The sequence below is a fragment of the Candidatus Nitrosocosmicus agrestis genome (assembly GCF_008389435.1).
GTDB lineage: Archaea > Thermoproteota > Nitrososphaeria > Nitrososphaerales > Nitrososphaeraceae > Nitrosocosmicus > Nitrosocosmicus agrestis.
This window is the reverse complement of record NZ_VUYS01000002.1, coordinates 57,672-115,342: the sequence shown is the minus strand read 5'-3', so window position 1 is coordinate 115,342 and position 57,671 is coordinate 57,672. Positions and strand designations below refer to the sequence as shown.

Here is a 57,671-nt window from a genome sequence, read left to right as displayed (position 1 = left end):
AAAGCCTGTGGTTGTCAAAACAGAGCCTAAGATTGTTGGTTTCATGGAACCCAATTTAGATATGATTAGTCCAGATGTTGGTCCAAATAACAATAGTACAATCGCAAATGGTAATTGAATTTGTCCAGTGTCAGATGGATTTCCACTAAACCCAATTGGTTTTGGAGTTTGTACAAGGATTGGAATAGTCTGAAACACCATAAACATTGACAATCCTACGATCATTATTATGATGCTAGAAAACAAAATCTTGGATTCTAAAAATATTTTAAAGTTCATAAGTGGATGCATACTACGCCTTTCAACTAGTATAAACAGTATGAGGGATACTAAGGACACTACAAAAATAGGTAAAACAGTTAAGACAGTATCGCCGTTTGGAGAAACATTACCCTTAGAAGAGTCAGGTTGTAATAAAGTAATTCCAAGAAGAAGTGAAGTAATAAGTATCGCAAGTAATGCCGAACCCTTAATGTCAATTTGACCTTTACTAGCCTTTTCTACCTTTTCTAAATTTTGATGCTTAGTTTTTATTTTATTTTTTTTATTACCTGTTTTGATTTCTGATTTCAAATTCTGATTTTCATAGCCGTAATAATTACTTTCACAAATATACTTCTTTATTACTAACAAAAGTATTATCGAAATTGGAATTATCGTTATGAATGTCATACGCCATCCAAAGTATTGGATAATAATACCTCCAACAGATAGACCTATTACCGCACCTATTGCAAACATGGATGTAATTAATCCTTGGGCTATGGACAATTTATTAAGCGGAAACTGATCCCTTACCATACCAAATGCTATTGGAAACATTGACATTCCAATACCTTGTATCGCTCTTCCAAATATCATCAAATAGATATCATTTGAAATTGCTCCGACAACTACTCCTGTAGTATATATTGCCATGATAACGAGTAACACTTTCTTTCGTCCATAAATATCAGAAAGTTTTCCAGCTATAGGAGTCATGACCGCTGCTGACACAAGATAAGCTGTCAAAAGCCAAGACGATAAACCATAATTTATATGAAAATCTTTAACGAGTGTAGGAATTGCAGGTATCAACATCGTTTCTGCGTACATAACCATTGTAGCAATAAAACTTAATATGATGAGGACTTTCCAAGACGAAAAAGGAACTTTTTCTTGATGTTGTATGGAAGCAATGCTATTAGGAACAGGTGATTTTTTTTTCATTTCATATTTGTTATTATTATTCTTGGGTTTTGTTTTATTTGAAACCATATATTTCAACTTCGTTATTCCAAATATTTCTAAAGGCAGTAGATCTACTGTAGGGAATTGTAGGTGCCTTCGTCAAAGGTATTTACTTCCATATTAGATTTGTTGCCGAGAATTTCTTTTGATGATGTATTAGAATGACATTCTTGATGTCTTTTAGATTGTATATTATTCCACATTTTCTCTAATGTATTTTTGGTTATGGATAATTCGTCATCGGAAATATTCATCAATAAAATGTTTTTTACTTTTTCCCCGTAATTCATTACTACATCTAGCACATCATCAGATTTCCTAGTTAACATGATCCTATTATTGCGTCTATCGTAACTATCCGATTGCCTTAGAACTAATCCATTTTTTTCCAATTTATCGATGATCGGAATAATGGTAGAATCCTCAATACCGATCTTGGATGCAATCTCTTTCTGAGTCATGCCATTGTTTTCATGTTTATTCTCATTGTCGTTTTTAACCAAAACCGTGATGACCCGCCATTGACCGTATGTTATACCAAGTTTGGCTCGTAACATTTGATCAACTGTATGAATTAACGCTTTTGCAGTCTTGTTAATTATAAATAGAATGGAATTTTCAAAGTCAAACTCAATTTTCTCACTATTTTCACTCACAATAGTCCATATGCCAATTAATAATATATAAATTATTTGTATACTCGCTATGAGTGAACGTATATTATAAATTTAAGAATATTCTATATATTTATAACCAAATCTTTTGGCGTACTCAAATTGTTTATAATTCATGATTCTCATCTTCTTTTATACATCAAATATTCTTCTGTTCTTTAGGGAATAAACATACATTGATTAAAAAGATATTTTTACAATGACAAGATGTGGAAGATAATTATTAGGAAAGAGTGAATCCACACTAATGATAATGTCATCTCAATAATGATGTACATCAACCTTTACTCAAAGTGATTGCAAAAAAGTAGTTGACAAAGTGAAATCTCATCCATGTTTTTAGGCTAGATTCCGCTCAATGGGGAACTTCAAATCCAATTAAAAATTTTGAATCAAAACTAATTGAGAAAAAGTATACTTTAGAAACTCTAAAAATAGTGCAATACTCTATACATGTAAATTGTCAGGGTTTCAGTTGACCATTCTATTCTCGTCCTTAACCAAGACTTTTGATGCTATGAATTAATCTATAAGGATTTTGTCATGTATGTTTTTGTCTATATGATGAAGAATATGACTGCAATTTTTTTAAAGTGAACAAACCAGCATACGGTGCATCTCATTTTATCGTAGACATTGCATATCCTGTCGGACAATAACTGAAGATAGGTCAAGTCGGTTTATAAAATGGATGTCACATGACATTAATACGTCTTACTGTTTTAACACAATTAATTATATAATATTTTAATTATTAGCCATCTAAATATTGAGTAGGCTACGACAATTTTATAAATATGACGATAAACAGAATATGATTGTCTGAATGTTACCGTATATATGATATAATATTATTTATAAATAGCCCGACTAGTCAGTTTCCTTTATTAGTAATTTTGAATAATTCAATAAGTAATTAACCTCATAGATCACACCATAAGATTTCTTTCAAATCTATAAATAGAATTTTAATACTTTTAACATAAAAATGAAGAGTACTTTTAGAAGTCCTATATTATACTGTTTTATATTTGGATTGATTATTCTATATTTTATTAATTCTAATACAGTGCTTGTAATGGGAGAAGATACTAGAGAAAATCTTAAAATTATTCCTGAACCAGGTGATTCCAATAACACAAAGGGCACCGATAAAAGCGATATTATCATAGGAAATAGTATTGTCAACACTATCAAAGGAAAAGACGCAGATGATATTGTGATGGGACGACAGGACAATGATCAACTGTATGGCGACAAAGGTAATGACATTATGCAAGGTAATTCGGGAGCAGATGTCATATTTGGGGATGATGGCAATGATCTTATTTATGCAGGTGTAGATGAGGACTATTTAAATGGTGGTTTAGGAAATGACCGATTGTATGGTGATGATGGAGATGACGTACTAGAGGGTGAAATGGGCAAAGATTATTTTGATTGCGGTGGAGGATATGACGTTATAGTTGATTTTAGAAAAAATGAGGGTGACGTAGCACAAAATAATTGTGAGGAAATCAGAGTCAATCTATAATGAAAAAAATTATCAATATGAATATTGTATAAAATATACATCATTACCACTTTTATAAATAGCCCGACTAGTCAGTTTCCTTTATTAAGGAGAATGTTGATTTTTTAAGTATGTTTTTAAATAACTTAATACCGGCAATATTCCTCTCCTTTGCTATGCTCACTAACCTAATTATTTATGAGGATGCATACGCCACGGCAAGAATTAGCGCCCCTGCAATAACATCTGGAGATAATGAATCAATGACGTTTAATCCTTCATTCTCAAATTCTAGTCTCCCCACCTCTATTTCTAATTCGTCTGTTGCACAGAGCGGAAATGGTAATGATATTAGCGGCGTAAATTTCATACCCGCATCGTTTGGTAATGATAGAATAACAGGAACAGACGGAGTCGATTTGATCGTAGCCTTAGATGGTTCAGACAATGTTCATGGAATGGGTGGTGATGATAAGATTCAAGGCAACGAAGGAGCAGACCAATTATCCGGCGAAAATGGTAACGATGTTTTACAAGGCGGAACGGGAAGCGATCAACTCAATGGGAATGAGGGACATGATGTGTTAGCGGGTGGTATAGATGATGATTATTTAGTAGGAGAGTCCGGGAATGACAAACTTTACGGAGATGTAGGCGACGATATTTTGATTGGTGGACCAGGAGCGGACTACTTTGATTGTGGTGACGGAATAGACGTTATCACTGATTTCAATTTAGACGAAGGTGATGACAATGCAGGCAATTGTGAAGAAATTCAGAATTAAATTAATGAATTCTTTTACTTCTAAAATTTATTTATTTTTAACAAATAATACCCTTAGAACTGGAATATAATTATCTCTGATTTAGTTTTGTTTTATTCATAATTTACTTTAATATCATAAAATTTACCCGGTCAACTTTTGAAATACGTTTGGAGCCTTTTAGACTAGTTTAATGAAAAAATGAGAAGCTAAATTAACATTTCTATTACTTCTAGGTTTAAATAAAAGAAATATTAGAAAGTGTATTAATCGATCTCACCTGACCAGTCAGTTTATTTATTATATGGATATCTTCAACTTTAGCATATGAAATGCGATAATTCGTCTGCGCTTCATTCAAATAATGCAAACTCTTTTGATGAGGAACGCAATTCAGGCTCAAAAGAATAGATCATTTCAAAACAGATTCGAGAAGGTTATAGTAATTGGCCTTGGTCAGCTTGGGCTTCCAGTTGCTAGATATATCAAAGAACATGGCTTTGATACTTATGGTTATGATATCAATCAAAAAGCCATGCAATCAGCTGAAACCAACTATGGAATAAAACAAGCAACAAACTTTGGCGAATTTGATGTATTAATTATCTGTGTATCAACACACGTACCAAATGACATGTTTTCACCTCAAGTTGATGGTTTAATGTCGGTTGTTGAAAAAATATCACGAGAAGCTAAATCAGGTGCACTTATTTCAATTGAAAGTACAATTCCAAAAGGTACATCCAAAAAGGTATTTGAAAAAGTAGATCATAGACTGCATGTAGTACATGCACCACATAGATGGTATGCTTTAGAAGAAGAGATTCATGGTGTCAACCAACTCCGAATAGTTGGTGGTGTTAGCAATTGTTGCTTACAGCATGGCCTTAATTTTTATGATGGTGGGACTTTAGTCTCTAAACCCTCTTTTGAGGGAGCAGACTTTTCATCTATCTCGGCACCCAATACAATGATGCGTTATGTACCCACCTCGATATCAGGTGACAATTTGATTGATGAAAAAAACAACCATCCTTGTGATTATGTTGGTGAACATTCATGACAATGATGATATGCGGCCTTCATTGTTAATTCCAATAAGTTCTGTTTCATCGTGACGTTGCAGAGGTTACAAAGATTGTAGAAAACTCCCACAGATACCTCCAGATTGCATTTGCTCAGGAACTTCTTTTGTACTGCATCTCTAATAATATTAGTTTTACAGAATTACGTGAAGCTCTTAATACTAAATGGAATGTTGACATTCTTGAACCAAGAGATGGAATAAGTGGTCAAGATCTTCCAAAAGACACTAAAATGTTTATCAATTATTCTAATACTATAAAAAGTGAAATCATTAAACTGTAATGGGAGTTGATAAGGGCTAGAGAGTATCTTCATAATAAACTAAAGTAAGCAACGCATTAGTCAACGAATAGATCCGTCAAGTTGTGTTACCCAAATTACATATCTAAACTAATTTGAGATGTAAAAGTCGTCATAGGGATTACATATATAGATTAATAAAAGAAATACGTGATATACAGAAATAGTATTTATGGATTCAGAACATGATTTTGATGATTCTTATAACTTGGATAATGATAAGAAAGGAAATATGGCCATTGCCAATTTGAGTGATTCAGACAATATTAGAAGTTATTATTTAAATTTAAGAAACGAAATTCGACGGATATATAGAAGTTCAGATGATGGGAATAAGTTATCTCAGATAGACGAGGAATTAAAATAGATCTAGAAAGTGGATACAGATACTCGAAAGTATTAGATTTTGTAGTGAAGACACCATATCGATTTTGGTATCTAGATTAAATAAAAAAAATCAGCCGTTAATTTCATGCCTCCAGATGGGCTGGTTTTAATATTACGATTGCAATTTCATCCGCTATTGTAGCGATCAAAAAATGTCTCTGTTAAGGTTTGGCTTGGTAACATCTACAGTCTCAAGGTTCCAGGTTCTTGTGTATTTGTAGTTTAATCTCTTTTAAGTGCTAAAACAGGAAGTAATCTAGCTGCTTTTAGTGATGGAAAGAGCCCCGCCATAAAGCTTAAACCCACCGTAATAAACCATACTCTAGTTAAATCAGGTAAAGTATATACTGGCACAATGGGCGGCTGGCCACCTGATCCCATCCCTGAACTTAGCAAATATCCAAATACCATACCAGAACTCAATCCCGACGTCGCACCCAATATACCGATTAATAGCGCTTCTACTAAAAATAATGATAAAACATACGAATCTCTAGCTCCAATCGCCTTAAGCGTTCCTATTTCTCTCGTTCTTTCAACAACTGAGGTATATAGAGTTGTAATTATTCCAACTGCTCCTACAATTAAGGAAACTAAAGCTATGCTTAGTAAGAATGAACTTATTCCACTGGTAAACTTCTTTATTGTTTCTATAATAGCTTTTACAGTGGTAATGCCTATGTTATTTCCATATAGTTTTCGAATTTCCTGTTCTATCGCGTCTATTAGTTCTGCAGAACGCCCTACAATAATAATAGCATCAAATTTTCCAGATTTATGAAACAGTGTGTTAGCCACATCAGGATTAATGACCACGGCATTATCTATATTTGGATTACCAGTTGATTTCATGATAGCTCTTACTACAAAGCTTTTGACCTCCTCATCTTCGTCCCCTGTTACAGGATCTACAAAAGAATATGACATCCTCACTGTCTGTCCTAAAGATAAATATGGCACTTCGTCACCTGGGGGTTGTGCAATATCTTCGGAGATGATGACTGAAGAAGGGTCATTTTGTCTTACTGCAGATCCTTCTACATATTCCAAGGTGGGCGATAGTACAGATAGTTTCTCCGGATTAATAGCAAATACTGAATAATCCTTTGTCTTTCCTTGGGATGTGAGTGTCACAGAAGCCTGGTATACGGGGATAGTTTCTTTAACGTAGGGTAAAGACTTTAATCGATTTTCTACGGCATCGTTTAAAGTGATTTTAGGTGGGGTGGATGCTCCTGTAGACGGACCAGCTCCTGCGCCTCCTGATGATGTTTGTTGTGCAGGACTGACGAACATGATATTCCCCGCTAGGTTACTTGTTTGTTTGCTAAAGAATTCAGAAAATCCAGATCCAATTCCACCTACAGCCACCATCAGACTGCTACCGACCATTACCATAATTATAGTCAATATAGATTTGACTTTTCTTTCTTTGATGGCATCAAAAGAGAGAATAAATATTTGCTTAAAGTTCATTTGAATTTATCCCATTTATTTTAAGTCGAGAGCACTTGTCATTTATTTTATTTTGAGATATTAATTGTGTAATAATAATCATGTTTTGTCCTCATCATCATCATCAAATAACGAATCATCTGTACTATTGTTATCTCTCTCACTATCCAGGTCATTTGTTGTTGAATCTTTAGATTTTTTTCGTTGTCTTTTTCTCCCCCTTATTAAAAATATAGCTAAAAGTATACCTACTAACAGTATTATAAGTAATATGAATAAATTGTAGCTGATACCAAAGATACTTTGATTGTTGTTTTCTTTTTTCTGAGTATTGGCTTTGTATGTTAAGGAATCGTTAAGAATAATAGTATGATCATTTCTTAGATTGTCCTTAAAGCTTATCTTTAATGTAACTGGATAATCCCCGGAAGGTAAGCCTTCTGTAATGTTAATCGGAATACCAAAGGGAAGTGGTGAATTTTCTGTAAGGTCGCCCAAATATTGAGAAGGAGGAAGATTCGAAAACAATTTGGCCTTTAATCCCTGACTAGGGTTTATAGGTTTTGAACTTTCATTTTGGAAACCATCTGTTGACTCAGAAATTGTATTATTATTTGATTTGAGATCTAGAGATTCACCATTCTGAGCTTGTATTCGCGTAAAAAATGCCATCGTATTTCCCTCGTTTAGCAAATTACCCACCAAATTAGGAAACCCTCCTATCTCATTTATGGCCAAGTCATACAATGTAACTTTTATTTGTCCCTCAACGTAAGCTCCGAGATCTAAAACATCAGATCTTGTTTTTCCCCCCGTGATGTATTCGGCGTTTACTGTAAAAGATATTGGTTTATTTATCATATCCTCAGAAGCAAAAACCAATGTGGATATCTCCTTTTCCATATTAGGTACAAAAAGAGGAATTGACCATCTTGTATTTCCCAAAATTTTGACAGAATCTGACGGCGAGGAAAGTGATAATATGGCATTTTGTAAAATACTGCTTCCAGTATTGGTTACAACAAAGTTCATTTTCTCTATCTTGCCAGAACTAATCGTAATTGATTGTCTCGAATTGTCATCATTATTTGGTTGTAATTGTTCGATTTTGTTTTGTCCGTTATTGTTGGAACTCGCATTTACCAAGGAGGTTCCGTTTTCTAATGGTCTTATGCTCAATGTTGATTCGGGAGCATTTGGCGAAACTACTATCCCTACAGAGGAATCTAAGGTTTTTTTGTTTCCGTATGCATCGTTATAGGAAATTTCCAAATTCATTGTTTGGATTGTTCCGCCAGCATTATAATCCGCATACAATAATGGGTTGATAGTAACTAGTTCATTTGATCTAATTTTTCCTATGTCGAAGGTATTTGCCTCTAGTGTTGCAATATTGGAAGTATTTTGATTGTTCTCCCCTATACTTTGAGTTCCTGTCTGAGTTTCAGAAGAGGAAGAATTATTTTGATTATTGCTAATATTGTCATTATCGTTTTGTTGATTGGTCGAACTATCTCCTATACTTGTAACTGTGTTACCGTTAAGATTTGTGATGGTAGCTATCACTCCATTTGCATCGGCCGAACCCTTGTTCTTTATAGCGACAGTAGCCTTATTCAAAGTACCTGTAGTAAGATTTTGAGTAAGTGAGGTGGTGTCCAATATTACCTTCCCAGTTATTCTGAATGGAATATCCAAGGTTGATGAAATTTGTCCAACTTCTTGAACCTTTGAATAGACTAGATCTAAGTTAGATGAATAGGGACCCACCGTTGCATTTCTTAATACATCGACAGAAAAATATAGTGGAAAACTCTCACCGGGTTTGACAATGGTATTATAACTTGCTACCGATACATTTGATGTATTTACACCATTCTGACCTGGAATGGACCTAAATTGGTCAGGCAGAGTAAGGTATCCTTTTAGCCCAGTAATATCCGTTCTACCTGTGTTTACAATAATGACCGCAAGAGTAGAAGGTCCCTCGCCCGGTCCCACTTCTATTCTATTAGGTGTGGTCAAATCCGTAGGTGATGAATTTGTAGAAGGTGTATCGGTCCAGTAAGAATCAAGAAACAAAGGATTTCTTGTGTCTGCAGTGGATACGAATTGGCCATGTGCGAAATAATTAGAATAAAGTGGTAAACCAGAAAATAAAATCAATACCATCAAAGCAAAGGAATAGATTGTTTTATTAGTATGTAATAATTTTTTATAATTCATTTATTTTATCTCGCTAAATTTTGGAATCTGATCCTCTATGTTAATGCGTACTTTTGGTTAATCGATTCTCTTTCCACTTGTCCATCTTTTATAAATATTGTCCGGTCAGTTCTTGCGGCTAGTTCAGGATTATGTGTTACAAAAACAATAGTTCGATTATATCTTTTTGTCAACATTCTAAGAAGCTCGAAAACTTCTTCACCTGTTTTTGTATCTAGGTTACCGGTTGCCTCATCAGCCAAAATGATTGCAGGATTATTCATCAGCGATCTTGCAATAGCTACTCTTTGCTGCTGTCCACCGCTAAGATTAGTGGGTTTATAATTTGATTTGTTTTTAATTCCCAATAGGTCCAAGAGTTTTAGTGCGCGTGATTTTCTTTGTTTGTCACTCATACCTGCGATTATTGCAGGAATTTCAACATTCTTTTGGACAGTCGTTCGGTTAATAAGATTATATGATTGAAAAATATATCCAATTAGCTTATTTCTCATATCAGCAATTTGTGATTTAGATAATGCAAATATGTCTACATTATTGATAAAAATTTTACCCGACGAAGGAGTATCTAAGGCCCCCATTATGTTTAATAGAGTAGATTTTCCGCTTCCTGATGGCCCCACAATTGAAACGAATTCACCCTTCTTTATTATAAAATTTATTCCTTTCAGTACAACTGACTTTCCGGCTTGTGATTCATAAATTTTATGAAGATTCCTTACTTCCATTGCAATATTAGAACGATTAGTTTTCTTGGCGTTATTAGAACGTGCAGTATCATCTACAACAACGTCGCTGTCATCTGCTAAATCGCGTCCAAGATTCTGTTGACTAACACGTGGCGGAGGATTACTATAAGAAGGTTTAATATTCAAATCAACCGAAAACTCTGCATTTTCCGATTCCTCAAGGTCATTCTGGTCATGCGGAGCCCTATTGCTATTCATTGGAGATCTGATACTACAGGATTAAACAATCTCCTTAATAAACGAAACTGACCAGTCAGACATGTATATATAGTAGATCTACATACACAGTCGAATAATGGAAACATTGAACTATCGCATTATTATATACATTGATTACATTGGCAGGTTTGATTTTTCAAACATATTATTAAAAGAATTCTTTAAAATACTGGTATGATTTAATAGAGATGGAGAGAGTTGTGTCCAAGAGTCACCATTGAATACAAGAAAGAAAAAAAGAGCCAGATATTACGCTCTGCAATTAAGTGTTTTTCAAAATATGGATTTGATAAGACACGTATGGAGGACATTGTTAATGAATCCGAATTAAGCAAGGGAACTTTATACAACTATTTTAGTAGCAAAGAAGACTTATTTCAGGCGATTGCTGAAGATAGTTTGAATTTATTCTACTTACAACTTAGAAACACTTTCACAAAAAACAGAGAAGATATAATATCTAATACTGAACGCTTCTACGATGAATTTCGAAAGATACAGAGAGAAGGAAGTGAAAAGGTTTTTTTTGAAGCAATCGCAGAATCCTCAAGAAATCCCAAACTTCAAAAGATCTTGAGAGATCATAGAAAAAAACTTTACAAAATTTCTTATGATCATATGCAACTTCAGATTAAAAAAGGATGGTTTAAAGAAGATATAAACTTGGAGTTGATTGCTGCCGGAGTTGTCTCATTATTTGATGGACTGACAATAGGAAGAATCTTAGGTATTCCTGAAACATATAACAAAAAAGTATGGGTGGAAATTAATCAATTGATTTTGGATGGCATTAAATCAACGTAGGGGTTATGATGACTTATCAAAGAATAAAGTATCAACCTGAAGTAATTCTTAGAAATAGTAGCGAAATGTTTCTCATAATATATTTATCAATTCCTTATAAGGTATAAAGAAGAGATACAGTTATGACGAAACCATTACCAATCGCTTTTATGATTACAAATATTTTAGTTCTCTTGCTATTTTCAAATGTTTTTCTAAATCATAATTGGGCAGTATATGCTGGAGGAGATGGAGACGGAGAAAGATATACAGGACCCCTTAATCAAGGAGATTCCCAGGAAAAGATGATTTACTGCACCTTTAATCAAGAGGTAAAAGCTCCATTATGTGAAGGAACGTCTCGAAGTGATATTATAATTGGTACGGTACAGGAGGACTTTATCAAAGGCAAAGGTTCTGATGATGCTTTGCAAGGCAGAGCTTCTGCTGACGATATATTCGGCGGAGATGGCGATGACGATGTACAAGGTGGCGAGGGAAGTGACAACATCTATGGAGAGGATGGTAATGATTTGCTGTATGGTGGCTTAGATGGTGATTACTTGGTAGGTGGAAAAGGTAATGATGAATTATACGCAGGTGCCGGAGAAGATCTTCTCGAAGGCGGTCCAGGATCTAACTACTTCGATTGTGGCGACGACTACGATATAATCATAGATTTTGATCCCTCCAAAGATGTTGCATCCAATAATTGTGAAGATGTTAGAACCGATCTTTAATTTCGGTTATGCGCAAATCAATGAGCTTGTTGTGATATCTGATTTTAAATTTTAGATGGTTTAGTTATGAATATAATATTACATCCTAGAGAAATGGTATTAATGACTATATTTACATGATTAAGTATCTAGACCAAAATACAAGATTCACAATTACTCGTTCCTTAGAACATATGTATAGAAAAATCAGACTTGAAAAACCAATATACAATCCTATTGGATCTATTAAACAAGAGTTAACATCTATAACCAACTCAGAAATTGAGTTTGTAAAGTTTGTAACAGCAAATATGCCTCCTCAACCAATGAACTATGAGAAAATTGTTCTATTTAATAAGAATCTGACTTCCTGTGAAATAGTGGATCAAAAGGATTTGGAATCAGGACCAAACTCTTGTGGAATAAGTACATAGTTCCTCCTCTTTTAACGATACCTCGCCGGACTCTAAATAATTAGTTCATGTGACACAACGTCTACATCAATTATTGTCACACATTCAAACATTTTGGAGTGGGGAGAGGTGTACGTCCTAAATTCATGATGAAATTAAAAAAAGAATAAGTATTGAACATAATAAAAGCACTAATCTGGATAATATCTGTCAAATAAGAAAGTTCCGCTCTGAAACTATCATTAGATATGCTTTTGAACCTAGTAAATGCTTAGTGTAACTTGTTACACAAGCTATTCCAAAAGTGCAAAACAATTTGTTAAAGTTGGATTCCCATATGGAAGCGTAATTGATAATTCAAGATTTAATTTATATGACTATTATATTATAGTAGAAGAATTTATTCTATGTATTTTGTAATACAATAGAAGTGTACCACAACCATAAAAAGGACGCAAATCTTAATTAAGTCTATATTAATAGAGATTCAACGGTTTTGCAGTTCAAAAACAATGGGATCAAGACTTTGAATTTCGATTATTACAGTTTTAAAAATAAGGATAAAAATATTTTAAATGCTCAGATAATAACCAATAAAGACCGAATATATCAATATATCAAAAACAATCCCGGAACACATTTGAGAAAAATTAAGAAAGATTTAGGTCTAGCCATGGGAGACATTCAATATAATCTAAATGTTCTTGAGAAATCAGATCTCATCAAATATAGAAGGATTAGTATCTATAAACACTATTATGTAAAATATGTTTTTGGAAATAGAAATGAGTTAGTTTTGGCTATACTGCAACAGGAAACTCCGCGAGCAATTATTTTGTGTCTTCTTGAATTTCCTGGATTGTCTCAGAAAGAAATATCTCAGAATTTGGGATTGTCTATCCCTACCATTAAATGGCATATTTCAAAGCTATTCGAAATGGAATTAATCCATTTCCATAAAGAAGGTAGAACACTAAAATGTTTTTTAAGTGGTGATAATATGGATTTTATAAAAATGATGCAGTCGTATCATCCATCATTGTTATCTAGATTATCTAACACATTGATGGATGTTTTTATAGAATTATCATCAGTTACCATTTTAAACACCGATAAAAACGACCATCCTGATAATCCTTTTTTAATAGGAGAACCAAAGGTGTTTAATTCGAATATACATAAAATAAAGAAAGAGGAAGAAAAGAATTGAATTCTTCTTTTAGCCTATCCTTTATCAGTTTAAATATGATAATAATCGCCTTGTCAATCACTATTTCTCCATCTTTTGCAGTTTTAACAGAAGGCCCCCATCACAGCGATTTCACGGACTTTCAAGAACATATTACTGAAGTGTTTGATTTAGGAAGTGCTGTTTTTTCCGCTTTCATTATTGCAATTACTCTTGTTGCATATAGAAATCTGAGATCAAAAAGAATAATTCTTATTTCTATAGCTTTTACGTTGTTTTTTACTAGGTCAATATTCTCAATATTTGATCTAGTTCAACCTGAAACTCTGGAAATTTTCCTATCGATTCTGAGTTTTGGTGGATTGGTATTTTTTGTGGTTGCAATTTTCCAAATGGGGAGGTTCAAGTTATGGAAGACCAACACAAATCATTATTTTAAGTAGTGTGCCAATCGACGATTGATTTTACTTTTTGTTGTTTGATAGTGTCAGGTTTTCACTAAATGTCTGATTTAGATTATCCACATATAATTTATAGATTACTGGAGAGGTGAAGTTGCCTTTATTTGATCATAGAACTGTACCAATCCCCTTATCTATTCATATATAGCAATGAATAATACTTTGAGTATCAAAAACATAAGCGCTTTCTGCTGTTTATTTAATAACCTCTCGACATTAGAGAAGGATTCTAGTCACGTCTGCACAGGTTTGAGAATCTTTTTATTGATATTTTCATTAACCGTTATCCTCATAATCCCAAGTCATACTTTGATTGCACATTCCCAGAGTGAAAATGGGAATTTGTCTAGTGACACTCCCAACATAGACGCCAAGCATATATTTGACACCAAAACTGCAGTTCTAGGAAATGATATTAAAAATTTATTCATACTTATTCCAGATGAGGCGCATCACGGTAACGGCGAAGCAAAAGAGAATAGGTTCATTGAACAATCATTCCTACCACAAAATGTAATTATTAACAAAGGTACCAATGTTATATGGTTTAGTGGCGATGTTAGTCACGAGCACAGAATAATAATCAACAACGATGAAAGTCTATTTGATAGTGGTGTCCTGCCGGAATACTCTGCATCAAACCCTATGGTTTTTAATACCGTTGGAAACTTTGGTTACTATAGTCCCGATATAGATCAAGAAGCTGTGCAAAAGGGTTTTGTGATGAGAGGCGATATCAAGGCAATTGATCAGCCAAACAAATTAAACACTAATCCAAATGCTAATGTAGAAAGCGTCGGTGTATTTATGGTACCTACGAAAGATATTGACGACTATACAAAGGATTTCACAGAAAAAGGATTTTCAATTGAAAGCACATATTCATTTAAGGACCTGAGAGGTATAGCTCGAGATACCGGATCGGAGCAAACAATGTTAGTATGGACTGCTGGACCAAGTATGACTACTGATATGATTACATCGGCATTAGAAGATATTGGATCTAAATTGCCATACAAATAACTCACACATATGCGTGCCAATCAAATCGTAGGTAATAAATCATGAGAAATCACATCCCGGATGCGAAACAGTGTGATATTACACTGTTTGCAATCCTGTTGGTTTTTGTAATAGTAATTCCTTGTAATTCTGTTTTTGCTTCCATTACTAATCTCAGTAAAACTGGAACCGAAAATTCAACTTACACCGACATGATAAAATTAAAAAATATCCTTAACCAAAACAACTCTAATATTGTTGGCGAATCTAATGATAATGATAATAATAAATCTCTTTCAATATCCGAATACGACAAACTTAAAAATTGCACTACCGACACTGACAAGAGGCCAACTTCCTTAGAGTATTTAACATTTTTTAACTGTGGTCATATAATTGCTGATACCAAAAATAGTAGTAACAACATCAATAAAAATCAAACAACTAGAGAATTTACACTAATCATAAATGAGAATAGCTCTATACCTATTGCTAGTAATGGATTGGTTTTTAGTCCTGCATGGACATTTAACGGCACTATTCCAGGTCCCACAATAAGAGTAACTGAAGGAGACATTGTAAAAATAAAAGTAATCAATCCACCGGAGAATAATCATACTCATTCAATGCATATGCATTCCATTCATCCTGGAGATATGGATGGGGTTGATGGGCCGGGTGGATACATAAAACCAGGACAAAGCTTTACATATATTTTTAAAGCAGGTCCCTATGGTGTATATCCATATCATTGTCATGTAACGCCTATTGATCAGCACATAAACAAAGGACTCTATGGTGCATTGATCATAGATCCAAAAACACCAAGACAAAATATGACCGAAATGGTCATGATGATGAATGGATATGATCTAGATTATGAAAAAGAAGGAGTAGGACCTAGCCGAATTCCAACACCAGAGGAATATGAAGAAGATTACATGCCTCAAGCATTTGAACACGTAAACGAGGTATACACAGTAAATGGAAAAGCGTTTGATTATGTGGAAAATCCCATACCCATTCAACAAAATACCAACTATAGGATATACCTAATCAATATGCTAGAATTTGACCAGGTAAATTCATTTCATTTGCATGGAAATTTGTATAAATATATTCCAAGTGGTACATCTAAAGATGCTCCTATGACTAATGACATTGTTACATTGGGACAAGGAGATAGAGGAATTATTGAATTCAATTATCCATATACTGGTCAATACATGTTCCATTCTCATATCAATGAATTTTCTGATTTGGGGTGGATGGGATATTTTAAAGTGAAAGGAAGATCATAGTGAGTGCTCTTTGTCTAACCCTTTCGTGTTTATATTAGGAAAGTAATGGAAATTATGAACCGTCGTTGACTTTTCATAACCTCTTTTTAACATTTTGAATAGCATTCAGCAATATTACGAAGGAGTAGAGTCGTTTTGCATTCTAACACTATAGAAATAATTAAGACGAATACAAAAATTAAGAAATTAAGGATAGTTCTAATTCTAATCTCTACTTATCTAGTTATAGAAGTCATTGCTGGATTTTATACAGGTAGTTTGGCTCTACTTGCTGATGCAGGTCATATGTTTACTGATACTTTTGGAATAGGTATAGCTTTAATAGCTGCAATTTACAGCAAAAAGGAAGCGACTCCGATTCATACTTTTGGTTTTTTTAGAACCGAGATACTTGCTTCCCTTGTTAATAGCATAATATTATCATTATTGTCGATAATTATTATTTACGAAGCCTATAGACGCTTTTTTGAACCTACGGAAATACAGAGTTTACCTATGATTGTAGTGGCTGTGGTTGGATTACTTATAAATATTGCTGGAATGTATTTTCTCCGCGGAGAACACATACATAATCATGGTACTAAAAACGATGAGCATACAAAACATCTGTTTTCCTCCTCAACAGTAGAACATTCTGATATCTCAATGGATCCTCATCCTGACAAAATTAAAAACAATGATGAGATTGAAGATTTAAACATGAAAGGTGCTCGACTGGAGCTATTAAGCGATACAATAGGCTCAGTAGGAGTTATCGTTGGTGGGATAATCATAGCTGCAACAAACCTGAAGATTATAGATCCTATTTTAAGTATAGGATTAGCAATATTTATTTTACCACGGTTATGGAGTTTGTTAAAGAAATCTGTTCATATATTAATGGAAGGCGTTCCGTCAAATATATCATATGAAATGATTCAACAATCTTTATTGCAGACAAAAGGTGTTACAGGCGTATTTGACTTACATATTTGGAGCATATCTTCTGGAATTCACGCATTATCTGCTCATATAGTTGTAATGGATACAAGCAGTTCTTATCAAGTTCTACATGATATCAATTCTGTGCTTGAAAACAGATTCAAAATTACACATTCTACTATCCAAATAGAAAAATTTCATCCTACAAATAGTGATTAATTCTAAATTCTCTTATTTCCTACAAGTCATTAATGAAGTCCTCAAATAAATAAATAAATAAAAATCAATCAATCAATCAATCTATTAGAGATTATCTTTTATTTTTATTGTCAAAATCTTAATCAGTCTGGAAAATCAATATATCCATCCGCCTAAACAATGATGATCCTTACAATGCTAGTGTTAAAAATCCACTAGTATCACCTTGAGATATATCTATGAAACATTGACAATTACTAACATAGATATCCTTCAGTGGTTGAATCATACTCACACCATGAGTGATAATTAGCATCTTATGAATACGAAAATTTACTATGTTGTTTTTATTAAATAACTTTTTTCATTTGTTACGTCAAAATCATTCCTACGTAAAGATATTCAGTTTTTAAGAAGTTATATAATAATTGTTACAAGGTGCTTAATTGATACTATAATAAAAATTGATTTGATACAATTAGATAAGATTTCTTAAGCATTTTCCCTTGTAATTAAGAAAATTCCTACAAACATAAATCCTAATGATATACCTAACTTTAGCATATCATTACGTTCCCCTAATACTGTTGTAGCAAATATCAACCCGAAAAATGACGAGGTGGCAAATATCATAACGGATCTTATTGCTCCCACCCTTCTGAGTCCTACCATAAATAAGAACAAAGATCCGGCGAATCCACCTAGACTCAAAAAGAGTAACATTGGTATATCTAAAATAGCAATGTCAAAGGAAATATTCAAGAATATAACTATCAAGAGTGAAATTGCTCCGCCGATTAGTGACTTTAAGTATAATAGATTTAGTATGGGTGTGCCTTTATCTAAAATTAATTTGCTGATAGTGTTATCTGACGCCCAAAATAAAGTCGAAAAAACAATCAAAATATTACCAACTAAATATTGATTTTGAAATCCTGTAAAAGCCTGTAATTCATTTAAATGAAGAGTTAAAAGACCAATAATAATACATATAATTCCACCAACGGTAAACGAAGTTACTCTCTCCTTTAGTATGAAAATGGCTAAAATTATGGTAAACATGAATTCTGCATTTATAAGAATAGAGGCGAAGGAAGCATTAGTTAAGCTCAATCCCATAAAATACGATATTGGTCCAAGCGTTCCACCAAATAGTGCAACAAGAACGATTAAGCCAAAAGACTTTGCATTTATTGAATAATTGTTTCTGGATAACACATTAACGACTAGTAACGAAAGACCCATAATCAAATATACCACCGAACTTAGAAGAATGGGATGAATATTCGTCAGTGCCGGTTTGGCAACTGTAGAAATTGAACCATATAAAACTGCTGAGAACAATAAATAATAGTATTCTTGCCTCACAGCTTTAGTTGATCTTTGATATATATATCCTATCCCCCAGTATAGGATAACTAAAAATACCTTAATTAAGGTTTGACACTACTCTAAAGCAATTGACCCATCACAAGAAACCAGAGTTAAAGAGAAGATTGGCAAGAATAGAAGGACATGTAAGAGCAATAAATAAGATGCTTGATGATGATAGGGGATACCCCGAAATAGTCCAACAGGTTTCTGCAGTTAGGGCTGCATTAGATGGTGTAACCGAATTGATAGTCCAAGATCTGGTTGAATATTATGTTAGCCAAACAACTGATAAAGTTGGTAAGGAAATTGCTATCGAAATAAAAGATACTGTATCTAAGATTCTCTGAATTTTTTATAATTGAAAAAAAATTGTTGATTGATTGTATTATTCAACTTCTGATCTAATTGATATTGTGATGTATAAGGTTCAGGAAACCCAGTCCTTTCATCGAAATTCGATTTTATTGGAAGAAATCAAAAAGATTTGAAAGTGGACCCAGCAATTTATCTTGAGTTGATTGGGGAGCAGCATGAGGTATTAGGATATCGAATGAGGTTACTGCAAAAGGAGTATCGTTTTTATATATTTGCAAAATAATTCGGTGTTCTCCATCATCTGGGAATACATAATCTACAAGGAATTGTCCGTTTATAACCGGAATCGATTTATTTTCAAATTTGTATAGTCTCCCATCGTGGTCTGTCATAGTGACCTTTGCTTTTAACTCCTCAATTTGTTTAGTGTCATTTATCTTCTTTACTTTAAAAATAATTTTGGTATTCTTGTCTATTATGGGCACTGTGGGTTCAAGACTCATTGTGATATTCAGATTATCTCGCTCACTAATCCAGTCTTTAGTTTTGTTAGAAATAGATTGTTCAGATGCAATCTGTGAAAAAGAGTTTAAATCATTGTATGTCCAGTATGAATTAAAAAGAAGTATAACAAAACCCGAAAATAATATTAACATTAACTTTGACACAATCCACATATATTAAAAATTCGAATTTCATTCCTTTAAATTATTATCCGATGTAATTGTCTAGCAAGTTTTCCATTGTCTAAAGCAACAGTATAGCATTTTGCAACTAGTCTAAGTAGTTGATTATTCTTCCATAACAAAAAATTCGTAATTATAGTTACAAAGCAATCTACTGATATTTGTATTCCCATAAGGGAAGATATTAGTTGAAAGATAAAGTGGATAACTTAAAATAATAACGTGGACCTAAACTTTTCTTCTAATTTCTAGTTTAATCTCTCTCCTTACTCTAGTTAGTTAGTTCATGTGACAATTATTTATCAAATACTGTCACATGCTCCAATCTTTAAGTGATGAGAGAGACGATCTAAATTTGAATGAATAGAAGGTAATATTAAACAGGGCAAAGGCATTCAAATAATATAGTATGCCAAATAACAAACTACTCCAAAACGATCTCTACATAAGCTTTTGAAACTAACAGATGTTTATTTCCATCTAAATCCTTGATCAAAGACATTGACACTTTGGAGTTTTCAATTTGCAATTCATTAGCAAACTCTTTTGGAATAACCAATGCTGAGGAACTATTATCATTGATATCTTGAATAGTCTTACCTATGATAGGAGCATTTGTACCATTATTCACATCTCCCATCATAGAACTTTGAACCCTTCAGTTAAAAATATTCTGGAATTACGAGATAGGAAAAAGACTAAGTGATAACATGCTAGCACTTGTTACATAAGAAATTTTAGAAGATGCAAATGACTTCCTACAGTAACAATCCAGTAGAGATTATGTTTGAGGAATTAATGGTTGATTAGACCTGTTTTTCACAGCGGATGTAAAGATTGATCCGTTGGCTAACGTCTAGCAAAAAATTCTTGATAATTATACACCTCTTTACCATTAACAAAGGCATTTACTAATTTATCCTTGACATATTCATATAAAATAATAGAATTTACCTTTTTAATTCGATTGTAGTTAACCCTAATTAAAATGAAAACATTATAGGTTAACACGTATTATACCTAGATCAAATATTAGTTCATATAGTTAAAGGTGGGGATTATGGCTTCACTTGATCCTAGGTAAACTTAATGTTTCTCCGCAAACGTGCCTATAACTGGAAAACCTTTTATCTTACCTTTTCCTGTAATGATTTTCAATACATTTGATAAATTGTCATCTTGTTCTTTTCTTGATAAAGATAGTTCTTTTAACATCATCATTGGATGTTCGTGTCCATGTGTATTTCCAACCCATGTTCCCTTCCATTGAATTTCTCCCGTAATGCCATGTGCTTTTTTCCAGTCGTTAATCCGGTCATCTATCCATCCATGCAGTTTCCAGAATATCGGATTTACATGGCTAGAGTAAGTATCTCCAAGATAATCATATTCAGGATTGTCCCATTGTGTAGAAATCAACTCAGGATGCAATGGATCATCTTGAGCACCCGGTCTAACCCCCATAGCGGGTACCGTTGCCCATCTCCCATGCATCGCATTATGAATTGAAAATTCAATGTCTGCGCCCAACATACTCAAGTCAACTCCGGCAAGATAGTTTGGATCTGTAAACTGATTTTCCCATGGAAGAAAGCGTGTTGTAAAACTTTCATCTGATTTAATACCTATTAAAGGAGGGGATACAGGATAGTCTGGATCTCCCGGAGGAGGAATGTGAAGCCAACCTTCTATTTTTGGATAATTTGGATCGTGAATCTGATTCAAAGTTTCGTTAACATTTTTGATCATTTCTCTATGCATGTATAGAAAGTCTTCACCAGAATAATTATCATAAATTGGTGACCATCCTGTGGAACTAGATGGATCCTCCTTTATGGCGGGATGAGGTGGTTTCCATCCTATTTCTTCAAGTTTATCTTTAGTTGTATCATCATAAAAATTCCAATTATTTCTTATTTCGTGAAAAAACCAATGATGTAGTCTTTGTGATCTTTGAGCCATTTCCTCAATTACTTGGCGCGGTAATTTAGCAATCATCTAGTTCACAATGATCTGCTCGATATTTAAATATTGGTGTTTATTGTGTTATAACGACAATAGCTAGCAATTTTCATAGCAGTGTAAATCTATATTTGACAGTCAGGCTAATTTTTTCTAAAACAATAAATAATTCGAATCACAGAAATAATATATTTATCTATTCATTTTATACATCTAAATTTTCCGTGTTCTCTTTTGTGACATTGACATTAACGTTAATCATGACTATATGAACAACAATTTAAATTGTAAAGAGTTGACCTGATTTACTAAAAAAATACAGATAATGTAGAAGATAGTCATAACATGTAAATTATAACGGTTTATTGAATAACAAAATTCTCCTTTAGAACTATCTTTACACAAGCTTCTGAAACAAGTAAAAGTTTTTTTCCATCTGCTTTTTAATTAAATATATTGATGTCTTGGAGTTCTTAATTTACAATTACTTATCTTATTCATTAGGAATAACCAAGTCTGTAGAATTACCACCATTAATATCCTGAATTATCTTACCTATGATAGGAGCATTTGTACCATTATTAACATCTCCCACAATAACACCTTAATATCTTAAGTTAAAGATATTCTGAATTTAGCAGAACAAAACGTTTCATTGTAAAATTGTTGGATCATTTATTGCATAAGAAATTTTAAAAAGTGCAAATTTTACTATTAGGAATAAATACTACGCTTAATTCGATCAATTGAGATCTAGATCATGAATTAAATAAATAGTTCATTGTCTCGGATCTATGACTCCTAGATACTTTTTCTTTAATTTTTTGGTTGTTGAATCTTTCCAATAGGCATAATAATATGGTCCATGTGGACACTGCAAACAAAATTCTTTTCCGCACTTGACAAACTCTTCTCTTATTGTATGATTTGATGAGAATGTAGACTCTAAATATGCTTGTCTAGTTTCCATTTCTTGAAATCTGTTTATATCGGATCGAGCTCTTTCCATAACACTGTCTAGTTCCTCTTTTTGTTTTTCTTCATCTTCAAGAACTTGTTTTCGTTTTGGAAATTGTTGACCTATTAATTTGTCTGCTTTCATAGTTTGTTCTCCATCATCTAAAATGCCATCTAATATGAACAACTTTACACCAATTGTATTATAGCAACTATTTTTTATTAAATCAAAAGTCTGACTGTCATACAATTTTTTCTTATAGTTGTAGTATGTTCTTCTGGATATACTCTTATCTCCTAAAACCTTGTTAATTGATTCAATCGATTCTCTTTCGTTAAGATCGTAATTCTCACAACTTTTAATTAAATACAAAATTGGTTTTTCCCTTTCTTTGAAACTTTTTTCTGGAAACATAAAATTGACATAGTCTGTAATATTATTTCTCATCCTAACTGACATATCTGATCCATCTTGTTCTGTTTTAAAGGAAAACATACTTTGAAATGGACTATAAATTGTATAAAAATATTACTGGAACAAATAACAAGTATTCAGGTATAACATATTTGTTAAATTTGGCCGATTATAACTGGAAATGATATTACAATAAAAGGTTATTATTTGTCTACCAATTATGTGTTAATGTATGACATAAGGTTTATGTTAAACATTGCCTAACAGCTTCCGATTTCCTCAATTTAGGAACTGCCTTAGAGTGTTCATTATTAAATAAAAGATCAGAAACATTGAGAAATAATTGCATTGCTCCGATCGAACGATTAAATCAGTTATGAGTTGCTGAAGATATCTAAATACAGAAACTCCCTACTGTGGTGATCTCTTTAGTCTCAAGGAAAAATTGCTGGATTATTTGTAAGATGAATAGATATTATGAAACACCTACAAAACCTTAAATGGAATCCCAAATTTTAATTTGTTTTGACAACTGAATAGTTAGAATATGAATTATTATATAAAACATTCATGTAAATGTTCATAGATCATAATATTCTTACTTATATTTTGATGAATTTATATTATCAAAGTAAAGGAAACTAATTAACTATATAGGAATAAAGGATTTTAATTTGAGTATCAATAATACAGATCGCATCGAAAACAGGGATAAGCTGGTTAGGATGTTTGAAAATCTTAACAAAAAGTTTATAGATGAATATGGATATGAAATCCATTTAATCTCCGAACAAGAGATGCGTACGCTAGCAGAAGAAATACTAGGACAGTTAGAAAAGGTTCCAAATAATTTAAATTTGCTGAAGAATGTAATAGAAGACAAAGGTGATAAATTTTATCAGATATTTGCAGCTCTCTTTGCGTATTCAAACTATTTTCTAAATACTCAGGGTACTAAACCAATAAAGGAATATTATCATGACGAATTAAAAAAGGGTTTGGAATTAGAAACAAAATACCCATTATTTAAGACTGAAATCTTACAATATAGACATAGTCTTTTTGAGATAATTAATAGAATAGCAACTAAAAAGAAAACTAATGAAATTAATAAATTTGTAAAAAGTATTTCGGACGAAAATATTATAACTTTAAAACAACAAACTGCTAGGGTATACGTCCTTACCTCCGAACTTGACATTACGTCAACCGATATTCCCACTGATGATTTAGATAAATATCTTGATCTTTATGACGAATGCGCGGGGTCGATAGAGACATATATCAAAATCATATATGGAATTGAACAAATAATTGATAATAAAAACATCAATTTTGAAAAAATAATTAATACAAATACCTATAAAATAAAATCCGAGTTAAAACAAATAGATACCAACTATGGGGTATTGTTAGGTCCTTTCAATACTAACATATGGAATTCAATAAAACATAAAAAAGTACAGAGAATTCCTACAATTAAGGAAATTAAATTCAAATATGATTCAGGTACCATACAAATAAAATATAGTGAATTTTTTAGACAATCTCAGATTATTTATCTGTTATTAATTCTACTCTCAAATTTCTTGGTTGCCTTGGAATTAAAATTACAAAGGAAAATCTGATATGGGGTAGAATCATCTTATAATGCATTTGTGACCTGTTCTGGATATTTTCTGTGACATTTAATTAAGATATGATTTATTCAGAATTGATTTTTTCATTGAGTCTGTATGTGAAAATTTCTGAACAAATCTAAAAAAATTATACTACCAACTCCATATGAAGGTCAAAAATAAGTGAGCCTTATAACATGCTACCTAATCTGAGAATTATACAGAACTTAATATTATTTTTTTTAAAAACTAATCCTTATGGATAATCATTATCTTAATAAATTTAAGTCTAGAAGTTCTTTGTTTGATATATGATGAATTGCATTGGTGTTGGCAATAAATTTGCCGTAAAAAAGTGAATTACACGAGAAAATCCATACACCAGATATTAGAAAACTGTTTTCGTTCATAGATAAGACATTCTTAACTAGATTCTCAATTTCTTTATAACTTTCCTCTTCGTTAAGGGGATATCTGAATATATCATCGAAATGAATTGCTAAAATAAAGGATTTACTGCCATCTGCTTGACCATGTTTTATTTTGTCGACTAAGCGACGACTTAAATGATCTAATATCGCCTTCCTAATGGTTGATGACAACATGCCTTCTAGATCATTTACATTAGTAACCGGAAAATCATACTCGGGTAATGAGATCTCGATACATTTTTTATTTGTTATTCTACCTACCGAAAGACTTACGAATGGTGAAGTCATGATGTCTTTTATTCTGATTAGTTCGGCAGTCTTGTCGTCTATATGATCAAGTAAATTGTGTATGGGATGGGATAAAACACTGGCTTCAAATTTGATATCTAGTAAAGTTTCTACGTCGAAAACCTGGTTTCTACAAAAATATTTTATGCTTGATATGGGAAGAGAATAACTTTTCGCAGACTCAAAAATACATAATCGTTCTATTCCATTTGCAATTGAATTATCCAGGTGGGTAATGTCTATTCTGCCTTTATCATCATTCTTAATACTGGTGGGCTCAATAAGGATATGTAAAAAATAATTCTTATAAGCGCTATCAATATACTTGTTTATTATTCTGTTGAAACAAGATTCAATAGTCTCTTCTGATTTTCGTTTATTTAAAGCGGTTATTTCTAAGAAAACCTCTTTAACTCCTACTTTAAAGAATAAATCGGGGTTCTTCTTGGTCTCCGCTAGTGTTTTCCCATAGTCGACATTTTCAAAACCTAATTTTATTCCTACTTCATAATAAATACAAAGTTCTATAATTGCTGAATAACAAACAAAATTATCCTCACTAATCAATCTTTTTCTTAGTTCTTCTAAATGATTACTTTTTATTTTCATATGTAAACTGGACAAGGCAGTATTAATCTTATTTAATAAAATTGAATGATTATTTTTGGCATATCTCATTATAATATTTCCCGGACTATTTGTAAGTTCATTATTTTGACTAACTTTTTTCTGAATGTATACTCCAAAAATACTATTTAGCTCTTGATAATGGTTTAGAGTATTTTGTACTTTCATAATATTAATCGCATACTCAAAGAATCGTTCATTTATGCATCTTATTGTTAATATCAATAACAGATGTTATGTATATTCAGATAAAATATTAGTTTTAACAGAATATAATAAGATATGTAGAGAAATTATAGTCCGTAACCGAACCCTTATACCATACGGGACTTAATCCCACAGAATAGATGTTGAGCATAAAGAAAAGAGGGGTCTAGATACTATCGGACCCAAACATCATATTTATGGTAACAATATGTTGAATTAATTTAGCATAAGATAATATGAGTACTGGAGCTTCCATTGAAATGACCAAACCTGAAAGGATCTCCTCTAAAAAGCAAACCGGAGAACCAAAATGGAGTATTATTAAAACTACTCAATTAGTTGTATAGGTTTCCAAGATAGTGGGGAAATAAAAATTTAGATAACAACTTTTTCAGTATGTCATCATTTACAAAATCGATTACAATACCAGAAACGCAAAGACTTTTGATCATAGTTTCAAAAAAATATAAATTATTTGGGATTCGAAAAGTAACTATTCCCTTTCATTTAGAGGGAAAAAGGGGCTTATACAAAATGGTTAAAATGGATGTCTGTACACACAAAAATTAATGGTAAGTGTAGATGAATGACAATAAATCTAATATTTTAATCCCGTTTGATGCGACTGAGTTATCGGTTAAAGCTTTAGATAAAGCTAAAGAGATTGCCGTAAATCAGAATTCTAACATAATTGTACTATATGTCATTGATGACACAAGTTTCTATCCTAAAGAAATTGCAAAGTTTATTTCAAATATGGATGATTTTGACAAAATGAGGCACAATTATGAAAAATCAATAAGGGAGGGAGCGGAGATCATGATTAAGAAGCAGATGGATAGTCTAGTCGAAGAGGGTATAATGGCTAAATCTATAATACGAGTAGGTCATCCAGCAGATGAGATCCTCACTGTGTCTAAAGAAGAAAATGTAAGCATGATTATAATTGGTAGTAGTGGTTCATTGAAAAAAAGGCATGATAGAAAAGGTATTGGAAGTGTCTCTAGATGGATTTCAGAAGTCGCGACATGCCCGGTTGTTTTGGTAAGGTGACCAAAAAATAGTAATTACCGGCAATTAGTTATAGTAGACAGAAATTTGAAATACTATTACATTTCCTTATATGTGTCCGGTGTAATATATTATTTGTTACTATAGTGTCCTACAAATTAGATAATTATAATAAATCTACATTAAAAATTCTTATGATTTCCACCGAGTTCCCGCCTATTCCTGGAGGAGTTGGAAGATATACTAAGAACCTTACAGATGGATTAAAAAAAATTGGAATCAAGGTTTCTGTTTTATGTAATGAGAAAGGAGGAGGGGATTTTATAGGTATTGATCCTAAAAATGAAAATAATTCAAAAATAATATTCGAGGTGCTTGATGAATATGATCCCGATCTTGTACATATTCAATTAGAACATGGACTTTATGGACTAAAAATGAACTCTTTTAATCCAAGAAGTTTGAGTACCAACATAGATAAATTCTATAAAGAATGCAAGATACCCATAATAACGACATTTCATTCCGCGTATCCTCTTCATCAATGGATGGAGCTATCAAAACATCCGAATCTCCTGAATAAAAACCTGATTACTGTTTCAATTAACCTCCTTAATCAGATAGGTGACTATTGGAAACGGTTCATAAACTACAGATCTTTTAATTTAGCCAATAAACAAAAAATGCAAGCGAGTCAGGCCAACATAGCTTTTTCGAGTTATTTAGCCCAATTAATATCTGAAAATGAAAATGCAATAAAAGATCAGAAATCGTTGAGTAATTTTTCTGTGATATATCATGGAGCAGAACCAAATATGAACAAATATGTAAAGAAAAGGGAAGCAAGACAATTTTTTTCCTTACCATTGAATCGTAAAATAGCACTTTTCTTTGGATTCATGACTCATACTAAAGGTTGGGACATTTTAGATAATTTGGATATTCCGGATGATTGGGTTGTAGTAGTTAATCAATCTGAGAATTTGTTTAACTTAACAAAGCCATCACCAATCAATGATCAAAAGAGTCAAAAAATACTTAGTCACACAGATAACAAAAACTCACAGAATGGTAAGATAATCAATTTGAATCGAGGATTTCTAACAGATAAAGAACTTTCAGTTCTATTTTATTCATCTGATATTATTGTCCTTCCATATACAGTAACCTCAGGTTCAGGTGTAATGTTTGATGCTCTTGCTCACGGATTACCTTTTATTGCAACTGATCTAGGTTTCTTTAAGGAATTTGCCGATAAGGGGTTAGGAATAGTAGTAAAAAGAAGGCCCAATGAATTTGCAAAAGCAATAAAGAAACTAGAATCAGAATATTTGCATTATACTCAAAGAATCGAAAACTTCAATAAAGAATTAACATGGGAGAATGTTGCATTACAGCACTTTGACCTTTATAGGAATATTTTGGACAAAAACAATAGAATTAAGAACACCCCATTTCCATTTCCGAGTACATAAGCTAATAGAATTTCGATAAGTTCAATTTGATTCAAGAACCGATTTAAGTCTCGAGTCAACTTACGTGTACAATCAATTTGTTATGTGGTTAATGATGTTCCAGATTCAATTTTTATGAGAAATTATTTGACCTTGAACATGTCAGAAGATTAGGTGAGACATATTTTGAGATTACATCATTGAATATAAACACATAACAGGAGATGAATAGTACAACGGTTTGAAATTTGATTAATTCTTTTAGATCAAGATAGTAATTATGGACGCAATAATCAAGTCATAAATCGACTCTTTCTTGTATTTTAAAATAATTTGGCTTTTAGCAATCAATATGATGGAATTAGTGACCCGTGAAGGTTAATTGTTTTGAAAAAGATAATCAACAAATTCATCTATTTTGGCTGTAGCAACACAACATACCTTATCTGCACCCCCATAATAGACAAGTATTTCTTCATCAATAATGCAAGCACCGGTTGGAAAAACTACGTTACTAACATCACCGTACTTTTCATATTGTTCTGTAGGCACAAGGATGGGTTCTTTGCTTCTGCATAATATTTTGTAAGGATCCTCCAGATCAAGAAGTGCAGCACCAGCACTATATGTTTTGTTAGCGCTAACTCCGTGATAAATTACTAACCATCCATATTTTGTCCTTATGGGCGGAGATCCAGCACCAATCTTTAATTCTTCCCATTTTTGTTCAGGTTTCATAAGCAATGTATGGGTTTCAAACTTTGTCAGTGTATTACCCTCTCCGATCCATATACTGGGTTTATCAATTCCATATGTACCCCCTACCCAAGAACTAGGTCTATGTAAACAGAAATATTTCATATTTTTAATACTTAAATTATTTTTAGATCTCAATTTGGTTGGAAACAAAACTACATCTTTGTTATCCGTCCCTTCACTTGTAATAATACCTAGTCTATCAAATCTTGAATAATCTAAAGTAGTTGCTAATGCAGTCGATACCATTGGACCTTTTTTTGGACGGTCAGGTAATACCACATAAGTGATGTAAACTTGATTATCAATTTCAGTTAATCGAGGATCCTCGATACCAAATTTTTCGTAGTCTAATATGGGATTAATCGCTACCCCATTACGCCTTCTAAAGACGTAGCCATCATCACTTGATGCATAACCGATCCTCGAAAAATAGTGTTCATACTCTCCTATTGCACGATATAACATGTGAATTCTTTTTCCATCATATAGTATCGCACAGTTAAAAACAGCTTCTGATTCCCACCAGTTATTCTTATTAGGAATAAGTATAGGGTTATTGGAAGATCTTTTTAAGATTTCAGATCCGTTAGAATTCAAAGGGATAAATCGTTAGTATCAGACTTTTTGTTCAAATCGGTCTTGCTTGAATTAAGTATATGCATAATTCTTCTTATACAACAAAGGTAATAAAGACAAGGTTTGAAGGGCTTTTAACGCAAGCGATTTGTTTGTACGGGTATTTGAATTAAGTCACTGATGATAAGTTTTAATTTGTCTCTTCAACTTGAAGTCATTATTCAGTTTTTCTATTCTGTTAAATCTCTTTTCATATAGGTCATCAAAGTAGATGCCTCTTTGTTCCTTAGACTGTCCACTAGTTGTTAGAAAATTAAGTTTCATTGCATCTTTTATTTGTCTTAGCTCTTTTGAGTCACTTCCATAGGTTTTTTCAATAACTCTTTCAATCGTTGCTTTCCATCCACCATATATTTTAGGATTATTCGATCTTTGAATTTCGAGAGTATAATTCAATAAATCATCTAATATCTTATTAGAGCGCTCATTCTCGTTATCTTTTTCACCTTGCACGTTCATAATTCTATTATCATTTGATCCTGTTTGATTTTTAGACTCTGAGGATTCTATATCATTAATTATCGGATAATTAAAATTTGTTGATAAAGTGGATGAAGGGTCTTTAATATGGTTTTTTACAATTGACATACCATTATATACATTTTGTTCCTTTTAAGATTATCAACAAGTAACTCGTTATAAATCAACGTTAATCATCGTTTTAGATATTATTTTGCATGATTCCTGCGTAAGTATCAAAATCCGAACTTAGATTGCTATGTAAACAAATATGCTACAAATACAATCCGGCAGTGATTGCCATATTTGTATTACATTTGTCATGGTTATATACTAGTTTACCGTATATAATAACATATATGGCAATATTAAGAGTATACAAGAGAAATTCCACTTTTATGGATATCACACAGTTAATAGAAAATCTAAGTCAATTAGGTTTAACAAATGCGCTAGAAAAATACTTTAACAAACCTATAGAGAGAGAAACAAAGAGTATCGTAGCAGGTCCTAGCTTTTTGCAATTTTTGGATAATTTATTCAAAACTCATATCACTCCAGGTGATATAATAGAACTAGAGTACGGAAATAGTATTAAATATTATATGTTATCTACGACAGGTACATGGGATGAAATTCTAAAGCTCAACTAATATTCTTAATATGTGGAAGTGTAACTTTTTTTATAGTTAGAATGAAGTCAAAATCAATCATATAATAAGTATATTCAATGGTAGATATACTGATGCATAGTGCTTATTGATAAAAGGTCCTCTTTAACTTTGATTCTAATGAATCCTTGTTTGTAATGGGTAAAATTTGGAGACTCGGAATATTTTTACATGGGTCCTAAACCTTGATGCGATAAAGTTGCAGCTCAACAAAAAATGAATTCAAAGACTTTGCAGGCTTAAATAACTTAATAAACATATTTAATTATATCACGTGAAACCAATTACTCAGAAGACAGTTAACGGATTCTTCATAAAAACGTACGAAAAGTATCATAATACAATCTCTCTAAACAAAAATTTACTAATTTCAGGTTCAGCAGGCTTTCTATCCAGTATTATTATTGCACACTTTGTTGCAGAATTTTCTACTAGTCATGTCCTAAATTCTGCAATAACTGTTATCACAGGATTCTTGACTTACAAGGTTATTTTTGCAATTCTTTTTCATATTGACAATAAACGAGATTACACAAAGCGATTAACTGGAAAAATCAACTTTATTGCATTAAGGAGAATATTGATTAAAATGATATTTGCTAGCACCCTATTTGATACTGTTAACAATCTAACAAGGTTTCTTCTCATAATACAACTACTAAAGTTAGAATACTCTGCTATAGAGGCTGCTACATTATCATCACTTGTTGCTTCAGTGCTTTCGTATGCAATCATTAACTTAATAGTAAAATATATTCATCTATTTACTAAGAAAAGGTGAGTTAAATTTGTAATGTATTCATATGGTCCTTGCTTGTAATGATAGAACATGTAAAAGATATTGCAGACATCTAGAGGGCGTAGGTATCGTGAAAGAAATTTACTTTACAGTGCTACTTGATCAGTTAACTCATCTCTATCGCAAAGTAGATTGATTAGCATTAGAATTGACTTACTATGCTGGCTCACCATAGAATTTTATTAGTTTCTTTCTCTTTTCAAAATCAAATTCGTATCCAGGAACAGGATGTTGATAGATGCCTACGATTGGTTTGTCACAATGGGGACAAGTTTGATAATAAATTTCATAAGCCGATTTAATACCTTTGGTAAAGCCTGTTATGCGTTGAAAGGCGACTTGATATTCGTTTTGACAATGGGGACAATTCATATTCATTACTAGTAATATAGCTATTCTTGGTAATAAACAGTCATAACATTTCTTAAATCATGAATCCTTTTAGCAGTTGGCCTAATTTATTCACCCAGTATAAGAGATATTATTAATATAATATAAAATCTATTAGTGTACGATTATTATTGGTAGATCTCATCTATGGAATGGGCATAACCGACATTATTAGAGATTTTCCGGCTCATTTTAATATGTTAACTAAATACCTGGCCATAAAACTTTTAAAATCAAAGCCTTTCATTTACGGTTCTGCAGATATTATCAATGTATGTAACCTCCATTGCTCTCATTGTTATTGGTGGAAAACAAGAAGAAATGAAAAAGACGAATTAAGTGTAGAAGATTGGAGAAAGTTAATTAATGAAACATTCAAGAAGCATAATGTCTATGTGGTAACTTTAGTAGGAGGAGAACCATTAATGAGACCAGATGTTATTGAAACCTTTTGCAATGAAATGCCTAGACGTGTTTGTGTAGTCACAAATGGTACTTATCCGCTCCCACGTTTTGATAACCTCTATTTTTACTGGGTCTCTTTAGACGGTACTGAACAAATACACGATAGCATAAGGGGAAAAGGATCCTATGAAAAAACAAAGAAGAATATCCTTGACTATGTTAAAGGACCGTCAAGAAATGGCAAACCTGCGTGGAAAGATATATGGATCACAATGACTATTAATTCCCTAAACTACAAAACTATAGAGGATCTGATAGCAGAATGGAAAGGGACTATAAATAAGATTGGATTCCAGTTCCATACTCCATTTGCGGATAATGATCCTCTATGGCTTCCCTTTGGTGAGATTAGGAATAAAGTAATTGATACAATAATCAAATTACACAAAAAATATCCTGAATTCATAATGAATACCGAAAAACAACTTCAACTAATGAAAGGATCCTGGGGTGGAATCAAAACTACTCCAGTTGACTGCCCGTCTTGGGCTATTCTCTCTTTAGATCATAAAGGAAAGACAAAGCATCCTTGTTGCATAGGGAGTTCTGATTCTAAGGCACTAAAGCCAATATGTGAAAAATGTGGTGTTGGTTGTTATTCAATACTAGTAGCACAAGGACTAAAGAATACATAACATGAAGATAATTGTAGTTAATTGGCTTCCGCCGTTCTATTTATTCATCTTTTTACTCTCAATTCTTAAAATCTTTTAGAAAGTATTGTACATTTATTTTTTGAATTGGTCATTAGAGTTTAGGTTTCCAATATTCGTGATCCCATTTAACAAAATCTACTCCTACCTTATCCTCAAATTGGATCTCCCATAACTCTTTACTTGACAGCAATTCCTGCAAAAATAATTTGGAATTCTTGTAATACATAGCATTGGAATCAGAGATCCAGATTCTGTTTCTTTTGTCGCTGTTATTATCCTCGGTTGTCCCAAAATTCTCAAATTGTATTACATATTTTTCTTTCCAAAATCCTATTTGAATACTTTTAAGATAGAATGTAGGAAATCTATCCTCCAATATTCTGACAATCTCTAAAGATCTATCTGGATCTATCTGTAATAACGTGACACCCCATTCCTTATGCCACCTAAAAAAATCAGTACTTAGATCTCTGGTTTTAGAATTCTGCCAGTCTTTTAAGATTAATAATTTATCAAGAACCATAATTCTTACACTCCTACAGTTCTCGTGTCTAGACCGACGTATCATATTTGCCTGACAGCTTAAGTAAGATGTTCTTAATTGATATTCTTGAAATTTACTTGGAAGAAGTAAATTGGTAGAATCATACTGATTGGCGTCCTCAAATAATGCATGATAAAGATTTGTTATTGATTCATCAAGTATTACTATTTCCCTACCGTTATCAATTTTCTTCTTTAACGATAATGCTTCAGATTCTAAAAAAAGATCGAAAGGGACTACTAGATTCGAATTTATGTCTATCCTGTCAATTAACCCTCTTTTATCTCTTGGAATATCCATATTTCCGAAACTGAACAATTCTTTATCTTTCTTAGTATTGCAATAATTGTAGACATGAACCGGTTTTCTGTGCTTTACAAAGAATTCTCCAAGGTCCTGAAAGAATCTGGCAGCAACGATATTAAAACCGAACAGGTCATGAGTCATCTTTCTGTAATTTTCAGTAAAGAGTTTGTAGGCATTTTCATCAAGTAGTATATGACCCTCATCACATAGATCACATAGTCTCCTAGCAAAGGTTGGACCCTTACCCCAAACCGGAATACCTAGAATTGATTTAGCAGATTCTATTTCTATTGCTGTATTACGTGCAATACCAATCTTTAGCCCAAAATTTTGTTGTTCAATACAGGGTGGAAATTTTTCATGAATCTTTAATGCTAATTGTAAAGGTAGTAATGAATCTTTTTTGAACCAAATTATTGCACCATCGCCAGTAAATGATGTTTGTAATTCTTCTTCTGTAGCAGCAATAGACAGAAAATCTTTTATTCCTGCAAGTAAATCCTCTATATTTTTTAACTGAAAATCTATTTCTATCGATGATCCAACAATATCTATACATAGGAAATTGTAATAACCCACAATCATGATATCATCTACTTGATTTTATTTAAGTAAGAGCCTAAGTCTATGTTTAGTTTCACGATTACCAATGAATTACAATTTATATCGCCCTAATAATTAAATGAAAATTCATATTACTGCGACATATGCCAACTCCATCAATAAAATTATTCAAAAATTCTAACTAAGATATTAGTAAATCCTACAATTTTCATTCAATTGTATAACTGAACCTCCAACCCATCTTGGTAAATTAGTTGCTAACAAAGATTCAGGACTAATACTTTGATAATACAATTGAAGATATGACAATAATTATAATAATCTCCAATCGTGTAGAGGTGTTATTATCTAATTTTTGAATTAATGGAATCTTATCTGTTCTCTAACTAAACCCATACTACCAACCCCGTAAATAAATCTTAATCCCATCGATGATCGTTATTTATAAATACAAAAATAAAAAAGGTTTTAGTGTCCAATTTTGTTTCACATACCGCCGAACCCTTATACCATACGGAACTTAATCCCACAGAATAGTGGTTGGTTGTAGGGAAAACACGGGTCTGGATAATATCGAACCCAAATAAGGGATTTGTAGTAGCAATATCCTCATAATTTTCACCTTTGAGTATCTTTATTATTATTATTATAAATCTAGATGACAAAAATGAGTCAAATTTGTTTCGCTTACAATCGAATCTGTAGTGGATACCTGTCTATACACTAGTTTTTCATAATCTAGCCATTATACCAAAATTGATTTCACTCTGCCAATATACGATTGAAGAATGATGTCGTTACCAATAGGACTCATACAATTATAAAAAATATGAGATTGTAAGAATCCTTTCAATTAAGATCTCATATTTGCATTTCACGAATATCTAAAATCAAATAATATAACACATTTGCATCTACAGATTTTAAATCGAATAAAACTAAAACTAAAACTAAAATTATAATTATAATTATGATTAAAACTAATGGATATTACGAATAATCTAGATCATAGTATCACTTAGCATGTAAACCTCATGGAGTAGAAAAAAAATGGTTCGATGTCAATTGGTTGTTGTAGAAAGCAACAAGAGTATTATAATTGCTCATAAACTCCGAAACTGTTCAGTTGAGATCGCTACTTATTAAATACATATCATTGAGCTGACCCTAATAAAAGACTAAAAATGATCAAACTCTTATTTTATTCTCCCATGGATTTTGTAATGGTTTTTTTCATACCTAATGTAACAAATCTTTCGTTAAATTTTTCTTCTAATATGTCTTTTCTGGACACCACTCCTATTAACCTGTTATCGTTATTTTCATCTACCACTGGAACCATTTCAATTCCTTCATTATCCATTAGTTTGATTATTTCTATCATATCAGTTTGTTGATTTACAGTTTTTGGATTGCTTGTCATCAAATCTTTTGCTTTAAGTGTATCTAGGTCTTTATTTTCTTTAATTGCTCTAAGAATGTCAATAATGGTCAGTATACCTATAACTTTACCATCTTCTTCTATAATTGGTAGTCCATTAATAGATCGTAAAATTAACCTTGTACCAATTTCTGTAATGGTAGCATTTTCTCTCGCAGCCTCAAGGTCTGTAGACATTAAATCAAAAGCTTTCATATTCTTGATGTTAAATTGCTAAATAAAATTCTTATGGGCCGTATATTTCGGAGTTAAAATGTCATCTGTTGAAATGACTATAAATTATATGGCATATTAAACAAACATCCTTGATTTTATAGAATAGAATTATAGTTTCACAAAAACATATGGTTCATCCAATAAACTCATAAATAAACATAAAAAATTATAAATATTTGTTATATTATAGTTTTTTAGTATTAAATTAAACAAGTTTTAAGGCTATTATAGTTTCATATTGTGTATGGAATGTTGTCGTTGTCATCTGACATATTCTAATAAACTCTCTGTAGGTCCTCTATCTATGTTATGCAAAAAATATTCTTTTGTATTTGCCCTTTCGACAATTGTTACTGCAGCCTTATTTGCATCTGCTTGTCCGTTTAACGTAGATGCTTATGCACAGGGTACCCAAACAGTTTTAAAGATAGATGTCAAGGTAACAAACAACGGAAACCATGATGAGCACGGTACAATACACGTATTTAGATCTGAAGGTGTTGCCATTTCTAAATGGCTAAATGATGTGTATTTTCCGGCAAAACAAACTGTAACTCATACATTTACATTTCTAACAAGTGATATACCTCCAGGCAGTTCATTTACTACTGAAGTAGTTTATGGCGACGATATATTCAAAAGGGTTGATGGAAAAAATTCTCCATCCTCTATTCCGGAAACGGTTAGTATTGTCATACCCTAATGGAATTATTAAAAAGCATCTTCCATGTTTAATTGGATATCCTACATAGAGATGTGTAAAATGAAAAGTTTCACATATATCGCATGGTAAATAAATAAAGAAATTTCATTGAAAAAATCTCTTTTGAATTCAAACTTTGGCTTCATTAGATCTTGAGTGATTAGCTCCGATTGCAATTTGGATAATAGATTGATAGTTTTTGATCAGAAATTGACTTTTCCCTTTACAAATATTACAAATGAACCGAATGCTTTATGAAATTTCAAGTCTGTACAGTTATGCAAGATTTATTGTACCAAAGTTAAAGATAGAAATTTGTTTTTATTTTTTATACACTTTAACAACATCTTCTCTATTAGTCTGTATGTGGTAGTCGATGAAAAATACCTCTGTACCTCCTATTAACAGAAGCAAGATATCAGAATAGTAAAATGGCTGTTGTTCTTCCTTATTTACTTATATCATATTTGCTAATTATTTATCCCAGTTGTCTAAGCATCAAAACAAGGTAGCATTTTCACTCATATTATAAGACGCTCATTGTAGTCTGATCATTTCGCATAGTTTATGAAACAAAGTTATCTAAATATTTTAGGAAACAAACGAGTTGTATAACAAAGCATAAAATAATTGAAATTAAAATATTTTTTAGATGTCGAATTAAAAATTTAATGATTTCCCGGAACGGCCAACCAGAATGGCGTTTTTCCGGTTGGTATTTGTTTTATCACTTCCAGGCTATTTGTATCTACTACTACAATTTTGTTTTCAGAAGAAACATCTACAAGGAGAAACTTTCCATCAGATGTTGCACGTATTCCATGAGGTCCCTTTCCAACAACAATCTGTTTTACAAGTTCAATTTTCTTTGCATCAATAACATTTACTTTGTCTGAGCCTATTCCCGACACATATACACGCTTATCGTCTGGAGAAACATCAATTCCATGATGACCCAAACTGACAGGGATTTTCTTGATTATTTGCAAAGAGGTTGTATCTATAACTGAAACATCGCTTGAACCTGCATTTGCAACAAAGAGTAGTTTTCCATCACTTGTTATGTCTAGGTTATGCGGGCCTTTGCTGTCTTGAATTTCACCTATTATTTCAAAAGTTTTTGTATCGAGAATAACAATTTTGTCACCGCCTTGAACAGTTACATACGCTCTTATACCATCAGGAGAGAACACTATATTATGTGGTACAGGGCCAACTTTGACCTCTTTTATAACATTTAAATCAGCAAGATCAATAATGCTTACAGAACCTGGTAGTTCATTTGCAACAAATACATATTTTTTGTCTGGACTTATTTTGACACCTTTTGGAACATCTCCTACATTGATTTTCGCTATCATCTGATCATTTGTCCCATTAACGATAAATGTTTGATTATCTGCACTGCTTGTTGCAGCCACAATTTTTCCATCGGTGGTTACATCTACATAAGTCATATCCTTTCCTGCAGGAACCGTCATATTTTTATATAAATCGTACAAGGAATTATCCATTCTTTGGGTTGTGTAGATACTATTGGATATAATTTCAGATGAATTTGTACCTTTTTGTGAAGGCGCCTGCTGAATATTTGATTGGGCCAGTATTGACTCAAACTGTATGCTAAATGTAATAAATGATGCCATCAAAATCAACGGCCATATTATTAATACATGTGTTGATAAAGACGAAATACTGATTATTTTATTTGTCATCAATAAATTAATCCATGATCTGTTATAAGGCTATATTTGGAAACATTCTACCTCTCGTATAATTGACCAAAATGGGTTTTATTTATGGCCACGTATAGAAATATGTCCTTTCTTTTTGCTATCCTATGATATGACATTTAAAAATCAATACTGCCGAATCCTTTACTGACATATCTGTTAAGGAGGTTGATGATTATTATGATTGTATACTACCACTATAGTTGAATTTTGAACCCATGTGGATATCCACACGATTTCCACCGAACCCGCTACCAATAGAGAGTAACGATATAAGACAATTAATCTTTTTTTCCACGTACATGAATGATGGCGTTAATTATTTTGGGTAGTAATACAATATACCACCGAACTATCATAGATATGAAATAATAAACATGGATTTATGAAATATATTTCCTCTTAACTGGTTATCATATCTGTTTAGCCTAAAAAAATCTAATACATTTTCCTTGGTTTGGATCATATCTTTGCATAATCTTCGCACAATCTTGTATACTTTGAGGATTTTTACACATACCCGTAATCGGATCAAATGGCATTCCTTGAGAATTACAGGATGCTGGAGAAGATTTTGTTACTGTGGTTTCGGAATTGGATTCATCAAGAGTCGGTATGTTATTTTGTGATAGCATTTCCTTTTCTCCAATAGGATTGTTTGGATTCTCTTGATTTTGTGTGGATTGGATGGGTGCACACATGATACCCTTAGGACCGCCTGGAACGTTCTTTAGTTCCATTTCGCCTGGTTGACATGATACTCTAGCATTTAGAGGAGCTGGTTTCACATAGCATCCTTCTGGTGATCCAGCTGGACATTCCTCTGGTGGAATAGGTGCACACATGATACCCTTAGGACCGCCTGGAACGTTCTTTAGTTCCATTTCGCCTGGTTGACATGATACTCTAGCATTTAGAGGAGCTGGTTTCACATAGCATCCTTCTGGTGATCCAGCTGGACATTCCTCTGGTGGAATAGGTGCACACATGATACCCTTAGGACCGCCTGGAACGTTCTTTAGTTCCATTTCGCCTGGTTGACATGATACTCTAGCATTTAGAGGAGCTGGTTTCACATAGCATCCTTCTGGTGATCCAGCTGGACATTGTTCATTTTGCGGTGGCTCAGACAAAGCGGTTAAAGAAGGGTTGACAGTGGTTACGTTCTCTGCTACTTCCGATAATCCTTGACTATCTTCACCAGCATCTTCGTTGTTGTTGCTGCTGTCACCCGATTCCTCTTCCGATAATCCTTGACTATCTTCACCAGCATCTTCGTTGTTGTTGCTGCTGTCACCCGATTCCTCTTCCGATAATCCTTGACTATCTTCACCAGCATCTTCGTTGTTGTTGTTGCTGTCACCCGATTCCTCTTCCGATAATCCTTGACTATCTTCACCAGCATCTTCGTTGTTGTTGTTGCTGACATCATCTTCCTCATCCAGGGATGCAAAAACATACGATGTCATTAAATTATTCTGGGTAATCTCGCCTCCACCATTAGGAAAAAATAACGTAGAAGAAATTCCTGCTAAAGTAGAATTAAACACAAGCAAGATAACAACAAAAATACTTAATATAATTGGAGATAAATTACAATGATTAGACAATTATGAAATGGATTATGATGGTAATATAAAATATTTTACTTTAACCCAATTTGGAGAACATTTGTTTATTTTGACATAGAATTTTGATTGCTAGTCAGCTAATCATATTGAAAATATTATTCATGTAAGATGGTTTAATATTTACAGGTTAATTCATAGATTAATAATTATGACATTCACGTCTATTAATTTTCGTAGCCCTTGGAATTAATTCACCTTTAATTTCAAAAAAAATTTCTAACTTGTTTTGGACTCCTATGGATATTCTCATGATTTCACCTTTGAATATCATTGTTATATGACAAAATTGAGTGACAAAAATGAGTCAAATTTGTTTCACATACCACCGAACCCGCGTTCAATTGCGTACTATTAATAGTGGTTTTTGACTATATTAGTCAAATAAGAGTTGAAATACAACGATAATCATCCTAACGTATCACAACTAAGTGATTCGCATAACTTGGGTATTCGAGAGGAAAGTTATATCTCTCCATTAGAAAACTTTACCTATGCTTTAAAGTCTAAAGTATCGAAAAGACAATATCCTTCACTATTAAACAAATTTTTATGCTTCTTAAATTTTGAAGGATCATTGGAACAAAAATGTGCCAAACTTTTGGAACTATCTTACTTGGTATACTAAACGAGTTTATAGTCGATTTGAGAATTGGATGGTATGAGTCTGGAGGGTAATAATGTGGTGATGATTTATTTAGTACGATCAGATTTGAAAATGAGCAAAGGACAAATTGCAGGTAAAGTAGCAGATGTTACCCAATTTGTTATAGAGGAATGCATCCAAAGAAAATACATTCCTTATATAACATGGAAGAAATTCCATGCTTCTCAAAAAATTATTTTAAAAGTAAATTCTCATAAAGAATTTTATGATTTATATTCAAAGTTAGTTGATTTATCTCACGAACTAAGTTTTCCAATCAAGATTGTAAAGGATGATCAAAAAATAAAGACTATTGAAAGTACTCCCACAGTCTTGGCTTTCGGACCAATAAAAAGGAACACAATTGAACACTTGGTTGCTGTTTTAAAGCTACTGTGATTGGCTACAAAAAAGTAAATCATTTTAATATATACTTTATGTGATAGGAAATCTTACCGTTATCGTGTAAATTGTCATGGATTGCTTGTGTGCAATCGACCTTGACTTGTTAAACACGTATCAAATGTTGAATAATCCAAATTGTTTCAAATAAGAACATAATTAGATTCGAACACTCTACTTTTCCATGAGGGTAGTTTCCCTGTAAGGTAGTGAATTTCTCGATAAAGTCCTAATTTTATTTTGAACATTTCTTAATCTCTTTAACTGTTTTTTTCGTATATGATCCCTTAATTCTTTGCTGTAGATCATATCAAAGGTGTTTCTATGTGGCTTATAGAAAACGAAATCATATAACATCCTAATAGCTCCTTTTCTTCCTATTGGTTTTCCAGAGATAAAGTAAACTAAAAACCTATTAAAGGCAAATAATGGGTGATATCCTAAAATTTTCATCATAGGACCAGTTTCAGAAAAACCATGATTTGATCCAAGAGCTCTATTATGAGTATACTTTGCATAGTCTAAAACAGCATAATTATAGCCTTTCATCTCCGATTCATACAGTATGACTGTTTCATAGCCCATTCTTTCTGGATAAAATTTATGATGTCTTTTGAAATAGGACGACCTTACAAATCTTCCTGATCCTCTGGGTACATTATATTTACTTCTTTCATAATTTCCTGAAACAAATACCTTGTCTTGATTATTGTCCATATAGGAAATGACTTTGCTGGCATAATCTTTTTCATAGATGCAATCATCACTTGCTATCATGTGATAATCAGTATCAACTAAATTATTTTCATTAATGTATCTTAATGCTTTGTTGTAGTTGAATGGCACCCTAGTGATGTCGTATCCAAGATCTGGGTTTGTAATGATGTGTAATACTGGAATTTCTTGCTTTAATCGATTCAATATTGTAGGTGTACTGTCTTTAGAGCCATCGTCAATTACGATGATATATTCAGGTTTTATCGATTGATCGTAAATCGAAACTATGCTATTCTCAATGTCATTTTCTGAATTTCTGCAGGTAATTATTGAATAGTATGTTCCCAATGATAACACAACAAATAGAATATATATTTATCAACTAGGTATCAAAAACAAGTAACAAGATACGCATTTAATTATGCTTTATAATCTACCAAAAATAATTCAGCATTCAATCAATAGATAATAATTACAAAATATTTTTTCATGATAATTATAAAAAAAGTTATCTATGGTAAATTTATAAAATATAGTTAGAGATTAGATAAGCTTGATTTTTTAATATGTTAAATTGTGATAGGTTTATTGTAAAATAATTAATACAAATTGAGATATATCAATTTCATGTTTTACCATTATGTTTAGTGTGATATTCCGGTTATTTGGATTGGAGGTGCAATAAAGCTATATCAATTTTATCTAATTTTTTTAATAAATCCGCAAGAGATGCTGAAATTAATAGTTCCAATTATTCTTTTTTTGGTGTAAGTTATTTCGGATACAATCGCATGATAATGAAAAATAATGAAAGAATGAAAATACTCAGTATACCTGAGAAATGCACTCACGATGAAGCTTTGGGATATCATCTTCTTAATACATTTGCTGAAGTCTTTGAAAAGCGAAAGAATATGGAAATTGACGATTTACAATGGCAATCATGGAAAAGTTGGATGAGCCTATCTATTCAACATAAATCAATGATCAAAATATGGGAAGATGCTGAGTTGCAACATTATTTTGACCCCTTATTTCATAAATTTATGAATTCAGAAATGTTTCCACTTTTGATTAATAAATAATTCTACTTTATCTTTGACTTAAACCCTGGAATAAACAAATGAAATATGAAAGCCTAAAATGAAAATTCTGCACCTGTCCGATACACCTTTACCAGACTGGCGAGTAGAGAAATCAGCTTCTAGTTCGAGGAAAAGGGGTGATTTGGTTTATTTTTGTGGTCCTAATTCACTAATTTCCAATTCCAATTCACATTCCAATTTTGAAAAACAATATGGGATTACATGGACTTCCCATGCTAGGAACAAGTTACCGTACTATTGGGGCTTGGTTAAAAAACAAATGACAAAAATCATAAAAGAAGTCCAACCTGACATAATACATGCTCACAACATTTTTTCCGCAAAAATGGCTACTGAAATAGGTGATTACCCTCTTGTTTATGACGATCATGAATATTGGTCAATGTATGCAAAAATAAAAATCGAGGCTTACTCTTTTTATATAAAAAGCGTAAAAGCGGGATCTTTGAGCACCAAGAGTTTAGCCAGAAAATTAGTAGTAAATTTTTTAAATAGTAAATTTGCTAGATCTTGGTCAAAAGCAGAAAATGATTTGATAATGAATCACCCTACGATTACAGTGTCAAATACGATCCTAAATGAATTTAAAAAGATCGGCAAACGAATATTTTTGGTTCCAAACTTTCCTGCCTTTAAAGAAATTGAGAATATAAGAGAACCAATTTATCATGATAAATTGTCTTCAGTTTATGCAGGTATACAACTCACTAATCCTATTAAATCACTGCACATGGATTTGGATGGCTTTTTTAACATCTTTGAAAAATTTAATGTGGGAAAGTTAAATGTGTTAGGCTGGAACAAACGATCAACTAATAGAGTAATTTATCATGGATACTTAAGCAGGAGTCAAATGTATGATGAAATGCATAGAAATTCAATTGGATTGATTCCTTTTAAGAAACATTGGTTTCATCCTTATAGTAATCCAAATAAAGCATATGAATATGCTCACTCGGGTCTATATGTATCCCTGACTTCTGATTTAGCCTCGGTAGCAGAGAATCTTAAAGAACATTGCATTTTATTTGATGATTTTGATGAACTGATAAATAAATTAGAAAATTTAAGCAACAATATGGATGATCTTTATTCTAAACGTGTGAAGTCATATCAGTATGCACGAAGTCATTTATTGTGGGAGAATTTTGAAAAAAATATTTTTGAATCATATAAGGTCTGCTAAGTAATTGTTTTATCCTTTTGGGATTTAGAATTTTTCATTTTTTTTCCAAATCTTAATCGTCTTTAGAGTGAATCCCAAATGTGTTGAGAATGGTTTCCGATAAATAGAAACCTTAATCCAATTATTATTTGATATCTTTATCCAACTCGGTTCGTAATGATACCTCATGAATAATTTTGTTTAATAATAATCTTTGATGATGTAATAATTGCAATTAGCATTGTAATCCCTTCAAAAATAATTGTGAACTAGTATGAAATTTACTACTCATCCCATCACAGGAGATTATGTTCTAAATGTGGCTACTAGTGGGATAATATTTATCATTCAAACCTTTTTCTAAATATTAATGCAATAATTGAAGTACCTGCAAATGTTGCAGTCCAGTATAGCCATAGATCATCCCATACTCCAGATAGCAATGCTGGAGCTAGTGAACGAGCAGGGTTCATGGATGCGCCTGATATAAAAGCCAAAAAGAATATGTCTAATCCAACGATACCTCCGATAGCAATACCTCCAAATCCTTTCAAGCCTTTTGTATAAACGACAATCAATATTACTGCCATCAAAAAAGCTGATGCTAAAACTTCTACTCCAAATATCATAGGTAGAGGATATGAATAATTGGGTGCATTAGCGCCGAGATTTGCTTCCTTTCCAATTATTATACTTACAAAAAAGCTTGCTAATAGAGCACCAACAATCTCAGCTAGAAGGTACAAACCTAATTGCTTCTTTGTGATGTGCTTTGTGATTAGAAAACCAATCGATACAGCAGGATTAAAATGAGCCATAGAAATTTTACCAAATAGATATACACCTACTGCAACTCCTACAAAAGGAGCAAATACGATAAATGGCAGACCAAGAATACCATCCAATTTTGAATCAATGACAACTGAACCTGTGGCTAGAACAACTACGATAAATGTTCCTATGATCTCTGCAACAAACCTTTTTTGATCAACAGTTAGTTTATTGACTACTGATTCAAAAGTAGATTCCTTTGACATAAAAATCCATTCATGAATATGATGGCAATACAACTAGCTTCGATTATGCTAGATTGGAATTTCATCATTCTCCGCAGCCTTAACTATTTCCAATACCCTTTTTTCAATTTCATCTCTTATTTCTCTTACTTTCTCTATTGGTTTACCTTTTGGATCATCTATCCCCCAGTCTAGGACTTTGGGAACAATTAAAGCCGGACAGAATTTATCATCCATACAACCCATATTGATAATCGCCGTTGCATTCCGCATCATATCTTCTGTCAAATCCTTGGGTTTTTGTTTACTAATATCTATTCCAACCTCCTCCATAACATCTACCGCGATTGGATTGATTTGAGAGGTGGGAACTGTACCAGCACTTACAGCCTCATAACCTTTCGGAGCATACTTTTTGAAAAAACCTTCTGCCATCTGGCTTCTTCCAGCATTTTGAACACAAACAAAAAGGATAATTTTGTTTGTATCCTCATGATCTTGTTTACCAAAAGAGAAATTCAAATAAATCGCTTCTTTCTCAATCTATCTACTCTTTAACAGCTCTAATGGAAATACTACTAATTTTTCTTTTTTCTAGACCTGTCTTGTCTTCTAACTCCATATACAGTTTCTCATCAAGTATCTCGATGTTGGTAAATCCAGCTTTTTTAATACTATCTAAATAATTTTCTTTTGTAAGTGCACCATCGATACAACTACACCAGTTTTCTGTATTTACTAAATCCTCGTCTATTTCTTTAGACGTAATCAAATCAGATATTATCATTTTTCCTTTTCCTCCGGATTTCAGAATTCTGTATACTTCCCTAAAGGTATTCACTTTATTTGTTGTCAAATTAATAACACAGTTACTTATGACTAGATCAACCGAATTATCTTCTACAGGTATACTTTGTTCAATATCCCCATGTCTAAACTCAACATTTGTATAACCATGTTTCTTAGCATTCTCCCTAGCCTTTTTGAGCATATTTTCTGTCATATCAATTCCAATGACTTTTCCTCTTTCCTTTACAATATTAGCTGCAAGGAACACATCTATTCCTGCCCCTGAACCCAGGTCGACTACGCTATCACCTTCTCCTATATCTGCAAACCTTGTAGGATTTCCACAACCCACACCTAACACAGAAGATTCAGGAACAAGCTTTAATTTGTCAGATTCATATCCAACAGCTTTTGATGATTCGAATGGAGTAAGGACAACCTCGGATGAAGTACTGCAACAATCGCTAGATGGCATACAACAAGAGTTTGAATTTCCATCAACAGCAATCTTTCCGTATTGCTCTTTGATTTTTTCTTTTAAATGTAATTGTTTATCCATAGGTATAGGTTTACTAAAGAAACTATTTAAGTTAGCAAGAGTAATTTGGTAAAGTAAGTGCAATCAGAGAAACTAATAGGAGAAAACTCCGCTGTAATTAGAGGAAAATCTTCTAAAAAATTACCCATACTTGATAATGACAATACTAATGCATGTAATTTTCATGGATATAGTATAGAAAGTTTAATGAAAGAAACATCGGAGTTGAGAAATATTATTACCAAAAGAGGAACTTTAGAAATCCTGATACCTCTTTGTTGCTCCACTGATCCTGTAAGATATTTGACTTTTAAGAATTCAATGAAAGGCTTTAGTAGCAAAACTCTTACCACTCGCTTAAGGGATCTTGAAAAGAATAGGATTCTACATAGGCAATATTTTAATGAAATTCCCCCCAGAGTCGAATATCGTCTTACGACTAAAGGACAAGAACTAGTAGAGTCTATAATTAACTTACTTCAATGGATGAGAAAATGGTCAAACACAAAATAGTTGGAATTCCATTTTGCCTAATCACACATAGTCTTGATATCCAGTTCGTTTTTGACAATAATAGCTAGCTTCTGTGCTAGTTGTTCTTCAATAGGGTTTGAAATAATTTCTACTTTTGGAAGTGCAGGCATCATTGCTACGTCATTTCTTACAAATTATCAGATCCACTAAGACTAATTTCATTAGATATTTTGATTGTAGCATTGTACACTTTGAGTCGTAGGTTAAAGAACAGTTGTTCATTAAATCATATGAAAAATAGTAGTTTAGAATTAAATAGCTTATTTTGTGAGTTAAACTCTTCATATGAGAATTATAAGAAAAAGTAGGTAAACTAAAATATCAAATATCATTTAGCAAAAAGTTGTTATCCAAGCATAGAAATGTAATTTATTCTATTTTTCTCTTTCTCATGGCAGGACTGTGTGAAATTGGCGGTGGATATCTTGTATGGCTGTGGTTAAGAGAAAGTTACAGTTGGATTTTTGGGGTATTCGGAGGAATGGTATTGTTTATGTATGGAGTTATCCCAACTTTCCAAAAAGCTAATTTTCATAGAACTTATGCCGCGTATGGAGGAATTTTTATTGTAATGGCTATAGGTTGGGGATATTTTTTTGAAGGAATTATTCCTGATATATACGATATAGCTGGAACGATAACTGCAATTATAGGCGTCATTATCATATTCTACTATCCAAGGAAAGAGAAAGAAGAGATTGGAATCGATCCCTCTAACTGACTATAATATCTCATTTATCGCATCCACATTCGGGCTGTTTGTAATTGCTGCACTGTGTGAAATTGGCGGTGGATATCTTGTATGGCTGTGGTTAAGAGAGAAAAGGAACAAAAGTTTAGCTTTAGTTGGAGGAGCCATTCTATTTATTTATGGAATCATTCCAACACTTCAGCCGTCCAATTTTGGTAGAGTATACGCATCATATGGTGGAGTATTTGTGGTTATGGCAATTATTTGGGGTTTATTGATTGACAAAAAAAGACCTGATAAATATGAAATCATTGGAGGGATGATAGTTCTTGTAGGAGCGGCAGTGATATTTTATGCTCCTAGATAATAAATATTGAAATAAATTATTTCTTATTTTTTGTTTCCTTCATTAAAAATATAACAACAATACCCGATGCTATTCCAATTAATGCAACTATCTGAATTGCAATAAACATGCCAAATAAATCGGCAATATATCCAATTCCAATTGCTCCAATAACAAATCCCATATCTCTCCAAAATCTGTAAACTCCCAGTGATGTTGCTCGCCAGTTAGGGTGCGCTATATCACCAATTGCTGCAAGTAAAGTAGGATACACTAACGCGGTTCCTGAACCTAACAATGCCATTCCTAAAACCCAACCCACGAATTCTTGCGAGTATAGAATGATCCACACTCCTATGCTCTGAATGAACATTCCTGGAAAAATGAGAATTTTCCTCCCTATCTTGTCAGACATAAATCCTGTAACAAGTTGCAAAATTCCCCATATACCTGGATGCAATGCTTTCAAAAACCCGACATCAGATGTGCCCAAACCGTAGGATGAAAAATATAAGGTAAATAAACCCCATGAAACTCCAAATATTAAATTGTTTACTAATCCAGATTGACTAATAGCAAACAAGGAACGATCTTTCCATGAAGTATACAAAAATACTTTAACAAAATCCAAATTTCGATTCAAGTTAACATCGTCGTTACTCTCAACAGGCGTATCTTCATCTTGCCTCCTTATCTCTAATAGAGTAAATTTTCTTGTATCTTTCACTATTAACCACGATATCAAAAGTCCGAGAACAGCAAAAACAATTCCAAAGTAAAATGGGTATGGCTTTAAGCCGTATATGGATGCAATATATCCAGTTACAAAACCCACGATAGATACAGCAAAGTATCCTGAAAACTCGTTGAATCCAAGGGCAAATCCTCTCTTCTCTTTTCCTACAAGATCTATCTTCATATTAACTGTCATTGACCATGCCAGTCCTTGATTGATACCGAGAAATACATTTGCAACTATAATCCAGTTCCAATCTGGCGCTACTAACAATATGATGGGAACAGGTATCCCAAACAGCCACCCCAGAATTAATACATTTTTTCTACTCCATTTATCAGAGATTTTACCTGCAAAAAGATTTAGAATTGCTTTGACTAATCCAAAGCTTGCAATAAAAGATACTATCAAAGCGTTAGATTGAATATCGAATTCCTTTGCTCCTATTAGAGGAACTACGGTTTGTTCCATTCCAATCATGGAACCAACGAAAGCATTAACCAATACAAGGATTAAGAATTGATTGATGTTTGGACGTAAACCAAGTGTGAGTGGTTTATCATTATCACTATCATTATTATTGTTATTTGCACCTTTTTCGCCAGCCAATCAATATTTACCTAACCATAAGCATTAAGTAAGTATAATCTAAAAAGAAATAGCAAATTTTAAATATATTTGGATCTATTACAAGTTAGAATAATTTGTTAGACTTTCTTCCTTGAGTTTTTCTGTTTAGTATATTTTATCTAGTAATCTAATTGTCATTGTAATTATTCCTTTGAAGGTCTAATTTTTATTTGATTACCGATTGCTAAACAAATTCAAAGAAAATCTAAAATTGTTCAGAAAGGTGAAAATAATGAAAAAGAAATCAAAAATTAGAATATTAAAAGATAATCAGAAAAATGACGATAATTATACTTTCGTATCAGATGATACTGGCATATCTTCTACTCAAAATGCAAAAGCTTCTCCTAACGATGAGGTAGTAGGTGATGATACCGGAGCGATAGATGTCAATAATTTGAATGAAATACGTAAGAAAAAAAAGGTATTAACTAACGAGGATATAAGAAAGGCTTCTAAAGGTCTAAAATTCAATAATCCTTCGCAAAGAAATCATTCATCTATCTATGAATAACTAACCCGTAAGTACTTTCAATGAAATGAGCAATTATCATTCTAATATTAATATAGCAGTCCTACCTATAGTATCTTTTAAACAGACTATGGGCATGAAATTGAAAGATTTATGTGCTTTATGCAGGAATATAAACTAGTTGATTTCAGAGTCTTCTTAAAAAGGACGAAATTGGATGCATTAACCGCTTAAAGTTATAAAAATATGTGAAATTTACTACTCATCCCATCGAATCCAATACTAATTACGGTATCGACATAGGAATAAGAATGGTTGATTAGAATAATCAAAATTTCAAGTCAAGTTCTTATCTGGTATCTTTCTGTATGATATTTTCGGAAATATTTCTCGCTTTATTATATCCCGTTCTATCGATACTCTACCTGGTCCAGATAGTGCTAGACTAATTGCAATAGACATTAACAACAAATCAACTTCAAAGCCTCCTTGACCCATAAAGCCATTACCCGCCTTAACAATGAGAATGGCACAAATCATCTCTATAGTAAAAAGTATTGCTGTTATTCTTGTTATTAAACCAACAATTAACAAGATTCCTCCAACTACTTCTAATAATCCAATTATTAGTGCCATTTCAGCCGGTATACCAACAGAAGCAAAAAAGCCTTGAGTTCCCAACAAATCTCCAAACTTTGGTAATCCATGTAGTATAAAGGCAATTCCTGCCATAATTCTTAAGGGTAATGGAGCAAAGGATGAAATTTTTTCTGCATACACAATAAAAGAGATTAATAATGCTTTTTATAGTTCATCATCGACGACCTCGATATCTTTTGGATCTGTATGTATGTTTAAATTGTGATTTAAAATGAATCATGTGCAATGATTTATAATTTTTTACTAATACTTCTCCATGACAAAGCCTATAGAAAAAGTCCGCATTGATTTTTCATTTCGCAGGGAGGTATTCTTTGTTATAGTGGGTGCAATGGTGGGTGGTGTGCTAATGATGCTACCTGACACAATTTATGGTATAATCTCACAAGGTAATTATCACACTGTTTGGATAATTTTTGGACATGTGGTAGGTGTATATTCTCAGTATACTGTTTTGGCAGGTATTCTAATTCATTTTGTAACTGCATTATCTATTGGAATTGTATTAGGAGTTTTCCTTTACAAAACAGGATTGTTAGAAATCAGTAAACCAGTAAATGGGTTACTATATGGTTTATTCACAGCTACGGTTGTTTTCCTGTTCTGGGCTATACCAGTCCAACAGTTTATACTTGATCCTGAAACTTCTAAAACATTAGTTTCTATGAATCCTGGATTAACCGAGCAACAAGTGTTAGAAAATATCCACAAGAACTTGGTAATTGCATTAGTTCAAAGTTTCATTAGAAACCTTATTTTTGGAATTTCTCTTGGACTTGTTTCTTCTTATTTGACTATCAAACTAGGAAAACGGTTTAGGTGTCCAAGATGTAATATATCTTTTTCAAGAATTGATCTAATGAATAAACATCTAAGTCAAATCCATAGTGAAAAAATTCCTCAAATAAGGATTGTAATACTAGGTGGAGGTTTTGGAGGCATTGAAGCATTAAAAAAATTGCAACGAGATTTTGAAAATGAAATACAAGTCGATATTACCATCGTCAATAAAGATAATTTCTTTTTATTTACTCCTATGCTTCATGAAGTGGTTTCTGGTATGATTGAAACTTCACATATCGCAGTTCCTATCAGATCTTTTTGTAAACGGGCTCGCTTTATAGAAGCCGAGGTTGAAAATATAGATACCGTAAAAAAGATCATTTATCTAAAAAACAGGGTCATTGGTGGTCGTACCATGCAGAATAGAAATGGGAATAATTCATCTGAGCAAGATGTTGATCCTTTTAATCATTTTAAGATTTGTTATGATTATCTCTTGTTTGGCTTAGGGGGTAAAACTAACTATCATGGTAATGAAAAATTAAAACAAGTTACATTTAGCATGAAGAGCCTAGAAGATGCAAATCTAATTCGAAGCCATATAATAAGTACTTTAGAGCAAGCTGATATACTTGACAATAACAATCCGACTGAGTATAGACGAAAGAGGAATCTGCTAAGGTATGTTATAGTTGGTGGAGGTTTTTCTGGAGTTGAAACAGCTGGAGAAATCAACGAATTTGTAAGAGGATGTATCAAAGAATTCTATCATAGCATAGATATTTCTGAGATCGAAATTGTTCTTGTTAATTCTGGACCAAAGATTATTCCTGAAATGGATGAACGACTTGGGGCTTTCGCATTAAAGGAGTTACGAAAAAATGGAGTCAATGTCTTATTATCGAATAGGGTTCACAATATTCAAAGAGGTTCCATTGTTAAAACTAATGAAAGTCTATTTGTACATAATACTATTGATAGAAGCCCCCTTGCAACATATTATTCTATCTCTAAAGAAAATGATAGTATTGATGAAACCTCCCTGTATGTTTATTTAGGTGATCAAGACAATATCTCGACTTATACTGTAATATGGACGGCTGGTGTTACCACTGAAAATGTTTTGGAATCTGTTACATTAGGGAAAGATAGGAAAGGTCGACTGTTAACCAATGAGTTTTTACAAGTGGGTTCATCTGAGAATGTTTTTGCAGTAGGTGATTGTGCTTCAATAATCGATCCTCAAACTGGTTTACCTTGCCCGCCTACAGCTCAACACGCAATAAGACAAGGTGAAATAGCAGGCAAAAACATTGCTTCTTTAGTTAAATATGAATTGACTCAAAAGTATACATTGCTAGAGAGATTTGATTATAAAACTAGAGGTACGATGGCTACAGTAGGAAAAAGAAAAGGTGTTGGTGTAATTTTTGGTATTAAAATTTTAGGAATTGTGGCTTGGTTTATTTGGCGAACTTTTTATCTTAACAAAATTCCGTCAAGAGCTCACAAGTTCCGCGTCATTGTTGATTGGACTACTGATACTATATTTGGAAGAGATATTGCCAGATTAAAAACTCCAGTCGAATTAATTAGCAGAAGTAGTGAAAGAATTTAAAATATTGTGAAGTCAGACAACTTATAAGACTAATGCAGTTAGAAAATCACTTCCGATAAATAATATCTTGGTTTTTAATTCATGGTTATCATACCACCAACTTAACATTGTTATGGCTAGAATTAACTATTAATAGTCATTAAAAGAGAATTTTAGATAATTAAATTCAAGGTTGGTAATAATTTTTTGTAATTCGCCGTTTCACTTTAATTTATTAAGATAAAATAAATACATTGAATATTGAAAGTTTTTCAATTATCATTCTGAACTTGTGTGAAATTTACTACTCATCCCACCGAACCCGCATAGTATAGGGAACTTAATCCCACAGAATAATCGATGAGCATAAAGAAGAGAGGATCTGGATACAATCTAACCCTAATAATAAATTAATAGTAACTACATTACAGTTAATTAATTTAGCATACTAGTCAAAATTATTGTCTTGAATAGAAAAAAGTACGTTGGAGTCCTACTGCTTAGAATACCTAATTATGACATGTTAGATATCTCATTATCACCCTTTATGAAGAGACCTGAGCCATCTGTAGAAGACTCAACTGTGAACCCTTTATCATTAGTTATCAATTTTTTCGGTTGATGTTCAATATTAGTCTGTGAATATCTAACATATCAGACTAGTAGGGAATTTTTCCAAACCTTTCAATTCAAAATAATTAATTTGTATAATATATTGTGACTCTTACCTCTCTTTCATAATTTAATAATGCAGTTCTTGGATTAAACTTACCTTTTACCTTTAATATTTAATATTAAATTTTGTTTCGAATTCTGTGATATTATCAATTCAATCCTTTGGTATTAGAACATACTGAGATAATTAAAGAAGATAGGTGAAGAAAGCTGAGTAAACTATATCAAATTAATTCTGATGATGACAAAACTCAAAGAATCAACAATGATGAGTTCAAAATTTAAGTATCAATCGTGGTTATAGTACGTTGATATAACTATACATATTTGGTCATCATAATTGTATTAATAGAATGTTTACAGCTACACAAAATCGATCCTATTGTATACTTGATCCATGTGAGGGAATCGTGTTTCCTATATCTGACTATGTATTGCGTAAAGATGCAGGGTCTTGTCCTGTTAATCCAGATACGTCGAGTGACGATAACTTTACTTTGTTGTACTGTTATACGGGAAATAGTTCAACCTCGTGGAGGAATAGAAAATGAGCGCGATTATTATCGGCATATTTATAATATTTGTGATAATGGGGATACAAAACGCAATGGCACAAAATAGCTCAGATTACAAAAAAGGCTATGATGAAGGCGTAAAAGATGCCCATGCAATGGTATTTCATCAGATAAAGCTTTCAAATTATAATGCTTCAGAAAGCTTCGGACAAGGATATATAGATGGATGGAGGGCAACCTGCCCAGAAATGGGGTTGGCTTTAGGACCCAACGGTCCATGTGAGTCATCTATGGACGTAGGTACCCCCTGATTTTTATTTAGGCCTTAACACCTGGTACAATTTCGACTACACTCATATCACTGAACTTTGCACCGTCACAATCACATCTGAATTCAATTGTATGGTTCGATGGTATTTGAGTTGTATTCTTTCCATGATCATCATGCCACATTCCATCACTTCCTTTGGATCCCCATGATGTGAAATTCCACTCTGCTACTTTTTCCCAATTGTTACCAGTAGCCGTTTTATCTATCCACATCTCATGGTGTCCACCATCATTTGTTTTCCAGACTATACTCTTGACTCCAATCTTTGCACCTTTTACACTACCGATATTAGCAAATACTTTAGTGGGCTTTGGGCTACTGGTGTACGGATGAAATCCCTCGCCCATACGACCAACTTTTCCACTCTGGTTTACACAACCTATCTCAAAACAACTGTTATCGTTATCACTGTGTTTTCCACCCCAGTGTTTTATCGTAAGCTCATCGCCACATTTACAATCCGTAGTAAATTGAACTACTACAGTTGCTTCTTGATTAATAAAGCCTACATGATCAAAATCCCCCCGTCTGGAAGCTGCAGCATGACCACTGCAATGAATATTCTGAACGTGGTTTATGCCTTCAGCTTTTTTTCCAGTCATCTTATAAATAGTCTTAATTCCATTATCTCCATCATTTCCAGTAACTTCACATTGATTCTTAAGGTAATTCCACACTTTTCCATTCCCACACTCAAGTTGTTTGGACTTGTGAAATTCTATAAATTGTTCTGCATCAGCCTGAGTTTGGAATTTATGAGCTACATTTACCTCATTTTTGTCTACAACTTTGAATAAGTTTGGATCGTCTTGCATATTGGTAACTTTCCAATTATTTGGATCAAGGTTAGCGCCCCAACCGTTTGGTTTAACATGTTCATTTATTGACATTGTATTTCTTATTTAGACTTACTTATTATAAAACGTTTCTGTATGATTTGGGGTTTATATGGCAATATTGATGAATATTGAGATAGTATGTATATGAAACCACTTTATTATTTATTAATAGTTTATAACTCTGTTAGTTATGGAGAATAAGTGTCAACGGATTCCATCCTATGCGTATATATTGAGAATCTTTTATAAATTAAATGTTACCGATTATAGTAAAGTGGTGGACGTCTAAGGCCCTAGTTTCACAAACTTAATTCAGGAAAGTTTTGAAATTTCTACTATAAAATAAGGAGTTTTCCCATATCTTTTAGTGTTGGAGACAGGGTTACAGAATAAGCATGCTTTACTCATGTAATATTTCTAGAATATGCGTAAGGACATCCTTTTAACTATCGATATTTTAGATGTTCGTCTGCTCTTTTCCAAGACTGATTCTTAACATCCGATAGTAAAAAATGTTTGATACTGTCCTGATAGCCCAATAATAATTGTAACTAAAAAATTTTTTGTTGGTAGTTGAAATAAACATTCAACTAAAATAATTTCATAAAATTATACTCGAACTTCTAGAATTTGTAAAAAATTTACCGACTAGAACACACAATAATAGTATTGTCCGTATATGCGAGATCAAAAATTATTCATGTATTTGTGTTGTAAAATGCTAGTCTATTCAGAACAAATCCTGCAATCGTAATTCGAATCTATGCAGAAAAATTTAAATATTTACCAATAAATTACAAAAGCATACAAAAACAAGAGTTGTTTTTTTTTGTGTTATTTTTCCACCAGTATCATTATGTTAACATCATTTGTCATTGGTAACACTGGCCTGGTATTTTCTCAGGAAAACTATTATTCATACAGCAATTCGGACACAGATGAGTCAAATGTTTCAGATTCATCTTCACCCAATAAAACATCGGAAGGTTCTCCACAAAATACTCTCGATGGTACCAAGGTGCCTAAAAACGATGAGTCGAGTGTGGGATTTAGCGAAATATCAAATTCCTGCAGCATCAAGAAGTTTGCAAATACCACAGCCATACCAGAAACCCTGACAATAGACACGGAAAAAACACGGTATACGCCAGGGCAATTCGTAAGAATATTTACATTCGTATTTGATAAACAAGGGTGTCCTGCTGACGCGTTTGTTAACATTAAAGTATCTGAAATTTATGGTGAAAAAAATGTGATCATTGATAAATCTTTCCATACTTCAGGAATTTATGATGACAACTTTGGAGCTATATTTGAAAAGAGGGGAGATTATCGAATTCAGGGGACCCTTGTAGGAACGAACATAGATAACACTTCACCTCTAATAAAGTCGGAGACAACCGTTAATATTACGGAATTCTTCGAAACTAGACCTTTCTACATAATGCTTATTGCATTTCTGTCATTCATTGGACTTATTCTTTCCATTACTCTATTATCTAGTACTATTGCAACAGAAGTACTTAGATTTGTATTCATAACTGGAATGGTTATGCCTATACTTTTTGGATTTGCAT

The 57,671-nt window shown here is 32.6% G+C and carries 57 protein-coding genes (2 of these 57 cut by a window edge); 32 read left to right on the top strand and 25 right to left on the bottom strand.

Features of this window, described 5'->3' with window-relative positions; all coding sequences use genetic code 11:
* Both F1Z66_RS01495 and F1Z66_RS01490 read right to left on the bottom strand, forming a co-directional pair.
* A protein-coding gene (locus F1Z66_RS01495; RefSeq protein ID WP_149861832.1) for an MFS transporter crosses the window boundary here: on the bottom strand, positions 1-1,257 show its 5' portion. 381 nt of this gene lie to the left of the window's left edge; 1,257 of the gene's 1,638 nt are visible here — the first part of the coding sequence; it begins with the start codon at positions 1,255-1,257; its stop codon lies off the left edge, out of view.
* A 44-nt stretch (positions 1,258-1,301) separates the two neighbouring features.
* Positions 1,302-1,886, bottom strand: a complete 585-nt coding sequence (locus F1Z66_RS01490) for a MarR family winged helix-turn-helix transcriptional regulator (protein ID WP_149861831.1) — start codon at positions 1,884-1,886, stop codon at positions 1,302-1,304.
* A 1,096-nt stretch (positions 1,887-2,982) separates the two neighbouring features.
* On the opposite strand from F1Z66_RS01490, the gene F1Z66_RS01485 reads away from it, so the two are divergent.
* The 5 genes from F1Z66_RS01485 (at position 2,983) to F1Z66_RS01465 (ending at position 5,934) form a co-directional block, all read left to right on the top strand.
* Complete coding sequence (locus tag F1Z66_RS01485) at positions 2,983-3,438, top strand: calcium-binding protein (RefSeq protein WP_159357392.1); 456 nt, start codon at positions 2,983-2,985, stop codon at positions 3,436-3,438.
* A gap of 110 nt (positions 3,439-3,548) precedes the next feature.
* On the top strand, positions 3,549-4,202 hold the full coding sequence (locus F1Z66_RS01480; protein ID WP_149861829.1) for a calcium-binding protein: 654 nt from the start codon (positions 3,549-3,551) through the stop codon (positions 4,200-4,202).
* A 358-nt stretch (positions 4,203-4,560) separates the two neighbouring features.
* Positions 4,561-5,244 (top strand): NAD(P)-binding domain-containing protein, encoded by a 684-nt coding sequence (locus F1Z66_RS01475; protein WP_159357391.1) that lies wholly within the window; start codon positions 4,561-4,563, stop codon positions 5,242-5,244.
* 41 nt (positions 5,245-5,285) lie between these two features.
* On the top strand, positions 5,286-5,549 hold the full coding sequence (locus tag F1Z66_RS01470) for a hypothetical protein (RefSeq protein ID WP_149861827.1): 264 nt from the start codon (positions 5,286-5,288) through the stop codon (positions 5,547-5,549).
* Between the two features lie 190 nt (positions 5,550-5,739).
* Positions 5,740-5,934: a hypothetical protein gene (locus F1Z66_RS01465; protein ID WP_149861826.1), complete on the top strand. Its 195-nt coding sequence runs from the start codon at positions 5,740-5,742 to the stop codon at positions 5,932-5,934.
* A gap of 242 nt (positions 5,935-6,176) precedes the next feature.
* Here F1Z66_RS01465 and F1Z66_RS01460 read toward each other — a convergent pair whose 3' ends face one another.
* The 3 genes from F1Z66_RS01460 to F1Z66_RS01450 form a co-directional block, all read right to left on the bottom strand.
* Positions 6,177-7,430 carry an ABC transporter permease gene (locus F1Z66_RS01460; RefSeq protein WP_149861825.1) on the bottom strand — a complete coding sequence of 418 codons (1,254 nt, stop codon included), beginning with the start codon at positions 7,428-7,430 and terminating at the stop codon, positions 6,177-6,179.
* A gap of 78 nt (positions 7,431-7,508) precedes the next feature.
* Complete coding sequence (locus F1Z66_RS01455) at positions 7,509-9,635, bottom strand: COG1361 S-layer family protein (protein WP_149861824.1); 2,127 nt, start codon at positions 9,633-9,635, stop codon at positions 7,509-7,511.
* A gap of 35 nt (positions 9,636-9,670) precedes the next feature.
* Positions 9,671-10,582 carry an ABC transporter ATP-binding protein gene (locus F1Z66_RS01450; RefSeq protein WP_230207402.1) on the bottom strand — a complete coding sequence of 304 codons (912 nt, stop codon included), beginning with the start codon at positions 10,580-10,582 and terminating at the stop codon, positions 9,671-9,673.
* A 219-nt stretch (positions 10,583-10,801) separates the two neighbouring features.
* On the opposite strand from F1Z66_RS01450, the gene F1Z66_RS01445 reads away from it, so the two are divergent.
* From F1Z66_RS01445 to F1Z66_RS01410, 8 genes are all read left to right on the top strand, one after another.
* Positions 10,802-11,407, top strand: a complete 606-nt coding sequence (locus F1Z66_RS01445; protein WP_149861823.1) for a TetR/AcrR family transcriptional regulator — start codon at positions 10,802-10,804, stop codon at positions 11,405-11,407.
* A 122-nt stretch (positions 11,408-11,529) separates the two neighbouring features.
* Entirely contained in the window at positions 11,530-12,126 is a 597-nt protein-coding gene (locus F1Z66_RS01440; protein WP_149861822.1) for a calcium-binding protein, read from the top strand.
* A gap of 116 nt (positions 12,127-12,242) precedes the next feature.
* A complete protein-coding gene (locus tag F1Z66_RS01435; RefSeq protein ID WP_149861821.1) occupies positions 12,243-12,539 on the top strand; it encodes a hypothetical protein in 297 nt (98 codons plus the stop codon).
* A 475-nt stretch (positions 12,540-13,014) separates the two neighbouring features.
* A complete protein-coding gene (locus F1Z66_RS01430; RefSeq protein WP_149861820.1) occupies positions 13,015-13,728 on the top strand; it encodes a winged helix-turn-helix transcriptional regulator in 714 nt (237 codons plus the stop codon).
* Positions 13,725-14,150 carry a hypothetical protein gene (locus F1Z66_RS01425; protein WP_149861819.1) on the top strand — a complete coding sequence of 142 codons (426 nt, stop codon included), beginning with the start codon at positions 13,725-13,727 and terminating at the stop codon, positions 14,148-14,150. Before F1Z66_RS01430 ends, F1Z66_RS01425 begins: the two co-directional genes overlap by 4 nt.
* Positions 14,151-14,330: 180 nt before the next feature.
* Positions 14,331-15,191: a cupredoxin domain-containing protein gene (locus F1Z66_RS01420; RefSeq protein ID WP_149861818.1), complete on the top strand. Its 861-nt coding sequence runs from the start codon at positions 14,331-14,333 to the stop codon at positions 15,189-15,191.
* A gap of 41 nt (positions 15,192-15,232) precedes the next feature.
* Positions 15,233-16,471, top strand: coding sequence for a multicopper oxidase domain-containing protein (locus tag F1Z66_RS01415; RefSeq protein ID WP_230207401.1), 1,239 nt, complete (start codon positions 15,233-15,235; stop codon positions 16,469-16,471).
* Positions 16,472-16,606: 135 nt separating this feature from the next.
* On the top strand, positions 16,607-17,611 hold the full coding sequence (locus tag F1Z66_RS01410; RefSeq protein ID WP_159357390.1) for a cation diffusion facilitator family transporter: 1,005 nt from the start codon (positions 16,607-16,609) through the stop codon (positions 17,609-17,611).
* A 471-nt stretch (positions 17,612-18,082) separates the two neighbouring features.
* Here the strand turns inward: F1Z66_RS01410 and F1Z66_RS01405 are convergent, their stop codons facing one another.
* Positions 18,083-18,934, bottom strand: a complete 852-nt coding sequence (locus tag F1Z66_RS01405) for a DMT family transporter (RefSeq protein WP_149861816.1) — start codon at positions 18,932-18,934, stop codon at positions 18,083-18,085.
* 116 nt (positions 18,935-19,050) lie between these two features.
* Between F1Z66_RS01405 and F1Z66_RS01400 the strand changes: the two genes are divergently transcribed.
* Positions 19,051-19,311 (top strand): metal-sensitive transcriptional regulator, encoded by a 261-nt coding sequence (locus F1Z66_RS01400; protein ID WP_149861815.1) that lies wholly within the window; start codon positions 19,051-19,053, stop codon positions 19,309-19,311.
* Positions 19,312-19,425: 114 nt separating this feature from the next.
* Here F1Z66_RS01400 and F1Z66_RS01395 read toward each other — a convergent pair whose 3' ends face one another.
* From F1Z66_RS01395 to F1Z66_RS01380, 4 genes are all read right to left on the bottom strand, one after another.
* Positions 19,426-19,935 carry a hypothetical protein gene (locus F1Z66_RS01395; protein ID WP_149861814.1) on the bottom strand — a complete coding sequence of 170 codons (510 nt, stop codon included), beginning with the start codon at positions 19,933-19,935 and terminating at the stop codon, positions 19,426-19,428.
* A gap of 454 nt (positions 19,936-20,389) precedes the next feature.
* The gene (locus F1Z66_RS01390) at positions 20,390-20,608 is read right to left on the bottom strand and encodes a hypothetical protein (RefSeq protein WP_149861813.1); all 219 of its coding nucleotides are present in this window, start codon (positions 20,606-20,608) and stop codon (positions 20,390-20,392) included.
* 443 nt (positions 20,609-21,051) lie between these two features.
* Positions 21,052-21,963, bottom strand: a complete 912-nt coding sequence (locus F1Z66_RS01385) for a Tat pathway signal protein (protein ID WP_149861812.1) — start codon at positions 21,961-21,963, stop codon at positions 21,052-21,054.
* A 742-nt stretch (positions 21,964-22,705) separates the two neighbouring features.
* Positions 22,706-23,380: a hypothetical protein gene (locus tag F1Z66_RS01380; RefSeq protein WP_149861811.1), complete on the bottom strand. Its 675-nt coding sequence runs from the start codon at positions 23,378-23,380 to the stop codon at positions 22,706-22,708.
* Positions 23,381-23,973: 593 nt separating this feature from the next.
* On the opposite strand from F1Z66_RS01380, the gene F1Z66_RS01375 reads away from it, so the two are divergent.
* A complete protein-coding gene (locus F1Z66_RS01375; RefSeq protein ID WP_149861810.1) occupies positions 23,974-24,927 on the top strand; it encodes a hypothetical protein in 954 nt (317 codons plus the stop codon).
* A 260-nt stretch (positions 24,928-25,187) separates the two neighbouring features.
* On the opposite strand, the gene F1Z66_RS01370 is transcribed toward F1Z66_RS01375, so the two are convergent.
* The gene (locus F1Z66_RS01370) at positions 25,188-26,432 is read right to left on the bottom strand and encodes a hypothetical protein (RefSeq protein ID WP_149861809.1); all 1,245 of its coding nucleotides are present in this window, start codon (positions 26,430-26,432) and stop codon (positions 25,188-25,190) included.
* Between the two features lie 621 nt (positions 26,433-27,053).
* Here F1Z66_RS01370 and F1Z66_RS01365 point away from each other — a divergent pair.
* Both F1Z66_RS01365 and F1Z66_RS01360 read left to right on the top strand, forming a co-directional pair.
* On the top strand, positions 27,054-27,524 hold the full coding sequence (locus F1Z66_RS01365; RefSeq protein ID WP_149861808.1) for a universal stress protein: 471 nt from the start codon (positions 27,054-27,056) through the stop codon (positions 27,522-27,524).
* A gap of 104 nt (positions 27,525-27,628) precedes the next feature.
* A complete protein-coding gene (locus tag F1Z66_RS01360; protein WP_149861807.1) occupies positions 27,629-28,957 on the top strand; it encodes a glycosyltransferase in 1,329 nt (442 codons plus the stop codon).
* A 357-nt stretch (positions 28,958-29,314) separates the two neighbouring features.
* On the opposite strand, the gene F1Z66_RS01355 is transcribed toward F1Z66_RS01360, so the two are convergent.
* Both F1Z66_RS01355 and F1Z66_RS01350 read right to left on the bottom strand, forming a co-directional pair.
* Positions 29,315-30,292, bottom strand: coding sequence for a glycoside hydrolase family 130 protein (locus F1Z66_RS01355; protein WP_159357389.1), 978 nt, complete (start codon positions 30,290-30,292; stop codon positions 29,315-29,317).
* Between the two features lie 153 nt (positions 30,293-30,445).
* Positions 30,446-30,919: a hypothetical protein gene (locus F1Z66_RS01350; RefSeq protein ID WP_149861805.1), complete on the bottom strand. Its 474-nt coding sequence runs from the start codon at positions 30,917-30,919 to the stop codon at positions 30,446-30,448.
* A 230-nt stretch (positions 30,920-31,149) separates the two neighbouring features.
* Between F1Z66_RS01350 and F1Z66_RS01345 the strand changes: the two genes are divergently transcribed.
* Complete coding sequence (locus F1Z66_RS01345; protein ID WP_149861804.1) at positions 31,150-31,443, top strand: hypothetical protein; 294 nt, start codon at positions 31,150-31,152, stop codon at positions 31,441-31,443.
* Between the two features lie 292 nt (positions 31,444-31,735).
* Positions 31,736-32,242, top strand: coding sequence for a hypothetical protein (locus tag F1Z66_RS01340; RefSeq protein WP_149861803.1), 507 nt, complete (start codon positions 31,736-31,738; stop codon positions 32,240-32,242).
* Positions 32,243-32,416: 174 nt separating this feature from the next.
* Here the strand turns inward: F1Z66_RS01340 and F1Z66_RS01335 are convergent, their stop codons facing one another.
* Positions 32,417-32,638: a hypothetical protein gene (locus F1Z66_RS01335; protein ID WP_149861802.1), complete on the bottom strand. Its 222-nt coding sequence runs from the start codon at positions 32,636-32,638 to the stop codon at positions 32,417-32,419.
* 143 nt (positions 32,639-32,781) lie between these two features.
* Between F1Z66_RS01335 and F1Z66_RS01330 the strand changes: the two genes are divergently transcribed.
* Complete coding sequence (locus F1Z66_RS01330; protein WP_201448544.1) at positions 32,782-33,750, top strand: radical SAM protein; 969 nt, start codon at positions 32,782-32,784, stop codon at positions 33,748-33,750.
* Between the two features lie 112 nt (positions 33,751-33,862).
* On the opposite strand, the gene F1Z66_RS01325 is transcribed toward F1Z66_RS01330, so the two are convergent.
* Entirely contained in the window at positions 33,863-35,200 is a 1,338-nt protein-coding gene (locus tag F1Z66_RS01325) for an adenylate/guanylate cyclase domain-containing protein (protein ID WP_149861801.1), read from the bottom strand.
* Between the two features lie 1,186 nt (positions 35,201-36,386).
* On the bottom strand, positions 36,387-36,803 hold the full coding sequence (locus F1Z66_RS01320) for a CBS domain-containing protein (protein WP_195907444.1): 417 nt from the start codon (positions 36,801-36,803) through the stop codon (positions 36,387-36,389).
* 343 nt (positions 36,804-37,146) lie between these two features.
* Here F1Z66_RS01320 and F1Z66_RS01315 point away from each other — a divergent pair, with 343 nt between their 5' ends.
* Positions 37,147-37,545 carry a hypothetical protein gene (locus tag F1Z66_RS01315; protein WP_149861799.1) on the top strand — a complete coding sequence of 133 codons (399 nt, stop codon included), beginning with the start codon at positions 37,147-37,149 and terminating at the stop codon, positions 37,543-37,545.
* 668 nt (positions 37,546-38,213) lie between these two features.
* Here the strand turns inward: F1Z66_RS01315 and F1Z66_RS01310 are convergent.
* The gene (locus tag F1Z66_RS01310; protein WP_149861798.1) at positions 38,214-39,260 is read right to left on the bottom strand and encodes a YncE family protein; all 1,047 of its coding nucleotides are present in this window, start codon (positions 39,258-39,260) and stop codon (positions 38,214-38,216) included.
* 446 nt (positions 39,261-39,706) lie between these two features.
* Positions 39,707-40,828 (bottom strand): hypothetical protein, encoded by a 1,122-nt coding sequence (locus F1Z66_RS01305; RefSeq protein ID WP_149861797.1) that lies wholly within the window; start codon positions 40,826-40,828, stop codon positions 39,707-39,709.
* Positions 40,829-41,567: 739 nt separating this feature from the next.
* Here F1Z66_RS01305 and F1Z66_RS01300 point away from each other — a divergent pair.
* Complete coding sequence (locus F1Z66_RS01300) at positions 41,568-41,951, top strand: aminoacyl-tRNA hydrolase (RefSeq protein ID WP_149861796.1); 384 nt, start codon at positions 41,568-41,570, stop codon at positions 41,949-41,951.
* 177 nt (positions 41,952-42,128) lie between these two features.
* Here the strand turns inward: F1Z66_RS01300 and F1Z66_RS01295 are convergent, their stop codons facing one another.
* Positions 42,129-43,019, bottom strand: a complete 891-nt coding sequence (locus tag F1Z66_RS01295; protein WP_159357386.1) for a glycosyltransferase family A protein — start codon at positions 43,017-43,019, stop codon at positions 42,129-42,131.
* Positions 43,020-43,468: 449 nt separating this feature from the next.
* Between F1Z66_RS01295 and F1Z66_RS01290 the strand changes: the two genes are divergently transcribed.
* Together F1Z66_RS01290 and F1Z66_RS01285 are read left to right on the top strand one after the other, a co-directional pair.
* Entirely contained in the window at positions 43,469-43,756 is a 288-nt protein-coding gene (locus F1Z66_RS01290; protein WP_149861794.1) for a hypothetical protein, read from the top strand.
* Between the two features lie 58 nt (positions 43,757-43,814).
* Entirely contained in the window at positions 43,815-44,963 is a 1,149-nt protein-coding gene (locus F1Z66_RS01285) for a glycosyltransferase (protein WP_149861793.1), read from the top strand.
* 323 nt (positions 44,964-45,286) lie between these two features.
* Here F1Z66_RS01285 and F1Z66_RS01280 read toward each other — a convergent pair whose 3' ends face one another.
* The 3 genes from F1Z66_RS01280 to arsM are packed head-to-tail and all read right to left on the bottom strand — an operon-like array spanning position 45,287 to position 47,306.
* Positions 45,287-45,979 carry an MIP/aquaporin family protein gene (locus F1Z66_RS01280; RefSeq protein WP_149861792.1) on the bottom strand — a complete coding sequence of 231 codons (693 nt, stop codon included), beginning with the start codon at positions 45,977-45,979 and terminating at the stop codon, positions 45,287-45,289.
* Positions 45,980-46,027: 48 nt separating this feature from the next.
* Entirely contained in the window at positions 46,028-46,480 is a 453-nt protein-coding gene (locus tag F1Z66_RS01275) for an arsenate reductase ArsC (RefSeq protein ID WP_230207400.1), read from the bottom strand.
* A gap of 25 nt (positions 46,481-46,505) precedes the next feature.
* The gene (gene arsM / locus F1Z66_RS01270; RefSeq protein ID WP_149861791.1) at positions 46,506-47,306 is read right to left on the bottom strand and encodes an arsenite methyltransferase; all 801 of its coding nucleotides are present in this window, start codon (positions 47,304-47,306) and stop codon (positions 46,506-46,508) included.
* 57 nt (positions 47,307-47,363) lie between these two features.
* On the opposite strand from arsM, the gene F1Z66_RS01265 reads away from it, so the two are divergent.
* From F1Z66_RS01265 to F1Z66_RS01255, 3 genes are all read left to right on the top strand, one after another.
* The gene (locus F1Z66_RS01265; RefSeq protein WP_230207399.1) at positions 47,364-47,798 is read left to right on the top strand and encodes a winged helix-turn-helix transcriptional regulator; all 435 of its coding nucleotides are present in this window, start codon (positions 47,364-47,366) and stop codon (positions 47,796-47,798) included.
* Positions 47,799-48,162: 364 nt separating this feature from the next.
* A complete protein-coding gene (locus tag F1Z66_RS01260) occupies positions 48,163-48,540 on the top strand; it encodes a YnfA family protein (protein WP_230207398.1) in 378 nt (125 codons plus the stop codon).
* Positions 48,518-48,877 (top strand): YnfA family protein, encoded by a 360-nt coding sequence (locus F1Z66_RS01255; RefSeq protein WP_201448543.1) that lies wholly within the window; start codon positions 48,518-48,520, stop codon positions 48,875-48,877. Before F1Z66_RS01260 ends, F1Z66_RS01255 begins: the two co-directional genes overlap by 23 nt.
* 16 nt (positions 48,878-48,893) lie before the next feature.
* On the opposite strand, the gene F1Z66_RS01250 is transcribed toward F1Z66_RS01255, so the two are convergent.
* Positions 48,894-50,201, bottom strand: a complete 1,308-nt coding sequence (locus F1Z66_RS01250; protein ID WP_201448542.1) for an MFS transporter — start codon at positions 50,199-50,201, stop codon at positions 48,894-48,896.
* 253 nt (positions 50,202-50,454) lie between these two features.
* Here F1Z66_RS01250 and F1Z66_RS01245 point away from each other — a divergent pair, with 253 nt between their 5' ends.
* Positions 50,455-50,736, top strand: coding sequence for a hypothetical protein (locus F1Z66_RS01245; protein ID WP_149861790.1), 282 nt, complete (start codon positions 50,455-50,457; stop codon positions 50,734-50,736).
* 294 nt (positions 50,737-51,030) lie between these two features.
* Here F1Z66_RS01245 and F1Z66_RS01240 read toward each other — a convergent pair whose 3' ends face one another.
* Complete coding sequence (locus tag F1Z66_RS01240) at positions 51,031-51,474, bottom strand: DoxX family protein (RefSeq protein WP_201448541.1); 444 nt, start codon at positions 51,472-51,474, stop codon at positions 51,031-51,033.
* Positions 51,475-51,610: 136 nt separating this feature from the next.
* Here F1Z66_RS01240 and F1Z66_RS01235 point away from each other — a divergent pair, with 136 nt between their 5' ends.
* The 3 genes from F1Z66_RS01235 (at position 51,611) to F1Z66_RS01225 (ending at position 55,235) form a co-directional block, all read left to right on the top strand.
* Positions 51,611-53,755, top strand: a complete 2,145-nt coding sequence (locus F1Z66_RS01235; RefSeq protein WP_149861789.1) for an FAD-dependent oxidoreductase — start codon at positions 51,611-51,613, stop codon at positions 53,753-53,755.
* Between the two features lie 1,007 nt (positions 53,756-54,762).
* Entirely contained in the window at positions 54,763-54,960 is a 198-nt protein-coding gene (locus tag F1Z66_RS01230) for a hypothetical protein (protein WP_149861788.1), read from the top strand.
* Positions 54,957-55,235, top strand: coding sequence for a hypothetical protein (locus F1Z66_RS01225; RefSeq protein ID WP_149861787.1), 279 nt, complete (start codon positions 54,957-54,959; stop codon positions 55,233-55,235). The genes F1Z66_RS01230 and F1Z66_RS01225 overlap by 4 nt, the downstream gene beginning before the upstream one ends.
* A 7-nt stretch (positions 55,236-55,242) precedes the next feature.
* On the opposite strand, the gene F1Z66_RS01220 is transcribed toward F1Z66_RS01225, so the two are convergent.
* Complete coding sequence (locus F1Z66_RS01220) at positions 55,243-56,145, bottom strand: hypothetical protein (RefSeq protein WP_149861786.1); 903 nt, start codon at positions 56,143-56,145, stop codon at positions 55,243-55,245.
* An 805-nt stretch (positions 56,146-56,950) separates the two neighbouring features.
* Here F1Z66_RS01220 and F1Z66_RS15145 point away from each other — a divergent pair.
* Positions 56,951-57,671 carry the 5' end (the start) of a procyclic acidic repetitive family protein gene (locus tag F1Z66_RS15145; RefSeq protein WP_195907443.1) on the top strand. 824 nt of this gene lie beyond the right edge of the window, so the window shows 721 of its 1,545 coding nt (coding positions 1-721); its start codon is at positions 56,951-56,953; the stop codon falls past the right edge of the window.

What these genes read in the sequence shown, in the direction of transcription:
- arsM (WP_149861791.1), bottom strand. Translation starts at nt 47,306, where the DNA reads ATGGATAAACAATTACATTTAAAAGAAAAAATCAAAGAGCAATACGGA.
- F1Z66_RS01465 (WP_149861826.1), top strand. Translation starts at nt 5,740, where the DNA reads ATGGATTCAGAACATGATTTTGATGATTCTTATAACTTGGATAATGAT.
- F1Z66_RS01450 (WP_230207402.1), bottom strand. Translation starts at nt 10,582, where the DNA reads ATGAATAGCAATAGGGCTCCGCATGACCAGAATGACCTTGAGGAATCG.
- F1Z66_RS01350 (WP_149861805.1), bottom strand. Translation starts at nt 30,919, where the DNA reads ATGTCAATTGTAAAAAACCATATTAAAGACCCTTCATCCACTTTATCA.
- F1Z66_RS01245 (WP_149861790.1), top strand. Translation starts at nt 50,455, where the DNA reads ATGAAAAAGAAATCAAAAATTAGAATATTAAAAGATAATCAGAAAAAT.
- F1Z66_RS01220 (WP_149861786.1), bottom strand. Translation starts at nt 56,145, where the DNA reads ATGTCAATAAATGAACATGTTAAACCAAACGGTTGGGGCGCTAACCTT.
- F1Z66_RS01385 (WP_149861812.1), bottom strand. Translation starts at nt 21,963, where the DNA reads ATGATTGCTAAATTACCGCGCCAAGTAATTGAGGAAATGGCTCAAAGA.
- F1Z66_RS01395 (WP_149861814.1), bottom strand. Translation starts at nt 19,935, where the DNA reads ATGTTAATATTATTTTCGGGTTTTGTTATACTTCTTTTTAATTCATAC.
- F1Z66_RS01440 (WP_149861822.1), top strand. Translation starts at nt 11,530, where the DNA reads ATGACGAAACCATTACCAATCGCTTTTATGATTACAAATATTTTAGTT.
- F1Z66_RS01225 (WP_149861787.1), top strand. Translation starts at nt 54,957, where the DNA reads ATGAGCGCGATTATTATCGGCATATTTATAATATTTGTGATAATGGGG.
- F1Z66_RS01485 (WP_159357392.1), top strand. Translation starts at nt 2,983, where the DNA reads ATGGGAGAAGATACTAGAGAAAATCTTAAAATTATTCCTGAACCAGGT.
- F1Z66_RS01335 (WP_149861802.1), bottom strand. Translation starts at nt 32,638, where the DNA reads ATGAATATGAATTGTCCCCATTGTCAAAACGAATATCAAGTCGCCTTT.
- F1Z66_RS01390 (WP_149861813.1), bottom strand. Translation starts at nt 20,608, where the DNA reads ATGATGGGAGATGTGAATAATGGTACAAATGCTCCTATCATAGGTAAG.
- F1Z66_RS01435 (WP_149861821.1), top strand. Translation starts at nt 12,243, where the DNA reads ATGATTAAGTATCTAGACCAAAATACAAGATTCACAATTACTCGTTCC.
- F1Z66_RS01280 (WP_149861792.1), bottom strand. Translation starts at nt 45,979, where the DNA reads ATGTCAAAGGAATCTACTTTTGAATCAGTAGTCAATAAACTAACTGTT.
- F1Z66_RS01235 (WP_149861789.1), top strand. Translation starts at nt 51,611, where the DNA reads ATGACAAAGCCTATAGAAAAAGTCCGCATTGATTTTTCATTTCGCAGG.
- F1Z66_RS01455 (WP_149861824.1), bottom strand. Translation starts at nt 9,635, where the DNA reads ATGAATTATAAAAAATTATTACATACTAATAAAACAATCTATTCCTTT.
- F1Z66_RS01320 (WP_195907444.1), bottom strand. Translation starts at nt 36,803, where the DNA reads ATGTCTACAGACCTTGAGGCTGCGAGAGAAAATGCTACCATTACAGAA.
- F1Z66_RS01285 (WP_149861793.1), top strand. Translation starts at nt 43,815, where the DNA reads ATGAAAATTCTGCACCTGTCCGATACACCTTTACCAGACTGGCGAGTA.
- F1Z66_RS01365 (WP_149861808.1), top strand. Translation starts at nt 27,054, where the DNA reads ATGAATGACAATAAATCTAATATTTTAATCCCGTTTGATGCGACTGAG.
- F1Z66_RS01230 (WP_149861788.1), top strand. Translation starts at nt 54,763, where the DNA reads ATGTTTACAGCTACACAAAATCGATCCTATTGTATACTTGATCCATGT.
- F1Z66_RS01415 (WP_230207401.1), top strand. Translation starts at nt 15,233, where the DNA reads ATGAGAAATCACATCCCGGATGCGAAACAGTGTGATATTACACTGTTT.
- F1Z66_RS01460 (WP_149861825.1), bottom strand. Translation starts at nt 7,430, where the DNA reads ATGAACTTTAAGCAAATATTTATTCTCTCTTTTGATGCCATCAAAGAA.
- F1Z66_RS01310 (WP_149861798.1), bottom strand. Translation starts at nt 39,260, where the DNA reads ATGACAAATAAAATAATCAGTATTTCGTCTTTATCAACACATGTATTA.
- F1Z66_RS01380 (WP_149861811.1), bottom strand. Translation starts at nt 23,380, where the DNA reads ATGTTTTCCTTTAAAACAGAACAAGATGGATCAGATATGTCAGTTAGG.
- F1Z66_RS01475 (WP_159357391.1), top strand. Translation starts at nt 4,561, where the DNA reads ATGAGGAACGCAATTCAGGCTCAAAAGAATAGATCATTTCAAAACAGA.
- F1Z66_RS01370 (WP_149861809.1), bottom strand. Translation starts at nt 26,432, where the DNA reads ATGAAAGTACAAAATACTCTAAACCATTATCAAGAGCTAAATAGTATT.
- F1Z66_RS01480 (WP_149861829.1), top strand. Translation starts at nt 3,549, where the DNA reads ATGTTTTTAAATAACTTAATACCGGCAATATTCCTCTCCTTTGCTATG.
- F1Z66_RS01315 (WP_149861799.1), top strand. Translation starts at nt 37,147, where the DNA reads ATGTTATGCAAAAAATATTCTTTTGTATTTGCCCTTTCGACAATTGTT.
- F1Z66_RS01300 (WP_149861796.1), top strand. Translation starts at nt 41,568, where the DNA reads ATGAGTCTGGAGGGTAATAATGTGGTGATGATTTATTTAGTACGATCA.
- F1Z66_RS01290 (WP_149861794.1), top strand. Translation starts at nt 43,469, where the DNA reads ATGAAAAATAATGAAAGAATGAAAATACTCAGTATACCTGAGAAATGC.
- F1Z66_RS01345 (WP_149861804.1), top strand. Translation starts at nt 31,150, where the DNA reads ATGGCAATATTAAGAGTATACAAGAGAAATTCCACTTTTATGGATATC.